We start from the raw sequence: 57,671 nt of genomic DNA on the forward strand, positions 1-57,671 counted from the left end.
AACTCAACACCAGCCTGCAGTTCATCCATTTGGCCTTCCTGGCGCTATTACTCAAAAGATCGTGAACAGGTTCTTAGACGCTCTTGATTCAGACATTCATCGGTGAAGACGCGCGTGTGGGCATGCCCCAACTGCAATCGCCAGTTCACTCGAACGAATCAGCGCCACGCGTGCGGAACAGGCGATCGACGCGAGATCTTGCGCGGCAGGCCAGCCGATCTGGTGGAGCTGTATACCGCGCTGGAGACGTTCATGACCGCGCTTGGAGCAGTGGAGTGTGTCACGCGGGAGCGGTATGTCCTCTTCCGCAGCTGCAAGGTTTTTGCGGACGCCACCATCATGACAGACGCGATCCGCCTTGCTGTCCACCTTGGGCGACGGGTGGACCACGCGATGTTCATTAAATCAGTGACAGATGGAAAGCAGGTGACTCAGATTGCGAAGCTCTACACACGGGCCGATTTTGAAGCCATAAAAACGTTTTTGCACGAGGCGTACGAGCATTCGATTGCTTCGCGCACACTCTAGAGGTCTCGTGAAGCCAACCCACTCGCAAGTCTGCGTTACTGATCGGCGCTTGCTCGACCCTGCTGCAGCCCGACACCGACGACGGTGCCGGGCTGGATCGTTCGCTTCAGGCAGCGCGTTTGGCGCAGTCATCGAATGCATCGGCAACAAACGCACTCACCGCATCTTCCAGCTGTGCGGCGTGATCGCCCATCGCGCGTGCGGCAGCACTGGCGTCCTGCATGCGGGTGACGCCGTCGCGCATATCGGTATCCACGTCGTTAAGGGTGTGATGCACCTGCGCAATGCTGCCCGCCTCCTGTTGCGAGGCGATGGCAATCTTGCTGAGCGTGCTGCTGACCTGGCCGATGGTGGCCACAATGTGCTGCATGCCTTCGCCAGCGTCGCGCACCTGCTGCACGCCTGCCTGCATGTGCGTGACCGACTCGCCGATCAGCATCTTGATCTGGCTGGCGGCGGTGGACGAGCGTAGCGCCAGCGCGCGCACCTCGCTGGCGACCACTGCAAAACCACGGCCTTCGTCGCCAGCGCGCGCGGCTTCGACCGCAGCGTTCAAGGCCAGGATATTGGTCTGGAACGCAAGGCCGTCGATCACCGAGATGATGTCCTGGATGCGGCGCGATGCTTGCTCCATCTGCTGCATGGTGCCCATCGCCTGTTGCATGGTGTCGCCGCCATTACGTGCGGCCTCCGATGCGGCGGCAGTGAGTTTGTCCGCGTCCGCTGCCTGGGCGGTGTGTTGCTGCATGGTGCCGAGCACCGCCTGCATCTGGGCAGCGGTGTGGCCCAACGTGGCCGACTGGCGCTGCACCTGCTGCTCCAACGCATCGTTGCGGGTGAGGATGTGGCCGGCCGCATGATTGATCGCGCTGCTTGAGCTGCGGATCTGCGCAATGATGCGGGCCAGTTCATCGGCGGTGGCATTGGCATCGCGCTTGATCTGCTCGAACACGCCTTCGCACGGGCGATCGATGCGTTGCGACAGATCGCCGCGCGACATCGCCCCCAGCATCTGGCGCATGTCCTGCAGGCTGTCGTCGGTGATGGCGAGGAAGCGGTTGACGCCGTCGGCCAGCTGGCCGAGCGTGCCGCCGTTGGCATGCCCGTGCAGGCGCGCGCCCAGTTCGCCGCGCGTGGCCTGTGCGATAACGGTTGCCAGCTGCTCTTCCAGCATCAGGTCCTGGGTGCGGTCCTGCCACTCCACCACCACGCCCAGCGAACTACCGTCATGATCGTGCACCGGCGTGATGTTTTCCTGCAGCTGCAGCGCAGCGAGGGCGCGCGTTCTGCTGGTGCCGGTGGCATGCCCCAGCTGCACTGCATCGGCCAACGCGGTCTCCAGGACATCGGCATCGACATGCGTGCTCAGTTGCTGGAACGACTGATTGCGGTAGATGGCTGCACCCTGCCCGTCGACGATGGCCACTGCCATCGCCGAGGCGTCCAATGCCAGACGGATGCGGCGGTTTTCCAGCAGTAACTGCTGTTGCTGCGCGATGCGTTCTGCCACCTGCACGCTCATCCGCACCAGCGCTTGCGCCAGCGACCCGCTGCGGAACGTCTGCTGCATGATCGCCGGCGGCAAGGTGGCACCGGTCGCCAGGGTGTCGGCCAGTTCCGCCAATGCATCGGCTTCGTGATCCAACGCATCGACCTGGCGCCGCAATTGAATGGCCATCACGCAGACGAAGGCGGTTTCCACGATCACGTAGCCAGCGTGCAATAGCACGATGCCGAAGCCGCTGCCGACAGTGAAGGCCTGCACCGGCATCCCGCGCGATTGCAGCCAGTAGAACGCAAGATGGTGCACGGCGATGGCGCCGGCGGCGACCACCACCGGTAGCCAGTCGCGGTAATACAGCAACAACGCCAGGATCACGAACACGCCGAAGTGCATTTCCACCAGACCATGCGCTTGCTGGATGGTGGCGGCGACCAGAGCCATCAGCACCAGCGCGTTGGTAATCCGGGTCAGGCGCGTGCCGGGGTTTGCATGCACCTGCCAGGCCATCAGCAGCAGGCTGGGCAGCGTGACGGCGAGGAAGGTGGTCCATTGGCCCTGGCTCCAGGCCAGGACCAGCGAGCCGGCACTCTGCAGCACCGCCAACCACAGGAACAGCCGGTCGGCCTTGATGGCCAGACGCGTGGCGTAGTTGGAGGTCGGCGGCGCCGATGCGGACAGTTCCATCATGACAGCGACTCCACGGCACACGGACAAGGGGACACCACTGCGGCACTTGCCGCGCGGTTTAGAACTTCAGGCAGCCAACGCGACCACGCCGCCGCACCCGCAGTGCCGCACACCGCGCCACCGTCTGAGGGGCCGGCATAGCGCGGCTGACCATCGGCGCCGAGCAGCCACACGGCGTAGCCGCTGCCCTGCAGTGCCGGGCTGTCGAGCAGCCGCACTTGGCCGCCGCGGGCGCGCACGGCGGCGCTGAGCACGGCCCAGGCGTGGTCTGATGCGAGATCGGTGCAGGCGCAGGCGCCGACGACGCCGATCAACATTGGCGCTGGCTGTGCGGCCGGTAGGCCCGCCTGCACCTGTGCCCAGGCACTGCTCAGATCACCGGCTTGCGCGCGCGGAGTTGTCCAGGCCACGGCAATCCAGCCGCACCATAGTGCGAGCAGGGCGATGCCCAGGGTACGTCGCGATGCACAAGACAGGCTGCCGAGCACAGGCATAGAGGAGTGGCTTCGCGAGATAAGGTGAGCCCTTATCGGACGCGCCTGCGTGCGCTTGAGCCAGCTTGCGATTGAAGTTTGCGATGGGAGCGATAGGCGGGAGCTTGGCCGTTGCGCTGCAAGCGTTTGCCATCGAATCTACCCATCCCGCGGCGATCAGGCATTTAGCTGAAACGCGATTTTGTGAGCACAAGTTCACACTATTGCAGCTGCCCGCAGCAGGTCGTCAACGCCGCCGAGACGGGCGAGGTGGCATCGCCACGCCTCCGCAACTTGCCGGATCACTCCAGCTCGGCGGCCGTGAGCTCATCGGCGCAACACCCCCGACCGCCTGCCGTGCGCCACCGGACGTCAGCGGTGGCAACACGGCGGGCAATCGGAGCGGCGGGCGGACTGCCTATGCCAACCGCACAGACACGCGCGTGGCGACGACCATCGTTTCCACGCCACCAACACCGCGCCGGCCGTCAGCGCGGGTAAGCCCGCCTATGCATGCGCCATCGCTTCGTCGGCATCCAACGCGGGCAACGGCTGTTGGGCGCGATCGAAGCGCTCGCGTGCGGCGCGGATGCCGGCATGGTTTTCGCCTGCCCAGTTGAGCAGTTGCGAGACCGGGCCGAGCAGGGCGACGCCAAGCTTGGACAGTGCGTATTCCACGCTGGGCGGCTTGGTGGCGTAGACCTTGCGGGTGATCATGCCGTTGCGCTCGAGGTTGCGCAGGGTCTGGGTCAGCATCCGCTTGGAGATGTCCGGCACGGCGCGCTGGATGGCGCTGAAGCGGGACGGGCCGGGGATCAGCGTCAACAGGATCAGCAAGGTCCACTTGTCGCCGATCTGATCGAGCACATCGCGCACGGGGCACTTGGTGGCATCGAAGGGGCCTTCCAGGGACGGCGGCGGTGGGAACAAGGCAATCGCATTCACGGGGGTATCTCACAGTAACCAGGGGGAGTAAAACTGCCTCCTTGCGAAGGACCGGGCGGTCCTGACAATAGGCTCGCTGACCACAAGGTCTAGATACTAGACCAAACCTCTTCTCTAAACCTATTGGAGCTCCACATGGCACATGCCTCCCCCCTGATTCTTGTTACCGGCGCCAGCGGACAGCTAGGTGCACTGGTCGTCGACGCGCTTCTGGAACATGTGCCTGCCAGCCGCATCGTAGCAACGGCCCGTGATACTGCGTCACTTGCCGAGTTCGCAAAACGCGACATCACGGTGCGTCAGGCCGACTACGCCGACCCGCACAGCCTGGACCTGGCCTTTGCGGGCGTCGGCCGGGTGCTGCTGGTGTCGTCCAACGCGGTGGGCGCACGCGTGGAGCAGCACCGCAATGTGATCGACGCGGCCAAGCGCGCCGGGGTGGAGTTGCTCGCCTACACCAGCATCCTGCGTGCCGACACCAGCACGCTGTCGCTGGCCGAAGAACATGTGGTCACCGAGGCGCTGCTGCGCGAAAGCGGCGTGCCGCATGTGCTGCTGCGCAATGGCTGGTACACCGAGAACTACACTGGCTCGATCGCGGCCGAAGTGGCGCACGGCGGGGCGATGGGCAGCTCGGGCGAGGGCAAGCTCAGCACCGCCACACGTGCCGACTATGCGGCAGCTGCCGCAGCGGTCCTGGCATCGGATGCGCCGCAGGCCGGGCAGGTCTATGAGCTGGCCGGCGATACCGCCTTCACGATGGCCGAGTACGCAGCCGAGCTATCGCAGCTGGCGGGCAAGCCGGTGGTGTACCACGACCTCCCGGAAGCCGACTACGCCGCGGCGCTGGTGCAGGTGGGCGTGCCGGCCGGCTTTGCGCAGGTGCTGGCGCAGTGCTCGGCCTCCTCGCGCGGCGGCAGCCTGTTCGACGACAGCCACACCCTGAGTCGTTTGATCGGCCGCCCCACCACGCCATGGCGCGACACCGTGGCGGCGGCGCTGGCGGCGGCACAGCCGGCAGCCTGAGCCAAGGAGTCCGGCCGTCCGCGAGACGCAGCGATGCGTGTGGCGGCCGGTGAAGACAAGCAACGCCATGCCCGTCGGGTGTGGCGTTTTTTTTGGCCTGTGCCCGTGCGCTGCAGATGACGCGCTCGGTGCGGACTGACTGCGCACGGCGATAGCGCTGGCCGGGCGTGACGCCGTGTCCTTGCCGATTGCGCGGCACGGATGCCGCCACCGAGCCCCAAGGGACGGGTTCACCGCGTGTCCCGCGAGCGATGAGGGCACCGTGCATTCGACCCTGCACTCACTGACAGGCGCTCGCTCGGTTCTGTTAGCCGCTGTCATTGGCGAGGTGCCACCAGCCCCGCTCGACGAGCGCATTCCTCAATCTTGCCGACTGTTCGACTGTTCGACCGTCACGGTCAACGTGCGTGCCAGGCGTATCGCTGCACGCAGCGCCTGCTCAGGCGGGTGGGCCACGCAAGAATCAGTGCATACGTTACGGCCGCCAGGGGCCCCGCCATAGCAGGGCCGCCACCGCTTCTCGACACAGCTCGCGTCGCCGGACTGACATCTACCGGACACGCGGTTGACACAGTCGCCCGTCGGATAACGGCCCGGATGTCACCAAACTGACATCAAACCTAAATATAACTGCACCCTATCGCTGCTACGGCAGCAGTGCGGAGCGCCATGACGGTGCCCGGCGTCCGGCCGCACGCGCCCTATGCCAGGGCGCTTCGACCGGCCACGCCACCGCCGCCCAGTTTCCCTTGCCGAGCCGGATCCATGAAAAAACGCAATCTCGCCACCGTCCTGTGCGCCCTCAGCGCGACCGCCAGCGGCAGCACGCTGGCCGCCGAGCTGGAGTTGTACGTCGACCGCAAGACCAAGCAGATCTTTGCCGAGCCGGCACCCGGGCGCGACAAGCTGGGCACCTTTGTGCAGGTGGACGAAAACGGCAAGCTGCCCGCATCGGCGATGCCTGCCGCGCCGGCACAGACGCTGCCTCCGGCACCTGGCGCAACCGTGCCGGCCGACACTGCCATCGCACAGGCCGCCCCTGCACCGGCGCCAGCCGCCGCACCGGCCAAGGCCGGCGATGTCGGCAAGAAGTGGTACGACAAGCTGAGCCTGCGTGGCTACACCCAGATCCGCTACAACCAGGGCATTGGCGGCGATGCGCAAGACTTGCGTGCGCCGGGCGATCGCTTCATCGGCAACGACCAGAGCCTGGGCATCCGGCGTGCGCGCCTGGTGCTGAGCGGCGATCTCAACGAGCACGTGTCGCTGTATTTCCAGCCGGATTTCGCCAGTACCCCGACTGGTTCGACCACCTCCAACTTCGCGCAGCTGCGCGATGCCTACGCCGATATCTTCTTCGACAAGAAGCGCGAGTACCGCGTGCGTGTGGGTCAGTCGAAGATGCCGTACGGCTGGGAAAACCTGCAGTCCAGCCAGAACCGCCTCACCCTGGATCGCGCCGACGCGCTCAACTCCGGCCTGCGCGACGAACGCGATATCGGTGCGGTGTTCTATTACAGCCCCACCGTGGCCAAGGGCCGCTTCCAGGACCTGGTCAAATCCGGTCTGAAAGGCTCGGGCGATTACGGCGTGCTGGGCGCGGGCGTGTACAACGGCCAGGGCGCCAACCGCGCCGAGCGTAACGACGGCATGCATGCGGTGGTGCACGCCACCTACCCATTCAAATTCGCCAACGGCCAGTATCTGGAAGTGGGCGCCGATGCCTACGCCGGCAAGTTCATGCCGACTGCGGCAGCGGTGAACATCGGTGGCCGCAGTTTCACCCCGGCCATCACCGACCCCAACGGCTATACCGACCAGCGCGTTGCCGCGCACGTCATTTACTACCCGCAGCCGTTCGGCTTGCAGGCCGAATGGACGGTGGGCCGCGGACCGGAGCTGGATGTGGCACAGCGCCGCATCCGCACCCGCTCGCTGAGCGGCGGGTATGTGCAGGCGATGTTCAAGCACGACTTCAACTACGGCACCTTGCTGCCGTACCTGAAATGGCAGACCTACCGCGGCGGCTCCAAGTTCGACACCAATGCGCCGCGCATGCGCCTGGACGAAGTGGAAGCCGGCGTCGAATGGCAGCCGATGGACGCGCTGGAATTGGTGTTTGCGTATTCGAAGATGAAGCGCACCGACGTCACCACGGCGCCGTATCCGGTGGTGGAAGGCGATCTGCTGCGCTTGCAGTTGCAGGTCAACTACTGAGTCACGCCATCCGCGGCCACGCCGCGCGCACCAGCGCAGCAGTGGGCGTGATGCAACGCTGCGGTGCTACGACTGCAAACGCCCCGCCCTGTGCGGGGCGTTTGCATAACGATGCTGCGTGTTGTGGTGCAGATGTGCTGGTACGCCCCTGCAATGCGATGCCTGCACAACGTTGAGGGCAGTGGCGGTTGTTGCACGTCAAGACATCGCGCTGTGCGACCCTTTGTGCGGCAGCGACATGTCGAGGACACGGTGTAAGCACTGCACTACCTTGCGGTTGTCCGCGCGTGCCAGGCTGGTGCAAGCGCGGATCGTGCGCCACTGCGTGCGCTGCGATGCCGGTGTCATCCAGCATCGCAGCGTGACTGTCTGCCACTGAGGTGCACATCGCAACGCAAGCGCGTCCTGTCGCCTGTCTCGGGACCAACGCTTACGCTGCTTCGCGGTCGAATGCCTCACGCGCTTGCTCGATCGCGTGCTGGTTATCCAGCGTCCAGGCGCATAGCAATTGGATTGGTTCTTTCAGACGCAGGCCGAGCGGAGTGATGCAGTATTCCACCGCAATCGGCGAGCGCACGATGACCGTGCGCACGATGATGCCGTTGCGCTCCAGCCGACGCAGGCACTGGGTCAAGGCTTTTTGCGAAACGCCTTCGAGATTGCGCTTGATCGCGTTGAAACGCAGCGGCGTCACCAGCAGGCAGGCCAGCACCATCACCGACCATTTGTCTGCCAGTTGCTCCAACGTCTCACGGCCTGGGCAATCGAATTTGAAAGCGGGTTGCAGCATCGCTGTGTTCATTGCAAGTGTCTCGTGGGATACCTGGTGGATAAGTGGTGCCTGATTGACATCAGGTTTATAGAATATACCTTGTGATGCATCCCGCGACGACCGGCTGCACAGCCTCTCCCCGGGACAACATCTCCTGCCGGCACTCTGGTTGCGGCAGGCGTCTCTGGCCATTCGGCCCCCTGACCCAGCGAGCATGCATCATGAAGGCAGTACGGTTTCACCAGCACGGCGGCACCGACGTGCTGGTCTATGAAGAAGTTCCGCAGCCGCAGCCCGGCAATGGCGAAGTGCTGATCAAGATCGAAGCGGTCGGCCTGAACTTTGCCGACGTCATGCGTCGACGCGGCGATTACATCGAGGCATCGCCACTGCCGTACACCCTCGGGATCGAGGTGGCCGGTACGATCGCCGCGCTCGGCGAAGGCGTCACCGGGCTGGAGGTGGGCATGGCCGTGCTGGCCACGCCGGGCGTGGGCGGCTATGCGCAATACATCGCCTTCCCCGCCGCGTTGGTGGTGCCGTTGCCGCCGGGCGTGAGCGCGGTGCAGGCCGCCGCAGTGGTCGCGCATGGGCTTACTGCCGGTATCGCGTTGCGGCAAGCCGCGCGACTGGCACCGGGCGAGACGATATTGATCGAAGCGGCGGCCGGCGGTGTGGGTTCGTTCGCGGTGCAACTGGCCAAACTCTATGGCGCCGGCAAGGTGATCGCTGCAGCCAGCTCGCCGGAAAAACGCGCACTGGCCGAACGCCTGGGCGCCGATGCGTCGGTGGACTACACCGCACCCGGCTGGTCCGAGCAGGTGCTGGCACTGACCGATGGACGCGGCGTGGATGTGATCCTGGAAAGTGCCGGCGGCGACAGTGTGGGCGAAGGCCTGGCGGCATTGGCACCGTTCGGGCGCATGGTGTTTCTGGGCCAGTCCAGCGGCAAGACTGCATTGATCGACCCCTGGCAGCTCACGCTGAAGAACCACACGCTGACCAGCTTCTACATCGGCGGCTACCAGGCCCAGCCCGGACTGCTGCAGGAGGTGCTGGGCGAAATCATGGGCTTCATCATGACCGGCAAGCTGGCCCCGCAAATCGGCACGGTGTTGCCGCTGTCGCAGGCCGCGCAGGCGCACCAATTGCTGGAAAGTCGCCAGACCACCGGCAAGGTAGTGCTGGAGCCCTGGGCCGAGTAACCGCGACAGACAAAACGACCGCCCCGGCAATCGGGCGCGGTCGGCGTCGGTAAGCGCCATGCACCGGGTTGCGTGGTGAGGCCCGCAACCGGGCTTCAAACCCATCGCGAGATTGGATGGATTTGAAGGCATGCACGGCATCACTGCTGGTCACACCACACGACACCCGCAGCGGCCATCGAATCGGCGGTCACTGCGGGTGTTGCACGTTGCGCGTTTCAAAATGCACGTCTACATGCCGCACCGCGCGATGGCGCTGCGGCCAGTGCTGGATCGTTGCGCTGCGGCCGGCCCTACCGGGCGCACTTGGCATCAGCGGCAGCAACTCGTTTGCGGTTAGCCCCCTAAGGCGCGGGTAACGACACCGTGCAGCACGCCACAAGGACGCAGGCATGGAGCGGTTGGCAACCCGCCGACATGCGCAGGCGTTGGAGTACGACGCATCGCGTTTCTGGTGATTTCTATCTTCCGTAACGGAAGACCACTGGCCTGCAGATGTGGTTGCATCAGCGCTGTACCAGGCGAAGACTGCGCATGGTGGGGACTAACAATGCATGCAAGCAGACGCAACTTAAGAGCAGCTAACAAAAGGACTGTGCTCACCGCCAGGCGAGCGCGGCCGATATTCGGCGCGGCAGGTACCACGCGTACAATCCGGTTCTGAACGCGCCGTCCACACCCAGCTGACGACTGCTCGCTTCGGTTTATTAGCCGCTCTTAGCGGGTCGAGATGAATTCGGATGTTCTGCTGCCCTCAGACGCGTCACAGGTGAAATCATGAGCAAGGTATTCGTCAGCATCGGCCTTAGCCTTGATGGCTACATGGCGCCGGAAGGGATGACCATGGACGATCCCGAGCACAAGAACTGGGGAGCCAAGTGGGGCGCGATGATGGGTTGGCTGATCACAACGCAGTATTTCCGCGAGAACGTGCTCAAGCTCGCATCGGGTGGTGACACCGGCCTGGTCAACGACCTGGTCCGCAGCACCTTCGCGCGTATCGGCGCCAACATCATGGGCAAGCGGATGTTCGACCAAGGCGAGGTTGCCTGGCCAGAGGAGGCTCCGTTCCACACACCGGTCTACGTGCTGACCCACGAGAAACGCGAGCCCTGGGTGCGCCCCGGCGGAACGACCTTCCACTTCATCAACGACGGGCCGGAACATGCGCTGGAACTGGCTCGCGAATCGGCTGGCAGCCGTGATATTCGAATTGCCGGTGGAGCGGATCTGATCCAGCAGTATCTGAGCTTGGGCGTTGTCGACGAGCTGGAGATTGCGTTGGCACCGGTCTTATTCGGCGGCGGACGACGACTGTTCGAACACCTTGGCGAGCCCGCGACACAATTTCGTATCGACAAGGTTCTTGATGGACCTGCGGCCACGCACCTGCGCTATGTGCGGCAGTGAGCTGAGGCCTGGCTCATCCACTTAGGTGCGAGGCGCCAAGGCCCCTCTTATTGCAAACGCTCACTCCGCACATAGCGCAGACGCAAACGGGGTGGGCACCCTGCCCACCCCGTTATCGTTTTCGAAGCACGGCCTTATCGCTGTCACCGATAAGGCAGCACCACGCGATCGCCGCTGCTACAGCGTGACCACGACCTTGCCTTTGACGCGGCCGCTGTCCACCTGCGCGAGCGCTTCTTGCGCACGTGCGAGCGGATATACCGTATCGATCACCGGGCGCAGCACGCCGCTGTCGAGCAAACCCGCCAACGTGCGCAGCTGCGGGCCGTCGCCGCGCATGAAAAGGAAGGTGTACGACACTTGCCGCTGCCTGGCCTGCGCGCGCACCTTGCGGCTGAGCAGGCGCATTACCAGCTTGAGCGGAAACGCCAGGCCAAGTTGCTGCGCAAATGCCGGCGTCGGCGGGCCGGTCAGCGAAATCAATACACCGCCGGGCTTGAGCAGTTGCAGCGACTTGAGCAGCGTCGGCGTATCCAGGCTGTGCAGCACCACATCGTAATCGCGCACCAGCGCCTGGAAGTCCTGCCGCTTGTAGTCGATCACCAGATCGGCACCCAACGATTTGACCAGCTCCACATTGGCAGTGCTGGTGGTGGCAGCCACGTACGCTCCCAGATGCTTGGCCAGCTGGATCGCGATGGTACCCACACCGCCGGAGCCGGCATGGATCAACACCTTCTGACCCGGTTTGAGCGCGGCGGTTTCCACCAGCGCCTGCCAGGCGGTCAGGCCGACCAGCGGAAACGATGCGGCCTGCTCCATGCTCAGGCTGGCCGGTTTGTGCGCGACCACCGCTGCATCGATCGCCACGAACTCGGCCAAGGTACCGATGCGGCCGGGTTCGATCTTGGCGAACACCGCATCGCCAGCTGCGAAATCGCGCACTGCGGTGCCGACCTGCGTCACCACGCCGGCCACATCGTTACCCAGCACGAAGGGCGTCTTGAACGGCAGCAGCATCTTGAATTCGCCATCGCGCACCTTGGCATCCAGCGGGTTCAGGCTGGCGGCGCTGACCTTGATCAACACATCGTTGGGGCGAAGCTGGGGCATCGGCATCTCGCCGATGCGCACCAGGCCATGTTTCTTGTACTGGTCGACAATGACGGCTTTCATGCGTGTTCCCCACAGGCGCGTGCCCACATCTTGGCATCGGTGCGATCAATCGTGTGCATCATGCGCGTGCTCCGGCAGCAGCCGAGCCGTTGGCGCGGGCTGGAGATGCAACCTGATCCAGCTTGAGTTCCTTGCGCAGCGCATTGCCGAGCATGCGGTTGGGCAACAGGCGACGCAGCAGGCTCATCTGCTTGGCCACCTTGCCGGCGGTGTAGCGCACCTTCGGTTGCGGATCCTGCGCTGCCTTGAGCACCACCTCGGCCACCACGCTGGGCGCATCGGCCTTTTGCATCACCTGTGCGACGTGTGCGGCCAGATGCGCGCGCATGTCCCGATAGATCTCCAGCGGAGCATCCGGCTGCAACGAATTGGCGTCGAACGGCGTCCTGGTGTAGGCCGGCTCGATCACCGACACCCGGATACCCCAATCGCGCAATTCGTGATCCAGCGATTCGCTGTAACCCTCGACGGCGTGCTTGCTGGCCACATACATCGCCGTATACGGAATCGGCACCAGCCCCAGCACCGAGCCGATATTGAGGATGCGCCCGCTGCCTTGCTTGCGCATCTGGCCGATCACCGCATTGCTCATACGCACGGTGCCGAAGAAGTTGGTGTCGAACACCGACTGCGCCTGCGCGATGGAGCTCTCCTCTGCCGCGGCCGGTGCAACGCTGAAGCCGGCATTGTTGACCAACAGGTCCAGGCGGCCTTCCTTGCGCAGCAAGGTATCGATGGCGGTGGCCACCGACTCGTCGTTGGTGACATCCAGCGACAGCATCTGCACGCCGGGCGTGCTGGAGCGGCCACCGCGGCGGCTGGTGCCATAGACGGTGTAGCCGGCCTTGGCCAGGTGGGCGGCGGTGGCTTCGCCGATACCGGAGGAGGCTCCGGTGACGAGTGCGATCTTGCTGTTCATGGGTGTCTCTGTCTCGAGTGATGGGTGCCGGCAAGCCATTGAGGGGCTGCCGTCGCACGCGGTGGTGGTGGAGAGCCGCGGCTGCGGCGGACTACGATCTGTACGTCTAAAATATTACGAACATCATATTTTTAAACAACGATCAACCTGAGCGTTTTGCTCAGGCTGCGCCGAAGTGCTCGAGTGCCGCCTCACGCATCGCGGCCGACAATGCGGGGTCGTCCACGGCACGCGCCAGCATCAAGGTGCCGGCCATGGCGCAGACGGTCACCAGCGCACGTGCATGCGCTTGCGGCGTTCCCCAGTCCGGCGATTGGCGCGCGGCTAGGTCGATCATTTCCTTGATGCGACGCGTCGCCACCTGGCGCACCGCCGGTGCCTGACGCGGCATCTCCGAACCCAGCGCGGCGATCGGGCAGCCGGATTCGACGTTCTTGACGTGCCCATCGGACAGATACGCCCGCATCAGTGCCTGCGCCGCCTGCTCCGGCGGCACGGCGGCAGCGATCTGCGCAGAGTTGGCCACCGTCTGCGCGCCGGCATGGTCGGCAGCCTCGGCAAGCAGCGCATCGCGCGAAGAGAAATGCGCGTAGAAGCCGCCGTGGGTCAGGCCGGCCTCTTTCATGATGTCGGCCACGCCGGTGCCGTCGTAGCCGGTGCGCCGGATCGCACGCGCAGCGACTTCGACGATGCGTGCATGGCTGTCGGCCTTGCGGCCTGACGATGCGCGGGAGCGTGACGAGGTCTTTTTCATGATGGTCATCATACATAAGATCGGTCGCGATGGAAGCCGCACCGGCGGCTGTCCGACGAGCGGTAGAACACGGGGCGCCGCCCGCTTTCAGGACCCAGCGGCACCGCGACAGCACAGACAAGGGAACGGGAATGGCAGTCGCTCGCTTCGATGGAGCGCTGGCCTGGCAGCGCGTGCGGCTGTCTGACAGACCGAGTGGCGAGGTCGGCTCGCGCGGGTCGGGCTGCGCGGGCATGCCGTCAAGTCACCCGATGCCGGCGCTAGCGACGGCGGTTGCGCACCAGCGATCTGGCGAAAAGCATGGTGACAAAATCTGTCACCACCGCTTCCTAGACTGGGCGCCCACTCCGAGGAATGTCCTGGTGACCATCTTCAGCCGCTCCCGCCCGACCGACCCTGCAGCTTCAAGCGCGCTCGATACCCACGCGCCCACACTGATGCCCTCGCGTCCGGTCACGTTTGTGTTCCGCAACGCTGGCCGGCCTTTTGTTGGCCACCGAACCGGACCTGCCGCCCACCCCGGCAACCCAGTGGACCGACGACACGTGCTTCTCGCCTGCAAGGTCACGTCCACACGTGCCGCTGCCACCGGAGCACTGCGCCAATGAAGCGTCTTCAATACAACCGATATGGTGGCCAGGACGTCATGCAGCTGGCCGAGTTCACGCTTGCTGCGCCGGCAAAAGGCCAGGTCGCAGTGAAGGTGAAGTACGCCGCGATCAACCCGGTCGACTGGAAGATGCGCAACGGCGTCATGAAGATCGTGACCGGGCGGACCTTTCCACGTGCGATGGGCATGGATCTGTCGGGCGTGGTGCTCGCGGTGGGCGAAGGCGTCACCCGCTTCAAACCCGGCGATGCGGTGTTCGGCCTGGCGCGCTTCAAGGAGTGCGGCGCATTGGGCGAAGCGGTGATCACCACCGAAGAGAGCCTGGTCAAGAAACCCGATAACGTCTCCTATGAAAACGCTGCGTGCCTGGGTACACCCGGGGTCACCGCGTGGAATGGTCTGGTCGACAAGGCGGCGCTGAAGAAAGGCCAGCATGTGTTCGTCAACGGCTGCGCCGGCGCGGTGGGCGAAGCGGCGGTGCAGCTGGCGCAGCTCTTGGGTGCAACCGTATCCGGGAGTTGTAGCGCGGGGTCGATGGAGCGGGCCAGATCGCTGGGCCTGAAACAGGTCTACGATTACAGGGTGACCCGACCGGAAGACATCCATGAGCGCTTCGACGTGATCTTCGACACCTCGGCCGTCATGAAAGCTGCTGCGGGATTGGCGTTGTTACGCGACAAGCGCGGCAGCTTCCTGGATCTGGAACCCGACCTGGGAAAGTTCGTCCGCGCCGTGATGGACCGCCGCTTCAAGCTGGTGATCGGCAAGCCGTCCAGTGCCATCCTGGCTTACCTCGCCAGCGCTGCGGAAGCCGGAACCTTCGGCCTGCCGATCGGCGAGATCGTTCCGCTGGAAGGTGCCATCGGCTTGATGAATACCCTTGAATCCGGCCAGAAACGTCCGGGCAAGGGCCTGGTCAGAATGGACTGACATGTCGCGTAGCCAGCGCCTGTTCGATCTCTTGCAAGTGTTGCGTCGACACCGGGGAACCGTGTCCGGCAGCACGCTCGCACAAGAGCTTGGCGTCTCGTTGCGCACGATCCGGCGCGACATTGCGACCTTGCAGGCGATGGGTGCCGATGTCGAAGGCGAAGCGGGCGTGGGCTACATCCTGAGACCAGGCTTTGTGCTTCCGCCGCTCTCCTTCACCGAGGAAGAAATCCGCGCGCTGGTCACCGGCGCGCAGTGGGTCAGCAGCCAGAGCGACGATGCAATGACGCAGGCAGTGCAGAACGCACTGGCAAAACTCGACGGGGTGATCTCGCAGGAGGTGCGCCTGGCGCTGGACGACAACGTGCTGTACATCAGCCGGGCACGGCGGCCAGAAGCAATCGTCGACCTTGGAAAAATCCGCAAGGCGCTGCATGCGCAACGCAAGTTGCGAATCGGCTATACGAGCAAGACCGGGGTGATGTCGGAACGCACGATCTGGCCGATCATGCTGGGCCTGGTCGACGCACGGTGGCATATCGCCGCGTGGTGCGAAGCGTGCGGCGATTTCCGCATCTTCCACGCAGACTCTATCGACAGGATCGATTATCTGCAGGAGCAGTATCAACGCAATCGCCGCCAACTGGTGAAGCAATGGCGGGCTAGCGCTGGCAATCCATGCAAGCAGAGCGATTGCTGAGCGCTTGACCTGCAGCGGCGACACCAATCGCCATCGTCGCCAAGACGTCGCTGGTGGCGTTGTGCAACATGCAACAACCACCAGCGACATCACCCAACAACCTAGCGGTGATTCATCCGCTCGAACAAGGCGTCACCCAACCGACGGGTGTCGGCCGAGATCCCGATCAGCACCTCGTCCTTGCCGGCTTCCAGCTGGGCAATGGCCTCTTGCGCAAACTGCTCGGCAGACATCATGGTGCGCGCTGCGGTCCCTGCACTGCGCGTGCCGCCACCTAGCCCGGTATCGACGATTGGCGGGGCGATCTCGATCACGCGCACGGTACTGCCTTTCAACTGGTGACGCAGACTCAGGGTGAAAGAGTGCAGCGCCGCCTTGCTGGCGCAATACACCGGCACATCGGCCATCGGCGAGAACGCCAGCCCCGAGGTGATGTTGATGATGGCCGCGTGCTGTTGCTGCTGCAGCAACGGCAGCAGCTCGGCAATCAGATGGATCGGCGCGGTCAGGTTGATGGCAATTTCCTGATCGAGATGGGCCGCAGCATCGGTGCCGGTGAAATCGCGATGCTGTTGCACACCGGCATTGTTGATCAGCACGTTGCAGTGCGGATGGTGTGCCTGCAACCAGTCCACCAGTGCACGACGACTCGCCGTGTCGGTGATGTCGCAGACCTGGGTGATCAACGCTGGCAGCGTGTCCTTGGCCTGGCGTAACGCCGCGGCGCTGCGCCCACAGATGATGACGGTGTTGCCCTGCTCCACCAGCGCGCGAGCGAGCGCAAAGCCAATGCCGGTGGCACCGCCGGTGATCAAGAGGGTGTGTGAGGTGAGTTGCATGCGCAATATCCTTCCAGGGTCAGTGGAGGCGCGCCGATGATGGGTCGTGAGAGATCACCGGGCACACCTCGTTCCGGCAATGCCGGTCTCGGTGTCGCGGATACCCTCAGCGGGAGAGCTTGCCACCCGGATCGGATGGATGACCGGGCTACCATCCGGCCTGCACTCTTTCGACCCCGCAACTGTAGCCATGCCATGCAACGCAGGCAATTGCGCGGGACGCAGTGACGTACGCAGGTTCAGCGTCGGCACTGTGTCGGCCACGCTCAACGCGCGCGCTCCGCTGGCCGGCTACGTCGCGATGGCGCGCTGTCATCAGGCCGACGACGTGGACGTGCACGCCGCAGGCAATGACCAGGTGGTTCGCCCCCAATGCGCCGCGCCTACGCCCGGACGCTGTGGGAGCCGCTGTGCCATGACAATCGATGGACGCGCTGGAGCTGGTGTTGGCGTACGCGAAGATCAAGCGTAGCGACGTCTCGGCCGCACCGTTTCCGTTGATCGAAGGCGACCTGCTGCGGTTGCAGTTGCAGATCAACTATCGCGTCCTGCAACCCGATGAAAGACATCGCGCCCGCGTGTGCGGGGGCGCGATATTGTTGCGTCGCCGATATCGGTCACCCGTTGCTTCGGCAGGATGGAGCGCGCCTCGCCCCACTCCCCCGGCTGCCGATCAACGCAAGCACCAGCGCGCTACCGCGCTGCCAGTTCTGCACGAATGATCTCTGCGCCTGCACTGAGGGCAGAGAGTTTGCCTCTCGCGATGTGTCGGGCGAGAGGCGCCATCCCGCAGTTGGTGGACGGGTAGAGCTTGTCGGCATCGACAAAGCGGAGCGCCTTGCGCAGCGTATCGGCCACTTCCTGCGGTGTTTCGATCGTGTTGCTTGCCACGTCGATGGCGCCGACCATCACCTTCTTGCCGCGGACGAGTTCGATCAGATCGATCGGCACGTGCGAGTTGTGGCACTCCAGCGAGACGATGTCGATCGTGGATGTCTGCAGCTTGGGAAACGACTCTTCGTACTGACGCCACTCCGAGCCCAGGGTCTGCTTCCAGTCGGTATTGGCCTTGATGCCGTAGCCATAGCAGATATGGACGGCGGTTTCGCATTTGAGCCCTTCGACCGCCCGTTCGAGGGTGGCAATACCCCAGTCGTTGACCTCGTCGAAGAAGACATTGAAGGCCGGCTCATCGAACTGGATGATATCCACGCCGGCAGCTTCGAGCTCCCTGGCTTCCTGGTTGAGGATCTTGGCAAATTCCCATGCCAGCTTTTCGCGGCTTTTGTAGTGCGCATCGAAGAGGGTATCGATCATCGTCATGGGGCCGGGCAGCGCCCATTTGATCGGCTGCCGGGTTTGCTGGCGCAAGAACGTTGCATCGTCGACGAAGACAGGCTTGGGGCGGCTCACCGCGCCCACGACGGTCGGTACGCTGGCGTCATAGCGATTGCGAATCCTGACGGTCTCACGCTTTTCGAAATCGACACCACTGAGGTGTTCGATGAAGGTGGTGACGAAATGTTGGCGGGTCTGTTCGCCGTCGCTGACGATATCAATGCCGGCGTGCTGCTGTTCCTGCAGCGACAGGCGCAATGCGTCCTGCTTGCCTTCGATCAGTTCGTCGTCCTGCAACTTCCAGGGCGACCAGAGTTTCTCCGGCTGCGCGAGCCAGGAAGGCTTGGGCAGGCTACCGGCGGTGGAGGTGGGGAGCAGCTTGTTCATGATGGGCGATGTCTTGGGTTCTGGTTGATCAGAGCGCGTGGCCGGAGGCCCACTGCGCGAGAAGATGTCCGTAGGGCCTGATGAAGTGCTCTTCGGTGAATTTCCCCTGCGTCACCGCGAGCTGACTGCGCTCTTGCCGGTCGTAGACGATCTGGGTCGCCGAGTAGTCCTGATGCGTCAGGCTCGGCTGGTAGATGGCCCCCGCTGCGGAATTGGCGTTGTAGATTTCCGGCCGGTAAATCTTCTGGAACGTCTCCATGGTGCTGATGGTGCCAATCAGCTCGAGATTGCTGTAATCGCCCAGCAGGTCGCCAAAGAAATAGAACGCCAGCGGGGCCACGCTGTTGGCAGGCATGAAGTAGCGCACGGTCAGGCCCATCTTCTCGAAGTACCGATCCGTCAATGACAACTCGTCCTGCCGGTACTCGATGCCCAGGATGGGATGCCGGTTTCCCGTCCGGTGATAGACCCTGCTGCTGGAGACACTGATGCAGATGACAGGCGGCTTGGCGAAACGCGCGCTGTACGCGTCCGAGTTCACGAAATGCTTGAATAACTGTCCATGCAGGCTGCCGAAATCGTCCGGAATGCCGAATGCGGACCGGTCCTGATTGTGGGCCGGCAGCAACACGCTGAAATCGTAGTCGCGTACGTAGGAGGAAAAATTGTTTCCTGCGATGCCATCGATGCGCGCACCGGTCGTTCTATCGAGAATGTTGGTCTTCAGTATCTCGATCAACGGAAACTCGTCGCCCCGTTCGCTCCCGGCAACCATCATCTCCACCGAGATGATGTCGAGTTCCACAGCATAGCGGTCGCGCCTTGAGTTATCCCAGTGCGCCAGGTCGTTGAAGCGGTTGTTGATCATCGCAAGCGTGTTGCGCAAGTTTTGCTGGCGACGCTCGCCCCTGGCCAGGTTGGCGAAGTTCGTCGTGTTGCGCGTATTGCCCGCGGGACGGTAGTCCTCGTCGAAACGGAGGCTCTTGATGCCGAAGGTGAATTCTTGAGTCATTGCGAGCTGACGCCTTGTTTCCGAGATGAGACGAGCGCGTGGCCCTGCACAGGCAGTGATGCGCGCTGGAGGGACGCCGGGAATGCGGATCGGCAAGCGATCGCCGGCTGATCCTGTGGCCGGCAAGAGGCATTGCGGCCGGCCTTGGGCCGAATGGCCCTCAGGCGGCGGCCACGTTTTTTTCTGCGGCATTTTTTTCCGCGGCGATCGCGTTTGCCTGCTGCGTCAAAGCGATCAGCGGCAGTGCGCGCTGCACCGCCAGCTTGGCGCGCTCGGCCAGGGCCTCGTTGTGCACGCGGTAGTCCAGAAAGTCGCGGTCGGTGGCGTAGACACCCAGCGGCAAGGTGCGTGCCTGGAAGAAACTGAAAAGTGGCCGCAACTGGTGATCGATCACCAGTGCATGGCGTTCACTGCCGCCGGTGGCCGCCAACAGCACGGGCGTGTCGATCAAGGCATCCTGATGGATGAAGTCGAAGAAGTGCTTGAACAACCCGGTAAAGGAACCGCGATAGACCGGCGTGGTCACCACCACAATGTCGGCCTGCTCCACGGCTGCAAGTTCCTGCTCCACCGTTGCGGGCAGCTGCGAACGCCAGAGCGCACCGGCGAACTGCGGCGCCAACGCCCCGAGTTCGACCAGATGCTGCTGGCACGGCACTGCGTCGGCGATCAAGGCCAGCAGATGCTCGGCCAGGGCGACGGCCTTGGAGGGACGTTGCAGCCCGCCGGAGACGGCGACGACACGGAGCGGGTGTGGCACGTTGACAGTCATGCGGGGCGACCTAGAACGACGAGCCCTGATGCTAGGACTCGCATTCGATGAAGTAAAATGGTGTTATTTCAACAATCCATGAATTCGGATCATCTGAATGCTTGAGCGCATCCATCTCACCATCGTCCAGCAGGTCGAGCAGCAAGGCTCGCTGACGGCCGCCGCAGGCGTATTGAACCTGACCCAGTCGGCGCTGAGTCACAGCATGAAAAAGCTGGAACAGCAGCTGGGCACCGACGTCTGGCTGCGCGAGGGGCGCAGCCTGCGCCTGACCCAGGCCGGCCAATACCTGCTGGCGGTGGCCAACCGGGTATTGCCGCAACTGGATCTGGCCGAAGACCGTCTGGGACAGTTCGCGCAGGGCGAACGCGGCGCGTTGCGCATCGGCATGGAGTGCCATCCCTGCTACCAGTGGCTGCTCAAACTGGTGGCGCCCTATCTGGCCACCTGGCCGGATGTGGATGTGGACGTCAAGCAGAAGTTCCAGTTCGGCGGCATCGGCGCACTGTTCGGCTACGAGATCGATCTGCTGGTCACGCCCGACCCGCTGTACAAGCCCGGGCTGCGGTTCGAGCCGGTGTTCGACTATGAGCAGGTGCTGGTCGTGGCCAAGGGCCATGCGCTGGCGTCGGCGGCCTACGTCAAGCCCCAGCAGCTGACGCGCGAAGTGCTCATCAGCTATCCGGTGGACCTTGACCGCCTGGACATCTACAGCCAGTTTTTGTTGCCGGCCGGTGTCACGCCCAGGCGCCACAAGGCCATCGAAACCACAGACATCATGATGCAAATGGTGGCCAGTGGCCGCGGCGTGGCCGCCATGCCGCGCTGGCTGGTGGAGGAATACGCCTCCAGGATGGATGTGGTGCCAGTGCGGCTGGGTGCGCGTGGTATCCCCAAACAGATCTTCCTGGGCGCACGCGAGGCAGATATCGCCATCGACTATCTGCGCGCCTTCATCGAACTGGCCCGCCAGCCTGCCACTGGCACCGCAACGACATCTGCAGCCCACTGAGACAGGACGACAAGACCCCTTGATTGATGCCAAGACGCCCGGCGTCGCCAGCACCACCACCAACGCCATCACCGACGCCTATTCGCTGGAAGTCAGCGCAAAAGACATTGCCGGACTGGCAGCCGCGGCGCCGCGGATCATGCGTGGCGCAACCATTGCCATCCCCTACCTGCCCAATCAGGACGACGACGCGCGGCTGGCTGCGGCTCGGCGGGTGCGCACCCTCGGCTTTCAGCCGATGCCGCACCTGTCCGCGCGCCGCATCGCTTCGCGCGACGCGCTGCACAGCTTCGTCAGCCGCGCCGTCGATGAAGCCGGCGTTGAGCGCTGTCTGGTGATCGCAGGCGATCCGCCTGCTCCGCTCGGGCCGTTTGCGGACAGCGTGTCGCTGATCCATACCGGGGTCTTTGAGCGCTTGGGTATCCAGACCATCGCCGTGGCGGGACATCCGCAAGGGCATCCGAGCATGCCTGCCATCGATCGATGGGATGTGCTGGAACGCAAGTGTCGCAGCATCGCCGGGCGCGGCATGGCGCCGCTGATCGTCACCCAATTCGCGTTCGATGCCGACATCGTGCTGACGTGGTTGCAAGCGCTGCGCGCGCACGGCATTGAACATCCCGTGCGCGTGGGCGTTCCCGGTCCTGCTGGCGTGGCGGTGCTCGCACGCTATGCCGCACGCTGCGGTGTCGGCGCATGCACAGCGATGCTGTCCACGTACGGAATCTCGCTCGGCAAGCTGTTGGGCACCGCAGGGCCGGAGCGTTTTGTGGATCGCCTGGCCACTGGCCTTACCGAAGCGCATGGAGACGTCAGCCTGCACTTCTACCCTTTCGGCGGGATCGCACAGACTGTCGCGTGGGTGGAGCGCTACCGCTCCAGCATCGCGCGAGTCAGGGCGGACTAACACCCGCCTAATTCAGCGCCGCACATCGACTGCAGACCTCAGACTTTTATCAAGCAATGCGTTGTGGCCTCGACATGTCCACGACCCAGATCACAGTCTGTAATTTCTATTTCTGACGTTTTGTTTGCTACGCGTGAGGTGCTGCAGCGCACAGCAGACCTGTCACAAGTGCGAGGTATAACCATCGGCGAATCGCGGCGAGGGGGCGCTGCATCCGATGCCGTTGCCCTGCGTGGCGGCATTGCATCCGCAACGTCCAAGGAGAGATGTCGCCATGCCCAAGCCGTCATTGCTATCGCTGATGTGCACCCTGTCGCTCGTATCCCTGCCGCTGGCGGCGGCCGAGTTGCAGCCCAAATTGCTCGCTGGCCCACCGGAGGAGTTCGCGCAGATGCGCGCGCCCGACCCGGCCGAGACGGCGATCCTGTCCAAGAGTGCATTGCTGCCGGTGGAGCTGACGCCCGCAGGCACTGCGGCGCGCTGGCAAGGCACGCTGCCAGTGGAAAACGGCCACCTGCGTTTCATGGTGCTGGCGGGCGAGCAGGCGTGGGATGCAGCGGTGAGCGCGCCACGCGTTGCCGGCGCGCGCGCCGCTGCTGCTGCCCCCCACGTGCAGGCACAACGCACGGTACTGGGCAGCGCAGAAAGCGGCACCAGCGGCATGCGCTATGCCGTGGACACTGCTCAAAACGGCGATTGGTCGCTGACCCTGCAATCGGCATCGCCGGTGGCGCAGCGTGGCTATGTGCTGATGGAAGGCGATGCGCGCACGCAGCTGGCTTCGTATCCGCGCGACCGCCAGCAACTGGTGGGCAAGTCGCTCACGCTCAACGCCATGCTGAGTGGCAGTGACGCGCGTGGTGCGACCTTGCTGGCCGGCCAGGCCGGGCAGATCGACGACGCCAGCCTGCGCGTGATCGACCCGCAAGGCGGCGTGCGCGTTCTGCCGATGGCCGACGATGGTGCGCACAACGATGGCGCCGCCGGCGACGGTGTATATGGCGGCAACTTCCAGCCAACGCGTGAGGGCACCTGGATCGCGCAGGTGATCGTGCGTGGCCACGACCAGGCCGGGCAGGCATTTGTCCGCACCAGCGAACACGTGCTGCCGGTGCTGGATACCGCGTTGCGATTGATCGGCAATGCGCTCAGCGCACGTGCTGCCGAAGGCACGCGACTGACCGTGGCACTGCCGGTGGCCGCACGCGGCAATGCGCCGTCGCACTATCGCGTGTTCGGCCAGGTGTGGGGTACCGATGCCAAGGGCAAGGACGTGCCGGTAGCGTGGATCGGCGGCATGCTGACGCCGCAGCAGGGGCAGTTACCGCTGAGCCTGGACGAACGCTGGATCGCACGTGCCGGCGCGCGTGCACCGTTCACGCTGCGTGGGTTGCGTATCGAAGACCCGGACCACTACATCCCGTTGGTGCAGGCCGGCACGCTGCCGTTGCAGGTGCCCGCGTTGCGACGCGCCAGCATCGCGCGGTCCAGCGCTGCCATCGACGACAGCATGCGCATGGGGCCGCGTCCGTCGACGCTGGCCACCGCGATGGCACAGCCGCAGGCGGCCGGGTCGCAGTTGGTGCTGGTGCACGGGTACTGCTCCAACGGCGTGTGGCCGCAGGCGCAGTTCACTAATGCCTCGACGTTTCTCGATGCCAAGCAAAATCGCAGCAACGACCAGTTCGCACAGCGCATCGCACAGTTCGCCAGCCAGTGGTCGTCGTTTTCCACCGTGGCGCACAGCCAGGGCGGCATGGCCGCACTGCATCTGTATGCGTATTATTGGAGCGGCCTGGATAACGCCACCGGTGGGCGCGTGATGCAGTCGGTGGGCACGCCCTACCAGGGCACCAATCTGTCGGGCGTGCTTGCTGCGGTGGGCTCATGGTTCGGCGTGGGCTGCGGTACCAACACCGACCTTACCTACGACGGCGCCAAGGCCTGGTTGGCCGGTATTCCCGCCGACGCGCGCGCCAAGGTCAACTACTACACCACCTCCTTCGCCAAGACCAACTGGTACACCAACGACTACTGCAACGCCGCGTCCGATCTGATCTTGAACGACCCCGAAGACGGCACCGTGGAGCAGGTCAATGCGCAGCTGCCGGGCGGCGTGAATCGCGGCCACACCACCGGCCAATGCCACACCACCGGCATGCGCGACCCCGCGCAGTATCTGGATGCAAACCGCAACGCGGTGATGAACGCCAACGCGGCGCGGTGATGCAGTTCTAGCGGTATGCAATGCGATGGCCGGCGTCTGCGTCGGCCATCGCGACATGCCTGGGAACACGTGGCGTGTTGCATGTATTGATTCTCTCTCGCCTAAGCGCGGCCAACACCACTCCTACGGCTTTGAGTATTTACCCACCGAGGCGTAATCCACGCTCCGCTCTTGGTAGGAACGTGCCTATGCGCGACACATTACCGACAACCCACCAACGACAGGCGGATGACGCCCAACACTCACACCTTCAACCACCGCGTGGAAATCGCCACGCCCACCATCAACACCGCAACCCCGATCAAGGCACCGACCAGGCCGATGCCGTGGGCGGCGAACCCGATCAATGCCGGCCCGGTCAGAATACCGGCGTAGCCCAATGTCGTGACTGCGGTGATGGCGATGCTCTCCGGCATGCGCGTCTGGTTGCCGGCCAGCGAGAAAAGGGCCGGCACTATATTGGCGCACCCCAGCCCCACCAACACGTAACCGCCCAACGAGGCCTGCCACGGATTCACCAGCGTTAGCACCAGAAAACCCACACTGGCCAGCAGCGCGCCAAGCACGATCGAACGGATGCGTCCCAGCCGCTCCACCACCGAGTCACCCAACAGACGGGTCACCGTCATGGTCAACGCAAACACCACATAGCCCAGGCCGGCGATACTGGGGTGGACCTGGTGCACATCCGCCAGGAACACCGAGCTCCAGTCAAGAATGGTGCCCTCGGCAAGAAACACCACAAACGCCAGAACGCCGATAAACAGCACGATACCCTTGGGCAGCGCGAGCAACGGCCCCTGCTGGGAGATACGCTCGGCACGCCAATGCCGAACGGACAGTGCACCGACAAGCAGCATGGCAATCACACCGGCGATCGTAGCGCTCAGCGGACCAATGCGCGCCGACAACAGCAGCGTCATCGCACCGGCACCGACAAAGCCGCCGATGCTGAAAAACGCATGAAATCCCGACATCATCGCGCGCCTGGCATCGCGTTCGACCACCACCGCCTGCATGTTCATCGCGCAATCCATCGCGCCCACGCCGGCGCCAAACACGAACAGCACCGCGCCCAGCATCCACGGGTTGGCGACAACGGCCAGAAACGGCAGGCTGATGCAGATCAATGCAGCCGTCACCGCCATCACCATGCGAAAGCCGAAGCGCGCTGACAGGGCGCCGGCCAGCGGCATCGCCAGAAACGAGCCTGCGCCCAGGCACAGCAGGATCAACCCGAGCGCACCATCGTCCACGCCGGTTCTGGCCTTGGCGAACGGCACCAGCACCGCCCAGATGGCTGCAGCAAAGCCGGGAATGAAGAAGGCTGCGCGCGTGGCGTATTGCTGCGCGCGAGCGCTGGAGCTAGGTGCAAGCGACATGCAAACAATTCCAATGGGAGCGGCGAACGGAAACGGCGACGGGGTCGCCAAGCCGGCGCTCGCTGGTTGAAACATGGCATGACCACTGCTGCACCACGCTTGCTGCAATCGTCCCTGTCCGATGGGATGACACGCATCACTATCGCTAGCGAAACACCACCGTGCGATGGCCGTTGAGCACGATGCGATGCTCGACATGGCGTCGCACTGCACGCGCCAGCACCAGCGATTCGGTGTCGCTGCCCAGGCGCACCAGATCGCGTGGGGTCATGGCGTGGTCCACGCGGGCAACGTCCTGTTCGATGATCGGGCCTTCGTCCAGATCTTCGGTGACGTAATGCGCGGTGGCGCCGATGATCTTGACCCCACGCGCGTGCGCTTGGTGGTACGGCTGCGCGCCCTTGAAGCTAGGCAGGAAACTGTGATGGATATTGATCGCGCGCCCGGCCAGCGCGCGGCACAGGCCGGGCGAAAGAATTTGCATGTAGCGCGCCAGCACCACCAGATCGATGTGCAGGTCGTCGACCAGCGCGAGCAGCTGCGCTTCCTGCTCGGCGCGCGTGTCTGCGGTGACCGGCAGATGATGGAAGGCAATGCCGTAGGACGCGGCCAGCGGTGCGAAATCGGCGTGGTTGGAGACCACCGCGACGATATCCACCGGCAACTGCCGGCTATGGGTGCGGAACAGCAGGTCATTGAGACAGTGGCCTTGCTTGCTCACCAGCACCAGCAGCCGCGCGCGACGGCGCGCGTCGTGCAGCTGCCATTCCATCTCAAACGCGTTGGCCAACACCGAAAACTGCTGCTCCAGGGTGGCGATGTCGGTTGATGGCGGTTTGTCGAAATGCACGCGCAAGAAAAAGCGGCCGCTTTCGTCGTCACCGAATTGCTGGGCGTCGAGGATGTTGCAAGCCAGATCGAACAGCAGCCCGGTGACGCGGTACACGATACCGGTGCGGTCGGGGCAGGACAGCGTAAGAATGTAGTCGGAGCGCATCGGCGCAATGATAGCCAATGCATGACACCGCTGGCGCAGTGCTTGCGTTGGTAACTTTTACACTGCGACGTGGTGCAAACGTCGGGGCAGCTGCACTGCAGGTATGCGCGATGGCGTGTTGCCTGCGACGCGCTCGGCTCAGCCGATCAGCGCACTGCAGGCGTTGCGCTGGTGGCATGCCTCGCCAAACGCGATGCGCATGCCACTCCCGATCAAGGTCAGCGCGGCGGCAGCCGCAACATCAGTCGCCGATTGATCTCGTCCAGTTGCGCCATCGAGGTCTCCACCGAGGTCTCCATCGCTTCCTGGGTGGTGATGTGCGCACGCAGATGCGCAGGGTCGGAGAGTTCGCCACGCACCAGAAATACGTTTTCGCCCACCTCGCCGACGTGCCGGCTGAGCACCACGTAATCCACCTGATCGAAGCCATGCTGCTTGGCCAGCGGCAGCAGGCGCGCGGCCATGCGGACGCTGGCCTCGTCGGTGGGTTTGTTCAACTCGGCATCGAGTACGCCGACCGCTTCGCGGATCTGCGCGAACAGATAGTGGTCCGGATGTTCGGGATGGTCCGGACCCACCGGGCCCTGGTTGACGACCGGTTCGGCGGTCATCGTGTGCCACCGGCGCAGGTCAGTGCGCGCGGTGTGCGCTCGGTCGAACCGAGCGTGATATGCAGGTGTCGCATCGCATCCTCCCTGGAGCGGCGGCTGTAACGAGCCGGCATTTTAGAAGGTCTGCTGCATGTTGAGGTGAGCAAGACGCATCGCGCCGCGCTTTCAAGCGAAGCGCGCGCGCCTCTGCGTGGCGATCAGGCCTGCCCTGCCCGCCGCGCCGACACCTCTGCCAGCACGGCCCAGTCTGCATTGCCATCGCCATGCGCGATGGCGTCGTCCAGGCTGGCGCGCAGCAATTCGCCCAGTGGCATCGGCACCTGTTTGTCGGCGCCGGCCTGGATGGCCAGGTCCACATCCTTGCGCCCCAGCGTAGCGGTGAAGCCGGCGGGTGTGTATTGGCGCTGCATGATCAGCTTGCCGTAGCCCTGGTACGCGGGTGCGGCGAACAAGGTGGTGGTGAGCATGCCCAGGAATTGGGTGGCGTCCACGCCGTGCCCGCGTGCCAGTGCGCTGGCCTCGGCCATGGCGCCGATGGCGCTGGCAAGGCAGAAGTTGGCCGCCAGTTTCACCGCGTTGGCCTGCTCCGGGGCATTGCCGATGTGCCAGGTCTTTTGCCCCAGCACATCGAACATCGGCTGCACCCGCGCCAGCGCGGCAGCGTCGCCAGCCGCCAGGATATTGAGCTTGCCGGCCTCGGCCACGTCGACGCGGCCCAGCACCGGTGCGGCAACATAGGCGATGCCACGCTCGGCGTGCAGTGCGGTCAGCTCGTGCGCCAGCGCCACCGAGATGGTGGCCATGTTGACGTGCACGCTGCCGGCCGGCAGTGCGTCCAGCACGCCGCCGTCCAGCACGGTCTGACGGACCGCACTGTCGTCGGCCAGCATCGAGAACAACAGCGGGCCGTGTGCGGCGCCCACCGGCGCATTCACCACTGTGGCCCCGGCATCACGCAAGGTATGTGCGCGTTCTGGCGAACGGTTCCAAACGCTCACCTCGAAGCCGCCGCGCAGCAGGTTGTGCGCCATCGGCAGGCCCATCGTGCCCAGCCCCAGAAATCCTATCGGCATGCGTGTGCTTCCTCTTCGGTATGACGTCGGTGGCGTGCGTCAGCTGGCGAACACGCCGCGTGCATCGCGCGGTTCGCAACGCAGATATTGCGGGGCCGGGGTGACCGATGCACCCAGTGCAGCAGCGGCATGCCACGGCCAGCGCGGGTCGTACAGGATGCCGCGTGCGAGTGCGATTGCGTCGGCCTGGCCCTCCTGCAAAATCGCCTCGGCCTGCGCCGGCTCGGTGATCAGGCCCACGCCGATCACCGGCATCGTGACCTGCGCACGAATCTCCTGCGCAAACGGAATCTGGTAGCCGGCCTGCACCGGAATCTGCTGACGCGGATCCAGCCCACCGCTGGAGACATGGATGTATTGCGCGCCACGTGCATCCAGCGCCTTGGACAAGGCGATGCTCTGCTCCAGATCCCAGCCGCCTTCCACCCAATCGGTGGCCGAGATGCGCACGCCGACCGCGATGCGCTCGGACACCGCCGCACGTACCGCGTCGAAGACGCGCAGCGTCAGGCGCATGCGGTTTTCCAGCGAGCCGCCATACGCGTCGCTGCGCTGATTGCTCAGCGGCGACAGGAACTGATGCATCAGATAGCCATGCGCGGCATGCAGTTCGATCAGCTCCAGACCCAGGCGTTCGGCGCGGGTGGCCGCAGTGACGAACGCAGCGACCACCGCATCGATGCCGGCCTCGTCCAGCGCCTGCGGCGCCGGCTTGCCCGGGTTGAACGGCTGCACCGAGGCAGACACGGTCTGCCATCCATGCGCGTGATCCGGAACGATGGCCTCGCCGCCCTTCCACGGCAGGTCGGTGGACGCCTTGCGGCCGGCATGCGCCAGCTGGATGCCCACCGGCATCGGCGACCAGCGCCGCACCGACTGCAACACCTCATCCAGCGCTTGCTCGGTGGCGTCGTCGTACAAACCCAGATCGGCGTAGCTGATGCGCCCTTCCGGCAGCACCGCAGCGGCTTCCAGGATCAACAGGCCCGCGCCCGATTGCGACAGCGTGCCCAGATGGATGCGGTGCCAATCGCTGGCGCGGCCGTCCTGTGCGGAGTACTGGCACATCGGCGCGATGACGATACGGTTGGCGAGCGCGAGCGGGCCGAAGGCGATGGGGGTGAACAACTGGCTCAAGGCAACATCCAGACGCGACATTGGGACGCCCATTGCACTGCGCCAGGCGCCGCCGCACAACCGCTGCAATGGATCACTGCGTCATGCAGAGCGCGCACTGTCGTACCTGGCCGCCGCGCTGTGCAGCGGGTCAGGTGGCTGCTGCAGGAAAGCCAGCGCCTGCGCGCACGACTGCTCCACCTTCAGGCTGAGCAAGTCGTCGGCGCGGGTACGCCCGAAGTTCAGCGCGGCGATCGGCAGGCCGTTGCGCGCGGCAGTCTGCACGAAGCGAAAGCCCGAATACACCATCAACGACGAGCCCACCACCAACACCGCATCGGCGGCCTGCAAATGCGCAAACGCGCGCTCCACACGCTCGCGCGGCACGTTCTCGCCGAAGAACACCACATCCGGCTTGAGCACGCCGCCACACACCGGGCACGGCGGCACCATGAAGGTCTCGAAGGCGACATCGTCCAGATCCGCATCGCCATCGGGCGCCTGCGCCGCGTCCAGCGTGGCCCAGCCGGGATTGTCACGCTCCAGCAGCAGCTGGAACTCGGTGCGCGGCATGCGCCGCTCGCAGCCCATGCAACGCACGACATCGAGCCGGCCGTGCAGATCTATTACCGCCTGGCTGCCGGCGGCCTGATGCAGGCGGTCCACGTTCTGGGTGAGCAACACTTCCAGTTGCCCGCGCGCTTCCAACGCGGCCAATGCGTGATGGGTGGCGTTGGGTTGCGCCAACCCGAAGCGCGGCCAGCCCACCAGGCTGCGCGCCCAATAGCGTTGCCGCGTGGACAGCTCGCCCATGAACGCCTGAAAGGTCACCGGTTGCGGACGCTTCCAGCCGCCTTGCAGATCGCGGTAATCGGGGATGCCCGAGTCGGTGCTGCAACCGGCGCCGGTGAGCACGAACAGACGCTGGTGGCGCTCGATGAACGCTTGCAACGCATCGCCGGTGTGGTCGGTCAGGCCCGTCATCATGCAACTCCGTTAGCGGTGAGATCACTGTGCAACACCTTGGCGTGACGCGCCTGCAGCGGCGCAACACGTTCAGCCGCTGCACTGCGGGCAGTGGGTAGAGCGCGACGCGCGCCAGTGCGCCACGTGATGTCTGCAGCACAGGGGTACGACCTGTGCGTTGCGCTGGATGCAAATGCAGGTCCATCCGCAGGCAGCAAGCGGCCGTGTCGCTCACGATGGGGCCGTGCGGGCCAATTCCAAGCCGACGCCTGCGGCGGACTCAGGCGCAGCATCTGCGACAAGGCAGTATGCAGTTGCGGGTTTACGCCTGTCGTTCGTCGTGTGCCTGCAGGCAGGGAGCCGAGCGTGTGCAGCGTGGTCTGGTGTTTGCGTGCATCGCCATCTGGCAATGGCGCTGCGACACCAACGCGCAGCGCGTGCGGGTGAGCGACGGCCATCGTGTCAGAACCCTCGGCCGCGCGAAGAACCGCAGCATCGCGCACAGGGGCACAGATGCGGCAGCAATCCGCCGTTACAGCAAGCTGCTGACCTCGATCAAACTGCCATCCGGGTCGCGGCGGAGATCGACAACACTGCGCCGGTTGCGCCGGTGCGCTGGATCGCGCCCTGCTCGATGATGACGCCGGCAGCGATGATGTGGTGCTGCGCCTGCTGCTGCACAGTTGCGATGATCAGGCATGGATCGGCCGATCCGGGCGTCGGCACGCGTGCGTTGGGGTCGAACGCACGCCCGGCGGCATGCCGGTTGATCTTCTGTTGCCCGAAGGCCAACGCAGGCCGGCCTTCGCCGAATTCACCAGCTGCATGCCGAGCACGCGCGCATCAAAGTCGCAGGTGGCCTGCACATCGACAACGGTGAGCAACAAGTGGTCGAGTCGCTCGATCCGCCTGTCATTCGCCACGTGCAGGATGCGGCGCAAACCGGCCATACGGGCGTGCGTCATCGGCGCGTTGGCGCAACACGTGTGCGGCGGCAAACGCCAGCGCCAGTAGCGTCAGGCACATGCCGACCAGCCCGGCCCAACCGCCGTGTTGCCAGAACCAGCCGCCGAGCGCGCCGATCACGCTGGAGCCGGCGTAATACGCCAGCAGATACAGCGACGCAGCATGACTGCGGTGCGTGCCGCCGAGCCGGCTCACCCACGCGCTGGCCGCCGAATGCGCGATAAAAAAGCCGATCGTCAGCAACACGATGCCGCCCACTACCAGCGCCAGCACATGCGCCAGAGTCAGCGCCACGCCGAGCACGCACAGTACGATGCCGGCACTGACCACCGGCCCGCGACCGAAACGATCCGACGCCGCCCCTGCCACCGACGAGCTGACGATGCCGAACACATAGGCGCTGAAGATCATGCCGATCTGGCTCTGGCTCAGGTTGAATTCCGGCCCGCCCAAGCGAAACCCGGCGTAGTTGTAGAGGCTGACGAACACGCCCATCAACAGGAACGGCAACGCGAACAGCCACGGCAGATTGCGATCGCGCAGATGCCCGGCCCAGGCGCGCAGGTGGAACTGCAGGTTGACCCCATGCCGACGCACGAAATGGCGCGACGGCGGCAGCAACCACACAAACGCGACGGCACACAGCAGGTCGAATCCGCTCAACAGCGCCAGTGCGGTGCGCCAGTCGGTGTGGTCGGTCAGCACGCTCATCATGATGCGCCCGCTCATACCGCCGAATGCGTTGCCGGCCACATACAGGCCGGTGGCCGCGCCAAGTTTGTTGGCCGGCAGTTCTTCGCCCAGATACACCATCGCTACCGCCGGAACGCCGCCCAACGCGATGCCGGACAGGGTGCGCACCACCACCAGCGCGCCCCAGTGCGGCAGGAACGCCGCGATGAGGTTCAACACCGCGGCCAGCGCGATGGAAGCGAACATCAGCCCGCGCCGGCCCAGATTTTCCGAAACCGCACCGGCACAGAAGATCGCCACGGCCAGCCCGCCGGTGGCCAGCGACAGCGGCAGCGAGGCGGTGGCCGCATCCACACCGAAGGCGCGTGCGAACTCGGGCAGCACCGGCTGCACGCTGTAGAGCAGCGAGAAGGTGGCAAAGCCGGCCAGGAACAATGCCAGCCGGATGCGGCCAGTGGCGGGCGCCGCGACCTCGGTGACGGCGGCACTGACCGGTAGGGCGCTGGAGCGGGAATCGGAAGCAGGCACGGGTATCTGGATGAGACCGGGGACGGGGAGTATTCGCCCGCCACCACCCCCTGTCCAATATATGATGCTGGCAGTTGCCATATATGAAACAGATACCATGGAGCTACGTCACCTGCGCTATTTCCTGGCGGTTGCCGAGGAAGGCAACTTCACCCGCGCTGCGGCACGGGTCGGCATCGGCCAGCCGCCGCTGAGCCAGCAGATCCAGACACTGGAGCGCGAGCTGGGCACACCGCTGTTCCGCCGCACCCATAGCGGCGCGGAACTGACGCCGGCCGGCGAGGCCTTTCTCGGCGAAGTGCGTCGGGTGCTGGCCGATGTGGAGCGCGCCGCGGAAACCGCCCGGCGTGTGGCGCGCGGCGAATCCGGCCGGCTGCGCATGGGCTTCACCGCCTCGGCCGCCTTCAGCCCGGTGGTGCCGCGCCTGATCCGCGACTTCCGTCGGCAATGGCCGCAGGTCGAACTGTTGCTGGAAGAAACCAACACCGCCAGCTTGCTGGTGGGCCTGGCCGATGGCCGCCTGGATGCGGCGTTCGTCCGCTACGGACTGAGCACACCACCGGACCTGCAACTGCTGCGCTTTGCCGATGAGCCGATGAAGATCGCGGTGCCGGCGGCGCACCCGCTGGCCGCCCACAACAGCGCGCCGTTGGCGGCGTTGGCCGGCGAGCCGTTCATCCTGTTTCCGCGCAGCTTCGGTTCGAGCTTGTACGACGAAATCCTCGCCGCCTGCCGCGAGTCGGGCGTGACCTTGCGCATCACCCAGGAGGCGCCGCAGATGTCATCGATCATCAACCTGGTCGCCGCCGAACTGGGCGTGTCGGTGGTGCCCGCCTCCACCGCGCAATTGCAGCGCCCCGGCGTGCGCTACCTGGATATCGAAGGGCGCATGCCGCTCGCTCGACTGGCCCTGGCGGTTGCACCGGGCGCGCTGGACAGCGCTCCGCTGGTGCGCCATCTATGGGGGCTGGCGGAATTGATCTGAATGTAATCAAGAACCGACGTCGCAACGACCTCAAGCGGCTGATCGCCCTTTACGCGCCCGGCAGCGGGCGCGGCACTTTCCACACCTGCGCACTGGCTTGCCGCACCGCTCTCGCCGCTTTACTCCTACCCCCAGGGTAATCCGTTGCTTGGAACAAGGTCCATGCCGTCACGCATCACTGCTGCCAGCGACATGCCCTGACTGCAGCAGTGATATGCGCGACAGATATCAGCGCAGTGAGAACCAGAAATTTGTAAGACGGTCAAACCCTGGGACAGTCGACATCCTACGTAGCACGATGCCGTTCAGACAACGAGTTGAAGTAAATCCACGAATGGTTACGGGTGTTCCGTTGGCCACCAGAGATTGGGGAGGTGTAACCCACGTGATTGCCCCACGATCATTTCCACGAGTCACTCTAATACACGTTTCAAATCCTGTATTATTGATACCTCTGCCAACCACATAAACTGAGTTGATGTTACTGCTGTTCGGAACACCGACCATCAGCACATGGTAATCCCGGCTCAGCTGGGCATTGGCACTCGGCAAAAAACACAGCGATGCTGCCAGCACGCTGGCGGCCATAAACGAACTCTTTATGCTCATTTTATTCACTCCCGGCTTTTGATCGATTAAAGATGAGAAACCCATTTGACGGGACTTCCGGTGACCGCGGTCATCATTGTGCAATGGGTTCCACCCAAGGATGGCAACTTACATCCGCTGTTGCGCGCAGTGACAATCGCTAATCACATCCGGACTCTACTTGACGGCTCTGCAAAAAAACGGAGGCAACTTCGTGTAATGCCCCAAGGGTTCGCCATGCGACATATTCCGGTCACATTTAGCGCGATCAGGTTCGGGCCTGCCATCACGACGACAGCGCTTTGTTGGCAACGGGGTCTTGATCTCAACCATGATTGAGGTTGTTCAATATGGACTTCCCCGCTACAGAAGTATCGCCATGCAACTGCGCCACCTTGTTCTGCCCTGCCTCGATCCGACCCTCAGCCTGCGCTTCTATGTAGATACGCTGCAGTTGCCACTGTCGGGCAACAGCGTTCGCATCGGCTGGAGCACGCTGGAATGCATCCAGGCGCAGCAGCCTGTGGGCAGCGTGCACCTGGCTTTCAACGTGGCGCCTGCGCGCTTCGATGCAGCGGCGGCCTGGATCGGCGCACGTGCAACGCCGCTCACCGATCCCGCTGGCCAGGAACGCTTCCAGCTCGATGGCGTGTGGCAATCGCGTTCGGTCTACTTTGCCGGCCCCGATGGCGCCGTGCTCGAACTGATTGCGCGCAATGCACTGCAAGACGCACCCACCGGCCAGGGCATATTTCATGGCAGCGAACTGCTGTGCCTGAGCGAGATCGGCCTGCCCAGCAGCAACGTGGCCGCTGTGACCAGCAGCGTGGCCCATCATTTTGGCGTGCACCCGTTCGCGCCGGCCGTGGAAGGCTTTGTCGCGCTGGGCGACGATGACGGCTTGTTGATCGTGGTGGATCAGCGCCGGCGCTGGTTCCCGCAACAACGCCAGCTGCCGTGGGCCGACGGCTTGCGCGTCAGCGTGGATGCACCACAGCCGGGCCTGCGGCTGCGCGATGCGCAGGGCTGGGAACTGCTGGCTGCCTAGGCCACGGCACCACGATGGCTTTGCAGTGCAAGGCGGCGTCGCGCCGCATCGCCGTCACCTCGACCATGCATGCTTTACCCCGCTGCCGTGCTGCCGTGCTGGTGGGCGATAGCCACAGCACGGCGCTCTGCCATCGCGCAGCCACTGGCTGACGTACTCGACCCACGCACTGCGCCGCCACCGATGTGGCAGCCCAGTGCATCGGTCGCGTTGCAAACTCAGAGGTAGTACCAGGTCACATGGGCAGTCATCCCACCCAGGCCGGACGACTCCACCGCTACCGTCATGACCGGATTGCCCCGGACGCGGCCACCCACGTAGTAGCACTTGATGTACGCATAACCGCGCTTGGGCGGGCATGCGCCTTTGTAATAGCCCACACGCTCGCCAACGATTTCCATCTGCGTTGCGGCGGACAAATGGATCGCGTCCCAGTAAGCATCCTTGTCGGCATTGTCGCAGCCGGTGAGCTTGGCGCCCGATTCGGATTTGTTGTACCAGTGCGTCGCCGCACAATTGGCGAGGCGTTTCACCTCGGTCGAGCGATAGGACAGATTCCCGCTGACCTTGAACGAATCCGCGTAGGCCGACGTGACGCCCCCAAGGGTCAAGGTGAGCACTGCAGCCACGGCGAACACACCGCGCTCCAGGTAACGAGAAATGCGCATGGTCTTTCCCTTCAGTGCGAGGGCCGATTGCCCGTCGGCGAAGGTGGGCACTGGCGGTGACCGCATGACGACCTGCGCGTGACAACACCGGCATATCGCTCGACAACGCGCTACGTGGCTGCACGCTGCACTATCGCGTTAGCGGCCGGCTGCACGTCGTGCCTTTAAGTGCCCTGGTCTCCACGACGAGAGCGTCGTGAATCTGGCGGTTTTAGCGCAGTGCACAGGTGCTAGCGGGCAGCGGGCAGCCGGTTATCGAACGGTAGCCATTGTGCCTTCGGCACCATCGTCCATGCACGAAACAGCGCGCGATGGTGCCGATAACCAGCACTCACTTCAGCGATGCGATATCTCGGCGATGCGGCAGCCGATAACTGCGTATCTTCAGCTGGCCGCTTGAGGCGCGGGCAAACGGAAAAACACACGCGCCGCAGCGGTACTGTTGGCAGCGGTCACCGCCACGTCTTCGCCGCGGTCGCGCGCCAGTTCTTCAACAATATGCGACAAAAACATCGGCTCGTTGCGGCGGTCCTTGGGCATGGGCTTGAGCGTGCGCGGCAACAGGTAGGGCGCGTCGGTTTCGATCATCAAGCGGTTGGCCGGGATGTTGCGCACCAGCTCGCGCAGATGCGCGCCACGGCGCTCGTCGCACAGCCAGCCGGTGATGCCGATGTAGTAGTCGCGATCCAGATAGGCGAACAGTTCTTCGCGCGTGCCGGTGAAGCAATGCACGACGGCCGCACCCAGCTTGCCGTCGAAGCTGCGCATGATGGACAAAAAGTCGTCGTGCGCATCGCGTTGATGCAGGAACAGCGGCTTGCCATTGTTGGCGGCCAGTTGCAGCTGCCGCTCGAAGGCCTTGTGCTGGGCCGGGCGCGGTGCGAAATCGCGGAAGTAATCCAGCCCGCATTCGCCCACCGCCACCACCTGCGGATGCGCCTGCAGCGTGCGCATTTCGGCCTCGCACTCGGCGGTGAATTCCACGGCGTGATGCGGGTGGACGCCGGCGGTGGCGTACAAGACTCCGGGATGTTGTTGTGCCAGTTGCAGGGCCAACGGCGAATGCTCGCGGCTGGCGCCGGTGATCACCAGCTGCGCCACGCCCGCCTCGCGTGCACGTTGCAGCACGGCGTCGCGGTCGCGATCGAAGGAATCATGGGTGAGGTTGGCGCCGATATCGATCAACTGCATGGTACGGGTGTGGCCTGAAAGAGCAGATGCGATTGTACTGGGTGAGCGTTGCCCTCATCCGCCCTGCGGGCACCTTCTCCCGCAGGCGGGAGAAGGGACGCGCTGCGGGCGCGGGTGGCGGGGTGATTATCTCGGCGCTTTGTCGTTTTCCCGCACGCGGGAGAAGGGATAGCCGCTGCGGCATCTGCATGCTGTTGGCAGTCTCTGCATGCTGTTGGTGGTATCCGCAGCTGTCCGCGGGACCTGCGCGCGGTGGGCTATGTCTGCATGCGCTCGTCAGCATCTGCGCGCGCTCTACGCACCCTCTACGCCCCCAAAGACGGCTGACAGCACTGCATGCCGCCATCCAGCACCTGCACACCACCGGCCTGCAGCGAGTGCGTTGCCGTTCCCCTCTCCCGCCTGCGGGAGAGGGGCAGGGGTGAGGGCCGCTTGCGCAACACACTCACCCCACCACCGGCACCACCATCGCATCGATCTTCGCCGCCAGCGCCTGGATTGCCAGCTGCGCCGAGCGCGAGAGTTGTCGCTGCGGGGCCACGCACAAGGCCAGCGTCATCGGCTTGGTCAGGTGCTGGCGGAACGGCACGAACGCCAGTCGCCCGTCGGCCACGTCGGGCGCCGCATCCAGCCACGACATCAGGCCCACGCCCGCACCCGCGCGCACCAGTCCGCGCAGGGTGCGCACATCGTTGCAGTGGGTGAGCCGCTTCACGTCGATGTGCTGGCGCTGGTACAGCACCTTGGCGTGCTCGCCCACGATCAGCGGGGCGGCCGGCAGCAGCAGCCGGTGCTCCAGCGTTTCGCTCAGCTGCAGCTCGGTGCGCGTGCTCAACGGGTGGCCGACCGGCATGGCAATGCCCAACGGGATATCCGCAAACGCGCGCACCTCCAGGTCCACGCTGCTCACCGGGTCCAGCAGCAGGCCGATATCCACGTCGGCGGAGGTCACCATTTCCATCACCCGCTGGTTGCGCGCGGTAGACAGGTTGAAGGTGATGCCCGGGTATTCCTGCACCAGCGCGGCCACCGCTGCCGGCACCACGCCTTCGCTGAGCGCGTCGATCATGGCGATCTCCACATGCCCGCGGCGCAGCCCCTTGAGTTCGTCGAAGCGCTCCAGGGTGCGTGCGTAGGCCTTCTCCCAGCCGCGCACATCCACCAGCAGCAGCTCGCCGGCGGCAGTCAGCCGCAGCCGGCCCGGCAGGCGTTCGAACAGCTGCGCGCCCAGTTCCTCTTCGGCCTTGAGGATCTGCCGGTCGATCGCCGAGGCGGACACGTGCAACACGTCGGACGCCTTGCGGATGCTGCCGCAGCGGGCCACTTCGATGAAGTAACGGGTGAAGCGGGAGAAGGTCAGCATGCGGTGGGGCTCGGTTGGTGTTGCATTTTTTGCAATGGCTTGGCGGAAAAACGATGTTTGATCACACACCCCCGGCTTCCTAGAGTCAATCGGGCACCGCTCCCGCCTCACGCCAGAGACCGCCCCATGGATGTCGCCGTCCCCGCCCTGCCGCTGCACTGCACCTTCGAAGCCGCCGACTGGCAGCGCTTGGCCCAGCACTGGCACGCGGTGGCGCTAAGCAGCGAGGTGGGGCAGGCGCCGTCCAAGGCCACCCTGCTGGACGAGCCGCTGGTGCTGTACCGGCTGGGCGAGGAGCTGGTGGCCGCGCGCGATGTCTGCCCGCACCGCGGCGTGCCGCTGAGCATGGGCACCGCCGACGGTGGCGGCGTGGTGTGTGCGTATCACGGCCTGCGTTTCGGCGCGGGCGGGCGCTGCAATCACATCCCGGCCAGCCCAACTCAGAACATCCCGGCCAAGATGCGCCTGCACACCTATGCGGTGGCCGAGCGCTATGGGCTGATCTGGGTGTGCCTGGCAAAACCGGCGGGCGTGAGCGCGGCCGAGGTGCAGATCCCGCCGATGCCCGGTTGGGACGAGGACGGCTTCCAGCAGATCGTGTGCCCGGCGTTCGACATCGGCGGCAGCGCCGCGCGCCAGCTGGAAGGCTTCATCGACGTGGCGCATTTTGCCTTCGTGCACACCGCCACCTTCGCCCAGTCGGACAAGCGCGAGGTGCCGGCCTACACCACCACCGAAACGCCCACCGGCTTCAACGCCGACTACCTCAGCAGCGTGGCCAACTATTCGGTGGACATGCCGTTGCCGGAGGTGGACCCCAGCTTCCAGTGGCTGCGGCACTTTGAAATCCATCTGCCGTTTACTGCCACGCTCACCATCCACTTTCCGGTACCGGGCAAGCGGCTGGTGATCATGAATGCCGCCAGCCCGGTGTCCAAGCACAAGACGCGGCTGCTGGTGCCGATCGCACGCAACTTCGACACCCATCTGCCGGTGGAAGACGTGCACGCCTTCAACCTTCGCGTGTTCGAGGAAGACCGCGCCATGGTCGAAGCGCAGCGCCCCGAATACCTGCCGCTGGACCCGCTGCTGGAGGTGCACATTCCGGCCGACCGCAGCTCGATCGCCTATCGCCGTGGCCTGCGCAGCCAGGGCTATAGCGACTTTTTTTTGCGCTGACCGCCAAGGACACTGCCATGAGCCTGCATCAAGTGCGCGTTGCCGCGGTGGTCGACCAGGGCCATCGCCAGCGTGCGATCCGGCTGGAACCGATCGATGCCGAACTGCCTGCCTTCGAGGCCGGCGCGCATGTGGACCTGCATCTGCCTGATGGTTTGATCCGGCAATATTCGATTGCCAGCGCACCGCATGCGCGCGATCACTATTTGCTATGCGTCAAATTGGCCGACGCCTCACGCGGTGGCTCGCGGCACCTGTGCGAGCAGCTCAGCACCGGCGACCGCCTGCAGATTTCGAGCCCTCGCAATCTGTTCCCGTTGCATCCGGGCGAGCGGCATGTGCTGCTGGCCGCCGGCATCGGCATCACCCCGCTGCTGTCGATGGCCGAAGCGCTGGAAGCACGTGGCGAGCCGTTCGTGCTGCATTACTACGCACGCCGGCATGCCGATGTGGCCTTCGTGCAGCGGCTACAACAAGGCTTCAGCCATGGGCAGGTGCACGTGCATCTGAGCGATGGCGGGCAAAGCCCGCGCGTGCATGTGCCCGACGCGATCGTGCAGGCAGGTGCGCGCGATCAACTGTATCTGTGCGGGCCGGCCGCGTTCATGGATCACTTCACCCAACTTGCCAGGACGCATGGCTGGTCGGCGGCGCAGCTGCATCGCGAACACTTCGCCCCCGCCGCGCTCAGCCTCGCGCATGATGCCGACCACGCCTTTGAAGTGGAACTGGCCGCCAGTGGCCGCGTGGTGCAGGTGCCTGCCGATTGCAGCATCGCCAGCGCCTTGCTGGATGCCGGTATCGCGGTGCCGCTGTCCTGCGAACAAGGCATGTGCGGCGCCTGCCTGACCGGCGTCATCGCCGGCACGCCGGATCACCGCGACAGCGTGCTCAGCGACAGCGAGCGCGCCGCCAATGCGCAGATCACGCTGTGCTGCTCGCGTAGCCGTTCGCCGCGCTTGGTGCTGGATCTTTGAGCGCTCCGTGCGGCATGCGCGTGCGCAGACAGGACGACAGCGGGCACGTAGGTGGGTGATGCGGATAACGCGGCAGCGCGACGCACGCACCAGCGCCGCCGAAACCTGCGGACAGGTGTGGGCGCTGCGTCTTCCTGCACGGGGCAATTGAGGCCGGCACAGCGCAACGTTGGCACAACCCCAGCCAGGCAGGCGCCGGCATGCCTTCCTGCTACGCAAGACGCAACGCGCCTGCGCCGCATTCCGTGCCCAAGGTCCGTGGCAACCGCTGTCGCACAGTGCAAGATGATCGCCCCGCGTGCGTACACCGCGACCGCGCGTGTCCCCCTGTGTCGATGAGATGTCTGCCGATGGTTGTTTGTGTGATCGCCTTCGCCCGCCCTTGCAGAGGTGCATGCTGATGCGCTGGCCCGGATTTGCGCTGGCCGCCAATGGCAGCAGCGTGCGCACGGAGGTTCTGGCCGGCGCCACCACCTTCCTGACGATGGCCTACATCGTCTTCGTCAACCCCGACATTCTGGCCACCACCGGCATGGACCACGGCGCGGTGTTCGTGGCGACCTGTCTGGCCGCCGCGCTCGGCTCGCTGTTGATGGGCGTGCTGGCCAACTATCCCATCGGGATGGCGCCGGGCATGGGCTTGAATGCGTTTTTTGCCTTCTCGGTGGTGGGCACGCTGGGCTACAGCTGGCAGCAGACGCTGGGGCTGGTGTTCGTGTCTGGCTGCGTGTTCTTGTTGCTCAGCGTCACCGGTGCGCGGCGCTGGCTGGTGGATGGCATTCCGCCCGCGTTGCGCAGTGCGATTGCGGCAGGTATTGGCCTGTTTTTGGCGCTGATCGGTTTGCAAAAAGCCGAGCTGGTGGTGGCGCATCCGCAGACACTGGTGACCTTGGGCGACCTGCATCGGCCCGAGCCGCTGCTTGCGTTGGCGGGGCTGCTGCTGATCGGCGTGCTGGAAGTCCGCCGCGTGCGTGGGGCGATGTTGCTGGGCATCCTGGCGGTCACCGTGGCGGCGCTGGCGCTGGGCCTGGTGCAGTACCAGGGCGTGCTGTCACTGCCGCCGAGCCTGGCGCCTACCCTGCTGCAGCTCGATATTGCCGGCGCCTTGCAAGGCCATGGCGGCAGCGGCGCATTGACCGCCGTGTTGCACGTGGTGCTGGTGTTCGTGCTGGTGGAGATGTTCGATGCCACCGGCACCTTGATGGGCGTGGCCCAGCGCGCCGGCCTGTTGCGCACCCCGGCGCACCGTCGCCAGTTCGACCGCGCCCTGCTCGCCGACAGCACCGCCATCCTGGCTGGCTCGCTGCTTGGCACCTCCAGCACCACCGCCTACGTGGAAAGCGCTGCCGGCGTGCAGGCAGGCGGACGCACCGGCCTCACCGCGCTGGTGGTGGCAGCGCTGTTTCTGCTGGCGCTGTTGTTTTCGCCATTGGCGGCGATGGTGCCGGCGTATGCCACCGCACCGGCGCTGATCTATCTGGCGTCGGTGATGCTGCGCGAGTGCACGCAGATCCAGTGGGACGATGTCGGCGACGCACTACCGGCCGCGATCTGCATGCTGGCGATGCCGCTCACTTACTCCATCGCCACCGGCCTGGCCTTCGGCTTCATCACCTACGCAGCACTCAGGCTGGGCAGTGGCCGCTGGCGCGCGGTGCATCCGGCCACCTTGGCGATTGCCGGCCTGTTCGTGCTGCGCTATGCGTTGGAGTGAGCGGATTACCGTAGCTATTTCAACTCACGCCCCACTGGTCACCCGCCGCGTCGCGCGGCAAGCTGCATCGCAATCGGCAGCGCCACAGCATTGCCGCCTCTTTCCCAGAGCTCACCGCATGTCACATCGTTATCGCTGTCTGATCCTTGCCTTGTGCACCTTGTTACCGGGCATGACGCTCGCACGTCCTGCGCAAGCGCCCGCGCAACACCGCGAGCAGCAGGTGGCGCAGTTGTTCCACCACGCGGCCGCGCAACCTGCGCAATTGCGCGCGTGGCTGCAGGCCATGCCCAAGGGCGGCGACCTGCACAATCATCTCTCCGGTTCGGTGTATGCCGAGGCCTATCTGCAATGGGCCAGCGAAGACGGTGTCTGCGTGCAGCTGGACGACCTGAGCCTGCGCGCTGCGCCGTGCGGTCAGGGGCAGGAGCCCGCACGTGGCCTGCCCGCGCGCAATGCGGCGCTGTACGGACGGGTGGTCGATGCATTGTCGATGCGCAAGTTTCTTCCCAATACTGCCCAGCCTAGCGGGCATGACCAGTTTTTCAGCACCTTCGGCAAGTTCGACGCGGTAGTGCGTGCGCGTGTAGCAGATACCGTGGCTGCGGTGCTCGACCAGGCTGCACGCGACCGCGTGCCGTATGTGGAGATCATCGCCAATCCGCCGCAGATGGATCAGGCAGCGCAGCGCATGCAGTCGCTGCCGTGGAGTGGCGATGACGATGCCGCAAACCTGCGCGCCCTGCAGGACGCCTTGCCGCCGCTGGTACAGGCCGCGCAACGCGAGCTGGCGGCCACCGACACGCAGGTACGCCGTGTCCTGCGCTGCGACCAGGCCGATGCGCACGCCGGCTGCCAGGTGAGCTACCGCTACGTGCCCTATGTGCTGCGCGTGCTGCCGCAACCGATGGTGTTCGGGCAGATGGCGCTGGCGCATGCACTGATCGCCGCTGGCGGCAGTCGCGCGGTGGCGGTGAATATCGTCGCGCCCGAGGACCACCCGGTGGCGTTGGCCGATTACACCCGGCATATGGCGATGTTCCGCTTCTTCGCTATGCGTTATCCGCGGGTGCCGCTGTCCTTGCATGCCGGCGAGCTGACGCTGGGGTTGGTGCCGCCAGCGCAACTGCGCTCGCATATCCGCCAGGCCGTGGACGCCGGTGCGCGGCGCATCGGCCATGGGGTGGATCTGCCCTACGAAGACGATGCAAATAGGCTACTGCAACAGATGCGCAGCCAGCAGGTCGCGGTGGAGATCAACCTCACCAGCAACGATGTGATTCTGGGTGTCAAGGGCGCTGCGCACCCGCTGGCGATGTATCTGCGGGCTGGTGTCCCGGTGGTGCTGTCCACCGACGATGCCGGCGTTTCGCGCGCGGACATGACCCACGAATATCAGCGTGCCATGCAGGAGCAAGCCATCGATTACCCAACCCTTAAACAGCTGGCACGCAACGGCCTGAGTTACAGCTTTCTGCCCGGTGCCAGCCTGTGGACCGCCGAAGGTGCCGCCGTGCCGGCCTGTGCCGCAGCGGTACAGCGCGAAACCGACGATGCGGCCTGCGCCGAGTTCCGCAAGGCCAGCGAGAAGGCACGCTTGCAATGGCAGCTGGAAACTGACCTGGCGCAGTACGAGCGCACATTGCTGGCGCAACGCAACTAGGGCCGAGACCACGCATATGAAACACGCAACATGCGAGCGCGTCTGCGTGATGGGCTTCATCGATACAGCGTCATCGCGCAGGCACGCTCCTACGAACGCGAGGTCCGCTCCATCGTCGCCGCACTGCCGTCCTTTTCCCCGCCCCAAACGCAATGACCCACTTGCGCGCTACCAGTGCCCTACGCATCCCCAACCTATCGGGCACCCTCACCTAACGCATCACCCGCAGAAAGGGGCTAGCGTCCAGAGCGCAACACGCTGAGACAAAATCGCCGCACTTTCCCGCCGCATCGTGCTTTGATCGCGCATCCGCAGCGTCGCCTGGCCCCACAGCCGCAGGCGCCGCGGTCCAGCAACGCACCACACACCCGCCGCACTCCCAGCAACCCAAGGTGACCCCATGCAACTCCCAGCGCAGTGGCAGGCCGGCATCGATCGCAATAGCGAGGTCCTGCGCGGCCACGCGCAGCTACTCGCCAACTTCATCGTCCCGCGTCCCGCATCACCGGACACCACCACCCCGCGCGGCCAGATCGCAGCGATTGTCAGCACCACCCGCAGCCAGCCCACGCTGGTAGCACGTCATGCCACCCAGACGCTCACGCGCATCAACCAGGCCAACGACCGCCTGTGTGCGATCACCCGCCTGCTGCCCGCACGCACCGCTGCCGATGCTGCGCGCGTGCAGGCCGCGCTGGCCGGCGGCAGCGATGGTGGTGCGTTGGCCGGGGTGCCGTTCGTGGTCAAGGATCTGTTCGACGTCGCCGGCCAGGTCACCACCGCTGGCGCCGTGGTCCGCGCGCAGTGCGCGCCCGCCAGCCGCGATGCGGCGGTGGTGCAACGCCTGTGCGATGCCGGCGCGGTGCTGGTGGGCACCGCCAACATGGACGAATTCGCCTACGGCTTTGCCACCGTCAACGCGCATTACGGCACCACCGCCAACCCGCACGATCACCGGCATCTGGCCGGTGGTTCGTCCGGCGGCTCGGCGGCAGCGGTGGCAGCCGGGCTGGTGCCGTTCGCACTCGGCTCGGACACCAACGGTTCCATCCGCGTGCCGGCCGCGCTGTGCGGCGTGTACGGCCTGCGCCCCACCCATGGCGCCGTGCCGCTGGAGGGCGTGTTTCCGTTCGTCGATGCGCTGGATGTGGTCGGCCCGTTCGCTAATTCAGTGGCCGATCTGCGCCGCGTGTACGAGGTCATGCACGGCCATGCGCTGCGCAGTTGCAACGTCGCCAACCTGCGTATCGCCCGGCTCGGCGGCTGGTTTCAACGCAATCTCGATCCCGAGCTGGATGCCGGCATCGGCGCATTGCTGACCGCGTGCAACAGCAGCACGCTGGTCGAATTGCCGGAAGCAGAGCGCGCCCGCGCCGCCGCCTTTGTGCTCACCGCGGCCGAGGGCGGCCATCGCCATCGCGCAGCACTCGGCACACACGGCGATCAATTCGACCCGGCCACGCGCGACCGCCTGTTCGCCGGTCTGCAGCTGCCGGCCAGCGCGGTGGCCGATGCGCACCGCTTCGCACACTGGTTTCGCGCAGCCATGCAACAGCTGTGGGACGACGTGGACGTACTGATCGCCCCGGCTACGCCCTGCGTTGCCCCGCGCATCGATCAGGACACCATCGTGATCGATGGCCTGCCCGTGTCTGCGCGCGCCAACCTCGGCATCTTCACCCAACCGCTCGGCCTGGCCGCCTGCCCGGTGCTGGCCGCGCCGTTGCCGCGTCCGGGGCGCCTGCCGCTAGGGGTGCAATTGATCGCCGCACCCGGCCGCGAAGACCGACTGTTCGCGCTCGCCGCGCAACTCGAGCGCGACGGCTTGCTCGCCTTCAGCGCGCCGCCGGAGACACCCTGATGCTGCACACCTTGCGCGCACGTCGCGGCATGGTCGTCGCCCCGCACCATCTAGCCGCACAAGCCGGGCGCGACATCCTGCGCGCCGGCGGCAACGCCATCGAAGCGGCTGTTGCCACCGCCGCCTGCCTGGCCGTGGTGTATCCGCACATGACCGGCATCGGCGGCGATGGCTTCTGGTTGATCCATGAGCCCGACGGCCGCGTGCACGCCATCGATGCCTGCGGCCGCGCCGCGCAGGCGGCCACGCTGGACTTCTATCGCGGCCACACGCATATCCCCTGGCGCGGCCCCGGTGCAGCCAACACCGTGGCCGGCACCGTCTCCGGCTGGGCGCTGGCGTTGCAACAAGCCGGTGGCGCACTGCCCTTGCCGCAGCTGCTGCAAGAGGCCATCCATCACGCCGACGCAGGCGTCCCCATCACCCTCGGCGGTGCACAGGTCGCCGCCAGCAAGGGCGATGCACTGCGCTGCCTGCCCGGCGCGTATGCGCGCATCTTCGAGCCACGTGGCGCGCCCCTGCACGAAGGCGCAGTGCTGCAGCAGCCGCAACTCGCGCGCACCCTGCAGCGACTGGCAAGCGATGGGCTGGACAGCTTCTACCGCGGCGCCCTGGCCGACGACATCGCCGCCGATCTGCACACGCTCGGCAGCCCGCTGCAGGCTAACGACCTGGCCGCACACAGCGCCGACGCTAGCGTTCCGCTGTCGGTCGCCATCGCCGGTGCGCGCTTGTACAACCACGCACCGCCCACGCAAGGGCTGGCCTCACTGCTGATCCTGGCCTTGTTCGATCGCCTGCATGCCGACCAGCCGGACAGCTACGCGCATCTGCACGGCCTGATCGAAGCCACCAAACAGGCCTTCCTGATCCGCGATGCGCACATCGGCGACCCGGCCTGGATGTCGCTCGATGCACAAGCGCTGCTCGACGACAGCGCCGCGCTCGACGCACTCGCCGCGCGCATCGACATAACCACCGCGTTGCCGTGGCCGCAACCATCGCAGGCTGGCGACACTGTCTGGTTCGGCGCCATCGATGCGCACGGCCGCGCGGTCAGCTGTATCCAGTCCACCTATTTCGAATTCGGCTCCGGCCTGGTCCTGCCACGCACCGGCATCACCTGGCAAAACCGCGGTTGCAGCTTTCGTCTCGCACCCGATGGCTGGAACGCCCTCGCCCCAGGGCGCAAACCCTTCCACACGCTCAACCCCGCGCTGGCCACCTTCGAGGACGGCCGCGTCATGACCTACGGCACCATGGGCGGCGAAGGCCAACCGCAAACCCAGGCGGCGATGTTCTCGCGCTACGCCCGCTACGGCATGCCGCTGCAACAGGCCATCACCGCACCGCGCTGGCTGCTCGGCCGCACCTGGGGCGAAGACAGCACCTCGCTGAAGCTGGAAGACCGCTTCGACCCGGCCGTGGTACAGGCACTAAGCGACGCCGGACATGCAGTGGAGCTGTTGCCCGCCTATACCTCGGTGATGGGCCATGCCGGTGCATTGGTGCGCGAGGTGGATGGCGTGATCAGCGGCGCCAGTGACCCGCGATCGGATGGCGCGGTGGCTGGGTGGTGAGGCTGGGGTGTTGAGTCATCCAAGGGGGAGGACCAGATGTGCGTACCAAGACCCAGCGCTTCTTTTCAAATGGGTCTGTATGTGCACATCCGCACGATAACCCCTCACAATTGATGTCAGCACGACCTATGAATTCAGCACCAAAATAGATGAAATATTATTTCAAGTCCGCTCAACACTTTTTCCCTCTACCTCGATGACGTAGCAAATCATCGCCAGAGCAGTCTGCACGATCATTTCAGCCTCGGCTCTCGTGGGAGCCACTCCATTAATTTGTCCATGACGAATAAATGGCGATTCGTTCGAATATGCATATAGTTTGTCTATTATTTCCAAGCCCCAGCGATTGAGAGCGCTTTTCTTTCTAAGTTCTTTTACTCCGTCACCAAGAGTAGCGGCTTTAGGAACGATGACCTTAGCAACGCTCTCCAACGCACTTATGATTTCTCGGACACTGCTTGCTTCATCGATGGGATGGCTTAGCAAGTAGCTCATTGAACGCCTGTAGTGCTCGCGAGCGCTCTTAAACCGACTATCGAGTGCAGCTTCGGCTGAAGATATTGATCGGTCCATTGCGCGGATTTTACGCTTCAGTTCCCCATGAGCATCCATCTTCCAGCCAATATTTTCCTCATCCATAAGATTGTTAATTCGCACTCTGTAATCATCGAAATTGGCAGGACTATCAAATGGAATTCGATCATTTTCCTCAATGAGCATTTCGGCTAGCAATTCGACAAAGTCAAAGAACTGCGCCCAGTAGCTACTTTTTAAATGTGTGGTTAGCGCCTCCCAAGAGCTGCTTCCGCCCCATTCGTGCGGATACCCATCGATACGGCATCGAGCTAAAAATAGCTCGTGCACCTCATTGATTCCTAGCGGCTCTCGCCTTGCTATTCGGGTGGACTGACTTTCACCCACATAAGTTGGTAGCAGCAGCTTTATATATCCGATGCGCAGAGGTGCCGGTGCATCATCGAAGATCAATGGACCTCGCTTTTCCAGCCTAGCCGAGAAGCGACGACGCCTAGTTTTAACAGCCATCCGACCATCCGGGTATATGAGTTGAGCTGAGTGTACGAGTGATAGCTCCCTGCAACCACGCACAATCCTGTGGATAAGTTTTTTCCTAACACTCAATCCAGGAGAGGTTCTACCCTCCGCACATTAGGGCGAGCCTCACATGTAAGAACTGCACATCACCCTATCGATTCAGTGCGCCTGAGGGTCGAAGTACGCCTGCCAGGACAGGGGCGAGGCCTGCAATGATCGTGCCTTGTCGAAGAACGTCATGGCGTCCTTGCCGCTTCTGGAATTGAGCAGTGCGACCCCGAGATTGAAGAAGGTATTTCTGTCTTGTGAGCCGTGCGCTATCGCATGGCGCAACTGCAGTTCGGCGTCTGCGTGCTGGCCTTGATCGCAAAGAACTGCACCCAGGCAGGTGCGCAGGAGCGGGTTGTCTGAATCGTCCACCAGCGCTTCGGAAAGCAGCCGCTGAGCTTGCGCAAGATTCGCCTCCCACTTCTCTGGAGAGAGATATCCCTCTTGAACCAGGATGTTGCAGGCTTCTACAGTCTTCATTGGCGGAGCGCTTCTGTTTAGACGACACAGGTAAATCTTGATCGAAACCGAGCCAAATCGTTGCAATGGCATGTCCGTTCTTGGCTCCGCAACCATCCTCGCAAGTGGCTCTACATCTTCCAGTACTCGCTGGGCGACACGCAGCCGATGGCGTTTTTTGGAAACCCACCACCTAGCAGGGAGTCACGACGATTGACCTGTTCTCTCGACGCGGTGTGATTGTATCGGCGCTCCTCAATGAAGAGGCGGGCAGGCATGGCGAGCCATCAAGGCTGACACGTGTCGAAGCAAGCCACCTCCAGCCGCGCACGTTCCGCAGAGAACCCTGGTCATCCAGGCCTATGCCGAGCCGTCGCTCACACCGCTGTAGACCGCCAAGGACAGCGCCAAGCTGCGCCGCGACTGCCCGGCGCTCAAGAACAAACGTTGACCGACACCCCAATCGAACACGCACGCGAGCAGAAAGCCTGCGCAGCAGCACGAGCTGGCGCTTAGGATCGAGATTCCGGCCGGAGCAGGCCGACAAGGTGAACATGTCATAGACTCTGGGCATGCTCTCCAAGGCGACCATAGCGGACCCAACTGCGCCAATCACTGGACAGGATGCACTTGCTTTCTTGGGCATGCGGGGCGATGAGTAGGTACATCGCCGCGCTTATTTCGACAGACGCATCAAACCTTCCACCAAGGAGAGCCACATGACAGATCAAGAAGACAATCAACCGAGTCTGGAAGACGTCAAGCTGGCGTTCGACGGCCAGAGCCTGGATTGGTATCTGCAGAAGCTGGTCGCAACCGTCAACACCTCGAACGTGCAGTTCGGTATCACGCTGTTTGTGGAAGGCATCATTGTTTCCGGCCAGCTGGTTAGCGGGAAGCAGTACTTCGAAGCGTTTGCGCAGGAATTTTCCGCTGCCTATCCCGGCGACGCCGAGGAGAAAGAGGACATCCGTCGCGCGTTCGCCAGCCATGCCAGCATCTACGACACCGAGGACGATGCGCAGCAAAGCAGCAGGCCGCCGCAGTTCATTCACCTGATCGAGTCACGTTGCTTCTCGCCCGGCGGCCAGCCGCTGCCGAGCAACCGCGGTGTGCTCTGGCGCGGCAAAGTGAATGCCGTGTCCGGCTTTACGCTGGGATCGCTGTCGGCAGACTAAGCCCGATAGGCTCGGCATTGATGTGAGGTGCTCGCCACCTCACATCAAACTGTTCGAACGGATCTCCAGGCATGCTGCGGCGCTACGCAACGGCGAAAGCGGCGTGCGTTGCCGCCGCTGTTCCAGCCAGCGCCAGTGGCCCCTGATTTACCGCGCTGGCTTGCCGGCCGCATCACGCGGCGGCGCGTTTTTTACGTAGCGGTCGAACCAGTCCAGCATCTCGGCGACCACGTCTTCGGTGGATTCGCGTGCGGTATACCAGTGCGGTTCGAACGGCAGCAATACCAGCCGTGCGGTGCCGCCGTTGCCACGGATCGCCTGGAACAAGCGCGGTGCCTGGGTGGTTTCGGTGCCGGGGTTGGCGTCGTCCATGCCGTGCACGATCAACAACGGCTCGTTGATCTTGTCGGCGTGGAAGAACGCCGACGCCTGCGCGTAGACCTCCGGTGCGGCCCAGAACGAACGGCGCTCGCTCTGGAAACCGAATGGCGTCAGCGTCTTGTTGTAACTGCCGCTGGTGGCGGCGCCGGCGCGGAACAGGTCGGTGTGTGCCAACAGGTTGGCCGTCATCAGCGCGCCGTGGCTATGCCCGGTGACGCCGATACGCTGGCGGTCGACCACGCCCAACTCCACTGCCTTGTCCACCGCGGCGGTGGCATCGTCCACCAGCTGCTGCAGGTAGGTGTCGTACGCGGTCTTGGGGTCGCCTACGATGGGGAAGGCGGCATCGTCGATGATCGCGTAACCGGCCAACAGCAGCACTTGGTAGTAGCTGAGGCGGGTGAAGTCGCGCTCGCTGGCACCGCTGACCTGGCCGGCCTTCGAAGGGTCGGCATAGTCGAGCGGGTAGGCGTACAGGATCGCCGGTACGCGCGTGCCTTCCTTATAGCCAGGCGGCGTGTACAGGGTGAACGACAGCTCCACGCCGTCCTTGCGCTTGTAGGTCACCAGGCGCTTCTTGATCTGCCGCACCAGCGGGGTCGGATCCGGGAAATGGGTGACCGGCGTGGCAGTAGAGGCAAGGATCGCCTCACCCGTCGCCGCCGTCGGCAATGGCTGACCCAACGTGCGCAAATACACATTGGGCGGGTCAGTCGGCGACTGGTGCCAGGTCAGCAGGCGCGACACGTCGTCGCCGGCGAAGCCGAAGAACAGTTCGTCCACACTGGCGTCGCTGCGGAACAGTCGCTGGGTCTTGCCACTGGCCAGCGCATAGCGATCCAGAAACGGCCGGTCGCCCGCCGGTGAGGCGCCCTGCCCGCTCAGGAACAACGCACCCTGTTCTTCGCGCAGCACGGCCTGACCGTTGGCCAGCAGATGCGTTTCCGGCACGCCGGGATCGGCATACAGGTCGTCGGTGGACAAGTCGAACAACACCCGCCCGGCAGTGCCGGGGCGGTCGGCATCCAGCAGCGTGGTGCGACGCCAATGGCGGTTTTCGTCGTACTCGTCCAACAGCGCCCGGCCGCCTTCGGCAAACCACGACAGGCCGGCATAGCGCTGCTGCACGCGCGTGAGTTCACGCGGCTTGGCGGTGAACGGTGCAGCCAGCGTCATCAACTTGTCGCGCGCGGGCACGCTGGTTTTCCAGTCGCCCCCATCCAGCGCCTCGGCCCAGACCAGCGTGGCCGGTTGATTGGCACGCCAGGAATAGGCGCGCGGGCCGATCGCAACCCCTTGCACCGGCACCCGGTCGGCAACCGGCAGATCGGCCAGCCTGCGCTCGCTGCCGTTGGACAGATCCAGCACCGCCACCTCGTGGGCGAAGCGCGCATAGGTAGTGACGTAGGAATACGGCTGCTTCAACCGCTCCACCAGCACATGGCGGCCATCGGGCGCGCCATCCACGTTGCTGTAGACCGCAGGCGAACCGAGCTTGCGCTGGTTGCCGGTGGCCGCATCCACCGTGAGCAGCTGGGAGGTGGCGTAGTAGCTAAACAAGGCCTCGTCTTCTGGGCTGGAGAGCGTATCGCGCGCCTCGTAGGTGCTGCTTTCGCCCTTGCCCTGGATAGTTTCCTTGACCTCCGGGCCCGGCGGCACCGCCGCCTTGCGCGGCGCGGCGCCCAGGTCGTGCGGCACCGTCTTCAGCAGCAAGGTGTCGCTGCCGCCCAACCACTGAATTTCGCCACCCAGCACCGGGTTGAGTTGCACACCGTCGATCTTGCGCACGCTGCCGGTGGCCACCTCGCCTACCCAGAGCTCGACGCGATCGGCGGCCGTGTTGTTGAAGGCGAAGCGACGCCCGTCCGGCGACCACACCGGCGCTGCCGGGCAGGCGCCGGCCGGCAGGGTCACCGCGGTCTGCTTGCCAGTGGGGACGTCGACCAGGCTGAAGCCTTCCAGGCAGGAACGAATGCCGTAGCCGCTGGACATGTCGTGACGGCTATGCGTGCGCGGTTCCACCCGCACGCCGGCCAGCTTCAGGTACGGCTCGGCCACGCGCGCGATCGGTGGATATTGCGTGCGCTGCACAAGCAACAGGGTCTTGCCGGTAGGATCCAGCCGCGGCGATGGATTGAGCGGCGCGCGCAACACGCTCAAGAGCGGCTCCGGCGGCTGCCGGTAACCGCCATCGGGCGTGCCGGCAAGGGCAGACACCGGCAACAGGCTGGCAAGCACCAGCCATCCGCTCCATCGGTACGTGCTGAGCATCTCGGTCGTTCTCTGGGCAATGATCGCAGCAAACTAGCACGCGCCTGCAACCCCACATCTGCGTGCGCACGCAGCCCTGTCGCCACGCCCGCAGCGCGCGTGCAAACGCGCCGGTTACGCCGATGCCGTGAGCGTCCGCTGCAGGAACTCACCGATGTACTGCGCGATCTCCGGCGCATGCGTTTCCAGCGCGAAGTGCCCCGTGTCCAACAGATGGATTTCGGCCTTCGGCAGATCCTTGGCATACGCCTGCGCGCCCGCCGGAATAAAGGCCGGATCGTGCTTGCCCCACACCGCCAGCAACGGCGGCTGATGCTTGCGGAAATACGCGTGGAATGCGGGATAGACCGCCACATTGCTGCGGTAATCCAGAATCAGATCCAGCTGGATGTCTTCCGCACCGGGGCGCGCCATGTACGCGATGTCCAACGTGTAGCCATCGGGCGAGAGCTTGCTCGGGTCGGCACCGGTGCCGTATTGCCAGTCGCGCGTGGTCTGCGGCGACAAGCTGGCGCGGCACGCCTCACGATTGGCGTCAGTCGGGTCGCGCCAATACGCTTGCCACGCACCCCACTGGTCGCTGAAGCCGTCCAGGTACGCATTGCCGTTCTGGCTGATGATGGCGCTCACCTTGTGTGGGTTTGCCGCAGCCAGGCGAAACCCGACCGGCGCGCCGTAATCGAACACATACAGCGCGTAACGGCTTAGTCCCAGCGCTTCGGTAAAGCCCTCGATCACCTTGTAAAGCTGTTCGAAGGTGTACTCAAACTGCCCGCGTGGCGGCGCTTTGGTATTGCCGAAGCCCGGCAGATCTGGCGCAATCAACCGGTAGCGGCTTGCCAACAACGGCATCAGATCGCGGAACATGTGGCTGGCGCTGGGGAAGCCATGCAGCAACAGCAACACAGGCGCATCCGCGCGCCCGGCTTCGCGATAGAACACCTCGACATCGCCGACGCGTTGGGTCTTGTAGGTCACGTTGATGATTGGATCATGAGACATAGCGGCTCCTTTATTGGTCTGCGTGTTGCCGGAAAGCGCACCTGCATGCAGGCTGCCGGCGCCCAGCGCGACTGCCGTTCCGATGCACGAAACAAGCATCTTGCGGCGACCGAGTTCGATCGCGTGATCGGCATTGAGCGTGATGAGTAAACCGGACTGCGTCATGGCACGTCGAAGATCGGATGAAGTGCTCGACATGCTAGGCCTCGCTTCGCAGCAGCAGAACCACCGCGCCCATCAATTGACCATTGCGGCGCTCGCAATGCTGCGGCGCTCCCTGCACACGCGCTGCCCTGCACCGTGCATCGGCGGCGCACTGCTACTCTATGGCGATAACCAAGCGTGAGGCACCGGTGGATCGCATCCAGGAAATGACGCTGTTTGCCGCACTTGCAGAACAAGCGAGCTTTGCCGGCGTCGCGCGCCGCCTTGGCATTTCCACCGCCACGGTGACGCGCACCATCGCGCAGCTGGAAAATCGCCTCGGCGTGCTGCTGGTGGTGCGCACCACCCGCACCATGCGGCTCACCGAGGCTGGACAGCAGTACGCCATCGACTGCCGACGCCTGTTGGCCGACCTGGAAGATGTCGAAAACACAGCAGCCGGGTTGCACGCACTCCCCAGCGGATCGCTGACGGTGACGGCTCCGCAGATGTTCGGCGCGTTGCATGTCATGCCGGTGTTGACGCGCTTTCTCAGTCGTTACCCAAAGGTCACCGCACGCGCCATTCTGGCCGACCGCGTGCTACCACTGCTGGACGAGGGCATCGACGTCGCGGTGCGCATCGGCGCACTCCCCGATTCATCGTTGACCGCGATCCCGGTGGGCAGTGTGCGTCGCATGGTCTGCGCGTCCCCGGGCTATCTGGCAGAACACGGCATTGCGCAGCATCCAGACGATCTATCGCAGCACCGCACCCTCTCGGTCGCATCTTCGGAGCGCGCACCCAAGTGGCCGTTTCGCATCGATGGGCGTGAGTCTCTGGTCGAGGTTGGCTCACGCCTCAGCGTGACCTCGTCCAAGGCCGCCATCGGCGCCGCAGTGCAGGGCTGGGGACTGACGCAAGTGCCGTCTTACCAGATCCGCGAACACCTCCAGAACGGCACACTCACGTGCATCCTCGAGACGTTCGAGATCGCACCGGAACCGGTGCATGTGGTCTACGTGGAAGGCCGTCGGGGCTCATCCAAGGTGCGCACGTTTGTCGATGACTGCGTGGATGCCCTGCGGCAGGATCTGGGTGGTGGTTAGGTCGGCGTTTGAACTGACGATGCGATTGAGCATCTGCACCATCGAACGCCGGGCATAGGCTTGATGGTGAGCTCTCATGACTTTCGACGCATGCGCATCTCCTGCACCGCGTGGGATGCTGGGCATCCTCGATGCGCGAAAGGATGCACATGCTCGCTTCCCATTGGCTAAACGCAACTGGCCTGAGCGTCTTGCTGTGTGCTGTCGCCGGAACGAGTCTCGCGGCGACACCATCCACCGCGCAGCAAGCGCTGCGCCAGTACGTGAGTGCCGAAAACACGTTCGACCTGAAACGCCTGGATGCAGTACTTGGCGCGCAGTTCGTAGAGATCAGTCCGCTGGGCCAGGTAGACACGCGCGCAGCTGTGCTGTCGTTCTATGCACCGGACAAGAAGGTGGCCGCACCGCCAGTGACGCTGAGCGAGATCGTGCTGCATACACAGGCAGACGTGGCCGTCATGACGACCGAGATCAGCTACCGCATGGGCGAGCGCAACATGACGCTCGCCATTGGCGCGGTCGCCCAGCATGCGCCATCGGGCTGGACGCTGCTTTCGGTGCAGTACACGCCGATCAGGCCGAAGCAGAACACGCCTTGATGCTGTTGTTGCCGGCTTGAATTGCTCGTGTGATGTCGGGCTCTGCTAGCCATCAAGTCAACCTGAAAGAGGCGGCGCCGGCTAAGGCATCGTTGCGTGGTACGCGCTGATTCGGTGCAATGCGCGCGGCATCGTGCAGTCGCCATCACTCATGGCTGCAAGCGATCGCCCCGCCCTGCCACCAGCGACGACGCCAGCAGCAACACGCTTGCACCAATGAAGGTGGCGCCGATCGACAGGTGATCCAGCAACACACCGCCCAGCGCGCCACCGAGCATGATGGACAGCTGGATCGCAGCCACCATCAAGCCGCCGCCGCTTTCCGGCGCATCCTTGATGCAGCGGCTCAGCCAGGTGGACCACGCCACCGGAATTGCCGCGTTGAGCGTGCCCCAGGCGATCATTGCCACCGCCACCGCCCACAGCACGTGGCCGCCCAGCAACATGCCAAGCGTGACGACGCCCAGTGCGGCCGGCAACACGGTGAGCAGGGTGAACAGCCGCTTGGCGACCAGCGCGGTGGCCGCATAGGTGCCAACGAAACCGGCAAGGCCCAGGCCAAGCAGCAACAACGACAGCTGCGACACATCGACCTGCGCGACGCTTTCCAGGAACGGGCGGAAGTAGGTGAAAGCGGAAAATGCGCCAGCAAAGCCGAGCATCACCGCGAGCATTGCGCGAGCGACGTAGCGGCGCTTCAACAAGCGAGCGATATCGCGCAGCGAACTGGCACCTTGCGCCGGCATCGACGGCAGGCTGCGCCATTGCCAGGCAATGGCCAGCGCCACCAACGGCACCATGCCCCAGAACACACCACGCCAGCCGATGATGGCGCCGAGGTAACTGCCCAGCGGCGCGGCAAAGGCAGTCGCGACGGCATTGCCGATAAACACGATGCCCAATGCCTTGGGCACGGCATGCTCGGGCATGATGCGCATCACCGTGGCGGTAGACAGCGCCCAGAACCCACCGATGGTGATGCCGAGCAAGGCACGCGCGACCATCAACATGCCAAAGCTGTGCGCGCTGGCAATCAATAACAACGACAGCAACATCACCGCGCTCAGGCCCAGCAATACATGGCGCCGGTTCAAACGCGACGACAGCGGCGCGATCAGCAGGCTGGCAATCACCGCAAACAGGCCGGAGATGGAGATCGCCTGCCCGGCCATGCCGGCGCTTGCGTGCAGGTCCGCAGCAATCGGCGTCAGCAGGCTCACCGGCATGAATTCCGATGCGATCAGCAGCGCAACGCACAGCGACATCGAGCCGACCGCGCTCCAGGTCTGACGGGTCGCGACAACGGCATCGGGCTGGGCTGTATCGGTGGTCAAGGTGTTGGCTGGCATGGGGAAGCCTTAGGTAAGAGACAGTGCACACGGCACATGGGCGCGCTACGGCGCGCAAGCGACTGTGCTGTTCGGAATGGATGCGCTACGGGCGGCGATGGACTGCACCAGCCCGCGCTTGCTTCGGCCGCACGACAAACGTGATGCAGCGCATAATCGCGGCGCCGGCATGCGCGTGTCTGGAGGTTGCGCAGATTACGTGGTCCACGTGCGCGGAGTAAGACGCCTGCGCCGCACGGGCTTATGAGGTGCACTCATGAGCGTGGTCTGCGGATGATCGTGGTGAAGCGCGCGATACACGGCAGTTCGACGGTGCGTCCATACACGCACAGGCCGGGAGATCGAATGCAATGCTGGTGCAGCCTCGATCCAGACGCCATCTTTGCCACAGCTGCGCGGCTGCGGCGCCTGTTTTCAAGTTCAGCGCCCTGGCTCACGGTGCCGCCGTTCGACTCACATCAACAACGCTTGGCACATCTCTGCAGGGCCATGCCACGCGTCGCACGCCTGCACCGAATGCTCCGCCATCACACGCGCGCATCAGCCTTTGTAACGCAATGCATCCAGCACCAGATTGAA

Annotated in this window: 50 protein-coding genes, 1 other RNA gene and 2 pseudogenes (1 of these 53 running past the window's edge); 24 read left to right on the forward strand and 29 right to left on the reverse strand. The window is 64.4% G+C overall.

Annotated elements, in window-relative coordinates; translation table 11 throughout:
- Window positions 1-114: 114 nt before the first annotated feature.
- Window positions 115-528, forward strand: coding sequence for a DUF5655 domain-containing protein (locus VC212_RS20635; RefSeq protein WP_323526895.1), 414 nt, complete (start codon window positions 115-117; stop codon window positions 526-528).
- Between the two features lie 106 nt (window positions 529-634).
- On the opposite strand, the gene VC212_RS20640 is transcribed toward VC212_RS20635, so the two are convergent.
- From VC212_RS20640 to VC212_RS20650, 3 genes are all read right to left on the reverse strand, one after another.
- A complete protein-coding gene (locus VC212_RS20640; RefSeq protein WP_323526793.1) occupies window positions 635-2,719 on the reverse strand; it encodes a methyl-accepting chemotaxis protein in 2,085 nt (694 codons plus the stop codon).
- Complete coding sequence (locus VC212_RS20645; protein ID WP_323526794.1) at window positions 2,716-3,129, reverse strand: hypothetical protein; 414 nt, start codon at window positions 3,127-3,129, stop codon at window positions 2,716-2,718. The genes VC212_RS20640 and VC212_RS20645 overlap by 4 nt, the downstream gene beginning before the upstream one ends.
- Before the next feature lie 570 nt (window positions 3,130-3,699).
- Window positions 3,700-4,137: a helix-turn-helix domain-containing protein gene (locus tag VC212_RS20650; protein ID WP_115515067.1), complete on the reverse strand. Its 438-nt coding sequence runs from the start codon at window positions 4,135-4,137 to the stop codon at window positions 3,700-3,702.
- 135 nt (window positions 4,138-4,272) lie between these two features.
- Between VC212_RS20650 and VC212_RS20655 the strand changes: the two genes are divergently transcribed.
- Both VC212_RS20655 and VC212_RS20660 read left to right on the forward strand, forming a co-directional pair.
- Complete coding sequence (locus VC212_RS20655; RefSeq protein ID WP_055853466.1) at window positions 4,273-5,163, forward strand: SDR family oxidoreductase; 891 nt, start codon at window positions 4,273-4,275, stop codon at window positions 5,161-5,163.
- Window positions 5,164-5,928: 765 nt separating this feature from the next.
- Window positions 5,929-7,380, forward strand: a complete 1,452-nt coding sequence (locus VC212_RS20660; RefSeq protein ID WP_323526795.1) for an OprO/OprP family phosphate-selective porin — start codon at window positions 5,929-5,931, stop codon at window positions 7,378-7,380.
- A gap of 430 nt (window positions 7,381-7,810) precedes the next feature.
- Here VC212_RS20660 and VC212_RS20665 read toward each other — a convergent pair whose 3' ends face one another.
- The gene (locus tag VC212_RS20665; protein WP_323526796.1) at window positions 7,811-8,182 is read right to left on the reverse strand and encodes a helix-turn-helix domain-containing protein; all 372 of its coding nucleotides are present in this window, start codon (window positions 8,180-8,182) and stop codon (window positions 7,811-7,813) included.
- Between the two features lie 191 nt (window positions 8,183-8,373).
- Here VC212_RS20665 and VC212_RS20670 point away from each other — a divergent pair, with 191 nt between their 5' ends.
- From VC212_RS20670 to VC212_RS20680, 3 genes are all read left to right on the forward strand, one after another.
- Window positions 8,374-9,357 (forward strand): zinc-binding dehydrogenase, encoded by a 984-nt coding sequence (locus VC212_RS20670; protein ID WP_115515064.1) that lies wholly within the window; start codon window positions 8,374-8,376, stop codon window positions 9,355-9,357.
- 636 nt (window positions 9,358-9,993) lie between these two features.
- Window positions 9,994-10,070: non-coding RNA, sX9 sRNA (locus VC212_RS20675), on the forward strand.
- A gap of 64 nt (window positions 10,071-10,134) precedes the next feature.
- Entirely contained in the window at window positions 10,135-10,767 is a 633-nt protein-coding gene (locus VC212_RS20680) for a dihydrofolate reductase family protein (protein WP_323526797.1), read from the forward strand.
- A gap of 177 nt (window positions 10,768-10,944) precedes the next feature.
- On the opposite strand, the gene VC212_RS20685 is transcribed toward VC212_RS20680, so the two are convergent.
- From VC212_RS20685 to VC212_RS20695, 3 genes are all read right to left on the reverse strand, one after another.
- Window positions 10,945-11,943 (reverse strand): NADP-dependent oxidoreductase, encoded by a 999-nt coding sequence (locus VC212_RS20685; protein ID WP_323526798.1) that lies wholly within the window; start codon window positions 11,941-11,943, stop codon window positions 10,945-10,947.
- A gap of 58 nt (window positions 11,944-12,001) precedes the next feature.
- A complete protein-coding gene (locus VC212_RS20690; RefSeq protein WP_323521067.1) occupies window positions 12,002-12,862 on the reverse strand; it encodes an oxidoreductase in 861 nt (286 codons plus the stop codon).
- Window positions 12,863-13,022: 160 nt separating this feature from the next.
- Window positions 13,023-13,616: a TetR/AcrR family transcriptional regulator gene (locus VC212_RS20695; protein WP_323526799.1), complete on the reverse strand. Its 594-nt coding sequence runs from the start codon at window positions 13,614-13,616 to the stop codon at window positions 13,023-13,025.
- A 604-nt stretch (window positions 13,617-14,220) separates the two neighbouring features.
- Here VC212_RS20695 and VC212_RS20700 point away from each other — a divergent pair.
- A complete protein-coding gene (locus VC212_RS20700) occupies window positions 14,221-15,156 on the forward strand; it encodes an NAD(P)-dependent alcohol dehydrogenase (protein WP_323526800.1) in 936 nt (311 codons plus the stop codon).
- Between the two features lies 1 nt (window position 15,157).
- Entirely contained in the window at window positions 15,158-15,856 is a 699-nt protein-coding gene (locus tag VC212_RS20705) for a YafY family protein (protein ID WP_115552682.1), read from the forward strand.
- Window positions 15,857-15,957: 101 nt separating this feature from the next.
- On the opposite strand, the gene VC212_RS20710 is transcribed toward VC212_RS20705, so the two are convergent.
- Window positions 15,958-16,695: an SDR family oxidoreductase gene (locus VC212_RS20710; RefSeq protein ID WP_323526801.1), complete on the reverse strand. Its 738-nt coding sequence runs from the start codon at window positions 16,693-16,695 to the stop codon at window positions 15,958-15,960.
- A gap of 371 nt (window positions 16,696-17,066) precedes the next feature.
- Here VC212_RS20710 and VC212_RS20715 point away from each other — a divergent pair.
- Window positions 17,067-17,237 (forward strand): annotated as a pseudogene (locus tag VC212_RS20715) (porin); the annotation flags it as partial.
- Window positions 17,238-17,388: 151 nt separating this feature from the next.
- Here VC212_RS20715 and VC212_RS20720 read toward each other — a convergent pair.
- From VC212_RS20720 to msuE, 3 genes are all read right to left on the reverse strand, one after another.
- Window positions 17,389-18,420 (reverse strand): methionine synthase, encoded by a 1,032-nt coding sequence (locus VC212_RS20720; RefSeq protein WP_323526802.1) that lies wholly within the window; start codon window positions 18,418-18,420, stop codon window positions 17,389-17,391.
- Between the two features lie 28 nt (window positions 18,421-18,448).
- Window positions 18,449-19,432 carry a DUF1852 domain-containing protein gene (locus VC212_RS20725; protein ID WP_311239168.1) on the reverse strand — a complete coding sequence of 328 codons (984 nt, stop codon included), beginning with the start codon at window positions 19,430-19,432 and terminating at the stop codon, window positions 18,449-18,451.
- 160 nt (window positions 19,433-19,592) lie between these two features.
- Window positions 19,593-20,204: an FMN reductase gene (msuE, locus tag VC212_RS20730; protein ID WP_323526803.1), complete on the reverse strand. Its 612-nt coding sequence runs from the start codon at window positions 20,202-20,204 to the stop codon at window positions 19,593-19,595.
- Between the two features lie 97 nt (window positions 20,205-20,301).
- Between msuE and VC212_RS20735 the strand changes: the two genes are divergently transcribed.
- The 3 genes from VC212_RS20735 (at window position 20,302) to VC212_RS20745 (ending at window position 24,350) form a co-directional block, all read left to right on the forward strand.
- On the forward strand, window positions 20,302-21,216 hold the full coding sequence (locus VC212_RS20735) for a LysR family transcriptional regulator (RefSeq protein WP_323526804.1): 915 nt from the start codon (window positions 20,302-20,304) through the stop codon (window positions 21,214-21,216).
- A gap of 19 nt (window positions 21,217-21,235) precedes the next feature.
- A complete protein-coding gene (locus VC212_RS20740; RefSeq protein WP_323526805.1) occupies window positions 21,236-22,123 on the forward strand; it encodes a methylenetetrahydrofolate reductase in 888 nt (295 codons plus the stop codon).
- A 274-nt stretch (window positions 22,124-22,397) separates the two neighbouring features.
- A complete protein-coding gene (locus VC212_RS20745; RefSeq protein ID WP_323526806.1) occupies window positions 22,398-24,350 on the forward strand; it encodes a choice-of-anchor X domain-containing protein in 1,953 nt (650 codons plus the stop codon).
- A 242-nt stretch (window positions 24,351-24,592) separates the two neighbouring features.
- Here the strand turns inward: VC212_RS20745 and VC212_RS20750 are convergent, their stop codons facing one another.
- The 8 genes and pseudogenes from VC212_RS20750 to VC212_RS20785 form a co-directional block, all read right to left on the reverse strand.
- Entirely contained in the window at window positions 24,593-25,732 is a 1,140-nt protein-coding gene (locus VC212_RS20750; protein ID WP_323526807.1) for an MFS transporter, read from the reverse strand.
- 145 nt (window positions 25,733-25,877) lie between these two features.
- Window positions 25,878-26,729 carry a formyltetrahydrofolate deformylase gene (gene purU / locus VC212_RS20755; protein ID WP_055853506.1) on the reverse strand — a complete coding sequence of 284 codons (852 nt, stop codon included), beginning with the start codon at window positions 26,727-26,729 and terminating at the stop codon, window positions 25,878-25,880.
- A gap of 218 nt (window positions 26,730-26,947) precedes the next feature.
- Window positions 26,948-27,340: an XVIPCD domain-containing protein gene (locus VC212_RS20760; protein ID WP_115515051.1), complete on the reverse strand. Its 393-nt coding sequence runs from the start codon at window positions 27,338-27,340 to the stop codon at window positions 26,948-26,950.
- Window positions 27,341-27,537: 197 nt separating this feature from the next.
- Entirely contained in the window at window positions 27,538-28,413 is an 876-nt protein-coding gene (locus VC212_RS20765) for an NAD(P)-dependent oxidoreductase (protein ID WP_323526808.1), read from the reverse strand.
- A 39-nt stretch (window positions 28,414-28,452) separates the two neighbouring features.
- Entirely contained in the window at window positions 28,453-29,571 is a 1,119-nt protein-coding gene (locus tag VC212_RS20770) for an NADH:flavin oxidoreductase/NADH oxidase (protein ID WP_323526809.1), read from the reverse strand.
- A gap of 60 nt (window positions 29,572-29,631) precedes the next feature.
- Window positions 29,632-30,513, reverse strand: coding sequence for an NAD-dependent protein deacetylase (locus tag VC212_RS20775; protein ID WP_323526810.1), 882 nt, complete (start codon window positions 30,511-30,513; stop codon window positions 29,632-29,634).
- A 514-nt stretch (window positions 30,514-31,027) separates the two neighbouring features.
- A pseudogene (locus VC212_RS20780) lies at window positions 31,028-31,445 on the reverse strand (VOC family protein).
- A complete protein-coding gene (locus tag VC212_RS20785) occupies window positions 31,408-32,682 on the reverse strand; it encodes an MFS transporter (protein ID WP_323526811.1) in 1,275 nt (424 codons plus the stop codon). The pseudogene VC212_RS20780 and the gene VC212_RS20785 overlap by 38 nt, the downstream one beginning before the upstream one ends.
- A gap of 97 nt (window positions 32,683-32,779) precedes the next feature.
- Between VC212_RS20785 and VC212_RS20790 the strand changes: the two genes are divergently transcribed.
- Window positions 32,780-33,667, forward strand: coding sequence for a LysR family transcriptional regulator (locus VC212_RS20790; protein WP_115526793.1), 888 nt, complete (start codon window positions 32,780-32,782; stop codon window positions 33,665-33,667).
- A 228-nt stretch (window positions 33,668-33,895) separates the two neighbouring features.
- Here the strand turns inward: VC212_RS20790 and VC212_RS20795 are convergent, their stop codons facing one another.
- Window positions 33,896-34,321, reverse strand: coding sequence for a hypothetical protein (locus VC212_RS20795; RefSeq protein WP_323526812.1), 426 nt, complete (start codon window positions 34,319-34,321; stop codon window positions 33,896-33,898).
- Between the two features lie 313 nt (window positions 34,322-34,634).
- Between VC212_RS20795 and VC212_RS20800 the strand changes: the two genes are divergently transcribed.
- Window positions 34,635-35,303 (forward strand): VOC family protein, encoded by a 669-nt coding sequence (locus VC212_RS20800; RefSeq protein ID WP_323526813.1) that lies wholly within the window; start codon window positions 34,635-34,637, stop codon window positions 35,301-35,303.
- A gap of 218 nt (window positions 35,304-35,521) precedes the next feature.
- On the opposite strand, the gene VC212_RS20805 is transcribed toward VC212_RS20800, so the two are convergent.
- From VC212_RS20805 to VC212_RS20815, 3 genes are all read right to left on the reverse strand, one after another.
- A complete protein-coding gene (locus VC212_RS20805; protein ID WP_323526814.1) occupies window positions 35,522-35,971 on the reverse strand; it encodes a hypothetical protein in 450 nt (149 codons plus the stop codon).
- Between the two features lie 384 nt (window positions 35,972-36,355).
- The gene (locus tag VC212_RS20810) at window positions 36,356-37,162 is read right to left on the reverse strand and encodes a TatD family hydrolase (protein ID WP_323526815.1); all 807 of its coding nucleotides are present in this window, start codon (window positions 37,160-37,162) and stop codon (window positions 36,356-36,358) included.
- A gap of 445 nt (window positions 37,163-37,607) precedes the next feature.
- Window positions 37,608-38,525: a LysR family transcriptional regulator gene (locus VC212_RS20815; RefSeq protein WP_115515045.1), complete on the reverse strand. Its 918-nt coding sequence runs from the start codon at window positions 38,523-38,525 to the stop codon at window positions 37,608-37,610.
- Window positions 38,526-38,651: 126 nt separating this feature from the next.
- On the opposite strand from VC212_RS20815, the gene VC212_RS20820 reads away from it, so the two are divergent.
- From VC212_RS20820 to ggt, 6 genes are all read left to right on the forward strand, one after another.
- On the forward strand, window positions 38,652-39,704 hold the full coding sequence (locus VC212_RS20820) for an aromatic ring-hydroxylating dioxygenase subunit alpha (RefSeq protein WP_323526816.1): 1,053 nt from the start codon (window positions 38,652-38,654) through the stop codon (window positions 39,702-39,704).
- Between the two features lie 17 nt (window positions 39,705-39,721).
- Complete coding sequence (locus VC212_RS20825; RefSeq protein WP_323526817.1) at window positions 39,722-40,681, forward strand: PDR/VanB family oxidoreductase; 960 nt, start codon at window positions 39,722-39,724, stop codon at window positions 40,679-40,681.
- 400 nt (window positions 40,682-41,081) lie between these two features.
- Entirely contained in the window at window positions 41,082-42,395 is a 1,314-nt protein-coding gene (locus VC212_RS20830) for an NCS2 family permease (protein ID WP_323526896.1), read from the forward strand.
- A 118-nt stretch (window positions 42,396-42,513) separates the two neighbouring features.
- Window positions 42,514-44,058, forward strand: a complete 1,545-nt coding sequence (locus tag VC212_RS20835) for an adenosine deaminase (RefSeq protein WP_323526818.1) — start codon at window positions 42,514-42,516, stop codon at window positions 44,056-44,058.
- 400 nt (window positions 44,059-44,458) lie between these two features.
- The gene (locus VC212_RS20840; RefSeq protein ID WP_323526819.1) at window positions 44,459-45,919 is read left to right on the forward strand and encodes an AtzE family amidohydrolase; all 1,461 of its coding nucleotides are present in this window, start codon (window positions 44,459-44,461) and stop codon (window positions 45,917-45,919) included.
- Window positions 45,919-47,499, forward strand: coding sequence for a gamma-glutamyltransferase (gene ggt, locus VC212_RS20845; RefSeq protein WP_323526820.1), 1,581 nt, complete (start codon window positions 45,919-45,921; stop codon window positions 47,497-47,499). The genes VC212_RS20840 and ggt overlap by 1 nt, the downstream gene beginning before the upstream one ends.
- 162 nt (window positions 47,500-47,661) lie before the next feature.
- Here ggt and VC212_RS20850 read toward each other — a convergent pair whose 3' ends face one another.
- Both VC212_RS20850 and VC212_RS20855 read right to left on the reverse strand, forming a co-directional pair.
- Window positions 47,662-48,543 carry a hypothetical protein gene (locus tag VC212_RS20850; RefSeq protein ID WP_323526821.1) on the reverse strand — a complete coding sequence of 294 codons (882 nt, stop codon included), beginning with the start codon at window positions 48,541-48,543 and terminating at the stop codon, window positions 47,662-47,664.
- A gap of 168 nt (window positions 48,544-48,711) precedes the next feature.
- Window positions 48,712-49,080, reverse strand: a complete 369-nt coding sequence (locus tag VC212_RS20855) for a UDP-N-acetylglucosamine-peptide N-acetylglucosaminyltransferase (RefSeq protein WP_323526822.1) — start codon at window positions 49,078-49,080, stop codon at window positions 48,712-48,714.
- Between the two features lie 698 nt (window positions 49,081-49,778).
- Here VC212_RS20855 and gvpU point away from each other — a divergent pair.
- The gene (gvpU, locus tag VC212_RS20860; protein ID WP_055853542.1) at window positions 49,779-50,237 is read left to right on the forward strand and encodes a gas vesicle accessory protein GvpU; all 459 of its coding nucleotides are present in this window, start codon (window positions 49,779-49,781) and stop codon (window positions 50,235-50,237) included.
- A 147-nt stretch (window positions 50,238-50,384) separates the two neighbouring features.
- Here gvpU and VC212_RS20865 read toward each other — a convergent pair whose 3' ends face one another.
- Both VC212_RS20865 and VC212_RS20870 read right to left on the reverse strand, forming a co-directional pair.
- Entirely contained in the window at window positions 50,385-52,889 is a 2,505-nt protein-coding gene (locus tag VC212_RS20865) for a prolyl oligopeptidase family serine peptidase (RefSeq protein ID WP_323526823.1), read from the reverse strand.
- Window positions 52,890-53,003: 114 nt separating this feature from the next.
- Window positions 53,004-53,891, reverse strand: coding sequence for an alpha/beta hydrolase (locus VC212_RS20870; protein WP_323526824.1), 888 nt, complete (start codon window positions 53,889-53,891; stop codon window positions 53,004-53,006).
- Here VC212_RS20870 and VC212_RS20875 point away from each other — a divergent pair.
- The 3 genes from VC212_RS20875 (at window position 53,883) to VC212_RS20885 (ending at window position 55,743) form a co-directional block, all read left to right on the forward strand.
- Window positions 53,883-54,041 (forward strand): hypothetical protein, encoded by a 159-nt coding sequence (locus tag VC212_RS20875; protein WP_323526825.1) that lies wholly within the window; start codon window positions 53,883-53,885, stop codon window positions 54,039-54,041. The two genes, VC212_RS20870 and VC212_RS20875, sit on opposite strands and share 9 nt — an antisense overlap.
- Before the next feature lie 176 nt (window positions 54,042-54,217).
- The gene (locus tag VC212_RS20880; RefSeq protein ID WP_323526826.1) at window positions 54,218-55,144 is read left to right on the forward strand and encodes a LysR family transcriptional regulator; all 927 of its coding nucleotides are present in this window, start codon (window positions 54,218-54,220) and stop codon (window positions 55,142-55,144) included.
- 149 nt (window positions 55,145-55,293) lie between these two features.
- The gene (locus VC212_RS20885) at window positions 55,294-55,743 is read left to right on the forward strand and encodes a nuclear transport factor 2 family protein (RefSeq protein WP_323526827.1); all 450 of its coding nucleotides are present in this window, start codon (window positions 55,294-55,296) and stop codon (window positions 55,741-55,743) included.
- A gap of 149 nt (window positions 55,744-55,892) precedes the next feature.
- On the opposite strand, the gene VC212_RS20890 is transcribed toward VC212_RS20885, so the two are convergent.
- Together VC212_RS20890 and VC212_RS20895 are read right to left on the reverse strand one after the other, a co-directional pair.
- Complete coding sequence (locus VC212_RS20890; RefSeq protein WP_323526828.1) at window positions 55,893-57,092, reverse strand: MFS transporter; 1,200 nt, start codon at window positions 57,090-57,092, stop codon at window positions 55,893-55,895.
- A 540-nt stretch (window positions 57,093-57,632) separates the two neighbouring features.
- Window positions 57,633-57,671, reverse strand: partial view of a LysR family transcriptional regulator gene (locus VC212_RS20895; RefSeq protein WP_055853559.1) — the end only. It continues 855 nt past the right edge of the window; only the last 39 of its 894 coding nucleotides appear in the window; its start codon lies off the right edge, out of view — the gene reads right to left on this strand; it ends in the stop codon at window positions 57,633-57,635.

Source organism: Xanthomonas sp. WHRI 8932A, assembly GCF_035012785.1.
Classification (GTDB): domain Bacteria; phylum Pseudomonadota; class Gammaproteobacteria; order Xanthomonadales; family Xanthomonadaceae; genus Xanthomonas.

Coding starts and splice junctions, on each gene's coding strand:
- VC212_RS20640 (WP_323526793.1), bottom strand. CDS start 2,719: ATGATGGAACTGTCCGCATCGGCGCCGCCGACCTCCAACTACGCCACG.
- VC212_RS20655 (WP_055853466.1), top strand. CDS start 4,273: ATGGCACATGCCTCCCCCCTGATTCTTGTTACCGGCGCCAGCGGACAG.
- VC212_RS20660 (WP_323526795.1), top strand. CDS start 5,929: ATGAAAAAACGCAATCTCGCCACCGTCCTGTGCGCCCTCAGCGCGACC.
- VC212_RS20665 (WP_323526796.1), bottom strand. CDS start 8,182: ATGAACACAGCGATGCTGCAACCCGCTTTCAAATTCGATTGCCCAGGC.
- VC212_RS20670 (WP_115515064.1), top strand. CDS start 8,374: ATGAAGGCAGTACGGTTTCACCAGCACGGCGGCACCGACGTGCTGGTC.
- VC212_RS20680 (WP_323526797.1), top strand. CDS start 10,135: ATGAGCAAGGTATTCGTCAGCATCGGCCTTAGCCTTGATGGCTACATG.
- VC212_RS20685 (WP_323526798.1), bottom strand. CDS start 11,943: ATGAAAGCCGTCATTGTCGACCAGTACAAGAAACATGGCCTGGTGCGC.
- VC212_RS20690 (WP_323521067.1), bottom strand. CDS start 12,862: ATGAACAGCAAGATCGCACTCGTCACCGGAGCCTCCTCCGGTATCGGC.
- VC212_RS20695 (WP_323526799.1), bottom strand. CDS start 13,616: ATGAAAAAGACCTCGTCACGCTCCCGCGCATCGTCAGGCCGCAAGGCC.
- VC212_RS20700 (WP_323526800.1), top strand. CDS start 14,221: ATGAAGCGTCTTCAATACAACCGATATGGTGGCCAGGACGTCATGCAG.
- VC212_RS20705 (WP_115552682.1), top strand. CDS start 15,158: ATGTCGCGTAGCCAGCGCCTGTTCGATCTCTTGCAAGTGTTGCGTCGA.
- VC212_RS20710 (WP_323526801.1), bottom strand. CDS start 16,695: ATGCAACTCACCTCACACACCCTCTTGATCACCGGCGGTGCCACCGGC.
- VC212_RS20720 (WP_323526802.1), bottom strand. CDS start 18,420: ATGAACAAGCTGCTCCCCACCTCCACCGCCGGTAGCCTGCCCAAGCCT.
- VC212_RS20725 (WP_311239168.1), bottom strand. CDS start 19,432: ATGACTCAAGAATTCACCTTCGGCATCAAGAGCCTCCGTTTCGACGAG.
- msuE (WP_323526803.1), bottom strand. CDS start 20,204: ATGACTGTCAACGTGCCACACCCGCTCCGTGTCGTCGCCGTCTCCGGC.
- VC212_RS20735 (WP_323526804.1), top strand. CDS start 20,302: ATGCTTGAGCGCATCCATCTCACCATCGTCCAGCAGGTCGAGCAGCAA.
- VC212_RS20745 (WP_323526806.1), top strand. CDS start 22,398: ATGCCCAAGCCGTCATTGCTATCGCTGATGTGCACCCTGTCGCTCGTA.
- VC212_RS20750 (WP_323526807.1), bottom strand. CDS start 25,732: ATGTCGCTTGCACCTAGCTCCAGCGCTCGCGCGCAGCAATACGCCACG.
- purU (WP_055853506.1), bottom strand. CDS start 26,729: ATGCGCTCCGACTACATTCTTACGCTGTCCTGCCCCGACCGCACCGGT.
- VC212_RS20760 (WP_115515051.1), bottom strand. CDS start 27,340: ATGACCGCCGAACCGGTCGTCAACCAGGGCCCGGTGGGTCCGGACCAT.
- VC212_RS20765 (WP_323526808.1), bottom strand. CDS start 28,413: ATGCCGATAGGATTTCTGGGGCTGGGCACGATGGGCCTGCCGATGGCG.
- VC212_RS20770 (WP_323526809.1), bottom strand. CDS start 29,571: ATGTCGCGTCTGGATGTTGCCTTGAGCCAGTTGTTCACCCCCATCGCC.
- VC212_RS20775 (WP_323526810.1), bottom strand. CDS start 30,513: ATGACGGGCCTGACCGACCACACCGGCGATGCGTTGCAAGCGTTCATC.
- VC212_RS20790 (WP_115526793.1), top strand. CDS start 32,780: ATGGAGCTACGTCACCTGCGCTATTTCCTGGCGGTTGCCGAGGAAGGC.
- VC212_RS20795 (WP_323526812.1), bottom strand. CDS start 34,321: ATGGGTTTCTCATCTTTAATCGATCAAAAGCCGGGAGTGAATAAAATG.
- VC212_RS20800 (WP_323526813.1), top strand. CDS start 34,635: ATGCAACTGCGCCACCTTGTTCTGCCCTGCCTCGATCCGACCCTCAGC.
- VC212_RS20805 (WP_323526814.1), bottom strand. CDS start 35,971: ATGCGCATTTCTCGTTACCTGGAGCGCGGTGTGTTCGCCGTGGCTGCA.
- VC212_RS20810 (WP_323526815.1), bottom strand. CDS start 37,162: ATGCAGTTGATCGATATCGGCGCCAACCTCACCCATGATTCCTTCGAT.
- VC212_RS20815 (WP_115515045.1), bottom strand. CDS start 38,525: ATGCTGACCTTCTCCCGCTTCACCCGTTACTTCATCGAAGTGGCCCGC.
- VC212_RS20820 (WP_323526816.1), top strand. CDS start 38,652: ATGGATGTCGCCGTCCCCGCCCTGCCGCTGCACTGCACCTTCGAAGCC.
- VC212_RS20825 (WP_323526817.1), top strand. CDS start 39,722: ATGAGCCTGCATCAAGTGCGCGTTGCCGCGGTGGTCGACCAGGGCCAT.
- VC212_RS20830 (WP_323526896.1), top strand. CDS start 41,082: ATGCGCTGGCCCGGATTTGCGCTGGCCGCCAATGGCAGCAGCGTGCGC.
- VC212_RS20835 (WP_323526818.1), top strand. CDS start 42,514: ATGTCACATCGTTATCGCTGTCTGATCCTTGCCTTGTGCACCTTGTTA.
- VC212_RS20840 (WP_323526819.1), top strand. CDS start 44,459: ATGCAACTCCCAGCGCAGTGGCAGGCCGGCATCGATCGCAATAGCGAG.
- ggt (WP_323526820.1), top strand. CDS start 45,919: ATGCTGCACACCTTGCGCGCACGTCGCGGCATGGTCGTCGCCCCGCAC.
- VC212_RS20850 (WP_323526821.1), bottom strand. CDS start 48,543: ATGGCTGTTAAAACTAGGCGTCGTCGCTTCTCGGCTAGGCTGGAAAAG.
- VC212_RS20855 (WP_323526822.1), bottom strand. CDS start 49,080: ATGAAGACTGTAGAAGCCTGCAACATCCTGGTTCAAGAGGGATATCTC.
- gvpU (WP_055853542.1), top strand. CDS start 49,779: ATGACAGATCAAGAAGACAATCAACCGAGTCTGGAAGACGTCAAGCTG.
- VC212_RS20865 (WP_323526823.1), bottom strand. CDS start 52,889: ATGCTCAGCACGTACCGATGGAGCGGATGGCTGGTGCTTGCCAGCCTG.
- VC212_RS20875 (WP_323526825.1), top strand. CDS start 53,883: ATGAGACATAGCGGCTCCTTTATTGGTCTGCGTGTTGCCGGAAAGCGC.
- VC212_RS20870 (WP_323526824.1), bottom strand. CDS start 53,891: ATGTCTCATGATCCAATCATCAACGTGACCTACAAGACCCAACGCGTC.
- VC212_RS20880 (WP_323526826.1), top strand. CDS start 54,218: ATGGCGATAACCAAGCGTGAGGCACCGGTGGATCGCATCCAGGAAATG.
- VC212_RS20885 (WP_323526827.1), top strand. CDS start 55,294: ATGCTCGCTTCCCATTGGCTAAACGCAACTGGCCTGAGCGTCTTGCTG.
- VC212_RS20890 (WP_323526828.1), bottom strand. CDS start 57,092: ATGCCAGCCAACACCTTGACCACCGATACAGCCCAGCCCGATGCCGTT.